Raw genomic sequence first — 57023 nt, forward strand, 5'->3', positions numbered from 1 at the left:
CAAATTACGAAACGAGGTCAAAACTACGAAACGAGCGCGCTACAGACGTGTCACAGGTCATAAAAAGGCGCGCCCCTTGCGTGTCACCGTGACGCAGCATCCCGGCCGTGTCACATAGCTACAACCCCTGCAGCGTGCCCTCAATGAGGACGGTCTATGTCGTAGACATGTGCCCGTAATGTGTGTCTGTGTCTCTCCCTTAAAAGGTTTGGGTCGAAATGCCGCAAAATTACGAAACATCCCCGAAATGTGACGTGTCTGTGCAGGTCACAGCGTTATCGCGTGTTTCGTAATTTGGTTTTCCGATTTTCGTAGTTCTACGAAACCGCAGGTAGAGCGTTTCGTAATTTTTTCGTATTTTGATCGGCAAATTACGAAACGAGGTCAAAACTACGAAACGAGCACACTATAGACGTGTCACAGGTCACAAAAAGGCGCGCCCCTTGCGTGTCACCATGCCGCCACACAACAGCTGCCCCACCACAACACCCCAGCCGTGCCACGTGGCGTGTAGAAACGTGCTCGGTTCGATTCGTAAAGATTAGGTCGCAGGCTATTGTGCGCGACGCATAAGTTCCGTACGATGGCCCCCAGACCGTATGTGGCGTTTTAATTCGTTTTTGGTTTAGCCAGCCGCATACGGGGGATAACCCCGAGGATAATTCATAAAGAGACAGCCTCTCGACCGTGATAGGCGCGGTTCCTCCGACGAGATAGACCGGTCGGCAACGGCATTGCCAACCACAAAAGCGGTCAGGTAGGGAGTAAGCGCTCCCGTAAAGCGATGGGACGGCAGACCACCGTTCTAGCGAGTTGAGCACGGCACTCCAAGCCGCCTGAATAGCAAGCCGGTAAAGCACCCCGCTCCGGGACAGATCAATCTGCCCAGGAGCGTTTTTCTATGTCCGAAAAGGACACGACTACCGCCGTCGCGCCACGCTTTTACACGCTGCAGGAACTCGCCGATCTCGGCGTCGGCTCCGAGTCCACGTTGCGAAAAGCTATTAAAGAGGGCCGTCTTTCATTCCACCGTTTCGGCACCGCCTATCGGATTCGCCAAGACGATCTCGACGCCTACCTCGCGGCCGCACGCCGCCCTGCCCCGCAGCTATTCGACGGCTTCGTCGATGCCGTCGTGAATGCAGCGCCCCAACTGACAGATGAGCAGCGCCAGCAGCTCGTCACGGTGCTGGGTGGTGCGAAGCACTAATGCGGACAAACCCGCCTACGACGAGATCCCGCCGCTTAGCTCAGCTAGCCAGGCTGGGTCTTGAGCTGAGTGCGAGGGCTGATGGGTGATGGCCGTGCTACTACACACGCGCGCTCCACCGTCGTGCCCCGAGTCCAAATAAACAGTTCATTCAACCAAGGAGAACAAACCATGTCTTTCAGAGACGATTACGCAGCAGCGCTGCGCGATGAGCAGCAAGCAAAAGATACCGTGAACGAGGCGCGCCGTGCACACAAAGCGACAAAGGAGCGCCTTGCGCAGTTGCGCAAGTATGCCGAAGAGTTCGAGGTGAATCTCGACGGTGACAAGTCCGCCAGCACCGAAGGGGACGGTGACAAGTCCGCCAGCACCGAAGGGGACAGCGATACACCTGAGAACGGTGACGGCGACACGCCTGAGAGCACCGAGGGCAGTAAGCCGAAGCGGCATCTAGAAGTTGTACCCGACTAACCCTTTAGCCGTACACGCAATCACCTCATGTGTGTACGGCCACGCGGCGTGACGACGTACAGCCGTCACGTTTGATGTCGCCACACACCCCGCTCGCAAGGGCGGGGTTTTCGCGTGTGTGCGGGTGGCTGCGGCACCGCTACACGTGACACTGTCACGATGCTTGCGCCGGTATCGGCGACGGGGCATATACACGTCTGCCCCGTCGCCTGGATCATCCGCCACATGGCTGGCGGTATGTCGCGCTGCTGTTATGCGCGGTTCTGGCCGGCATAGTCTTGTGTGGACTTGAAATATGCCGAAGACGGGGCCGTGGGTGCAGCAAAGACAGCAGCGTGGACAGAGCAGATTTCAGCAGCTGTGCTGCTGAAGATGCAACCGCGACGGCAGATGGTATGCGGCGCATGCCGCATAATGCCGCGTCGTGAGATACGCCAATATCCATCTCGGCAGGCTTGCCGTGATGGAGCGTTTCGTGATGACCCAAACACGACACATCGATGCTGGCATATCCGAATGTATATCAACGGGATATATCGGATTGCCGGCAGTGTCGTGATGCAGAGCATGGGTCATCACACAAGGTGCAGCGCCAGCTGCACTATTGGGCATCTTGACCGGAGCGCAAGCGGAGGGCAAGACAGCACCAGCCAGACCGAGCGAGCGAGGTCTGAGACTGGGGCTGTAGGGGGCGGCGCGCCAGCGCCGGGCAGCGGGTTATGCGAGCGCCAGCGAGCAGTAATACCCGGTGCAGTGCCTCGGCTATGCCGAGCGCCGGAGCGCAGCGGAGGCGTCGCACCCCCTTATGCCCTTTTCCCCCTTCTACCCCTATAACGACAAACATATAGGGGTTTTGACACAGAAGGGGGCTGCGACCTGCGTGTTTCGGGTTATAAAGCGGTCTTCGACCCTTACCCGAAACGGCCCGTTGATGCGCGAAGCGCACATGGTGCCTACGCAAAACCTGCAGGTCGCCACGCTGTGCGCACCACATGCGGCGTCAGCCGTTGTATGTCGGTCTTAAAGTAAGGGCCGATGACGGGTGGAAACGCCGCTTGCGGCGTCTTCCCGCGTCATCGAGACACCTGCAGCGAGCCTGCGAGCGCAAGGTGTCTAACCGCACGGCAAGACCGACATCGCCTACGTGGTGCGCACAGCCACACCCTGCACTCTGGCACCGCCGTCAGGCGGTCATTGCAGGGTGTTCCAAATCCCGCAGCGAGCCATCCGCCGCAAGGCGGTGTTGATGCTGCTGCGGGGGTCAACGACACGTGTCCGAGTAACACGCTCCATATCGGCCCGTGCCATAAGCACAGTATCGGTGCAGACGTATCACGTTCGCGGCGGTCATATGCGCGACAGCGCATGTGATGAGCACCGCCAGCGACGTGTGTTTCGCGAGCGCCCGCTCGCAGCAGATCCAGCGGCAGCTGTTGATGCAAATGTGTAGCGCCGCGACTCGATTGGTTCATCTTTGTGGCAGCGGCTGTACGGCCCTGTGGCGGCCGTAGACGCCTCGGATGGACGGAGTGCGCGTGCAGAAGAACAGTTTCGAGACGTCGCTGTTCGTCGTGTATCTGCCGAAGTCGATGTGCAAGGAGATCCCCGACTACTACACCAGTGAGGTGGACGGGCGCGAAGTGAAACGTCCGCGCTATGCAGCCCGCGACTACGAAGAAGCAATGATGTACCCCGAAGAGTCAATGCGTTGGCTCGCCGAGAACTTCATTCCCGGCGGTATCGACGCAGTCGCTGGCGGTGATATGAACTTCGACGAATCAACGCCACACATCCAGTTCCAGGCGGATACGTTCTCACCGAAGCCCGAAGATCCCGACAAGCTCCGTTGCCGCCCCGGCATCGCGTACAACACTGACACCTCAGTGCGGTACACATCCGGCCCGAAGAAGGGCAAGCAGATCTCGGGTAACCAGAAGTTCATCGACGCGCAACGGGGCCTGCGCGAACACATGCACTCGCTGGGCTATCCGGTGGAACTGGAAGTCTCCGAGCGGCATGACGAGTCGTTGAACCTCGGACGCTACGCAGAACAACAAGACCGGGAGCGCGACCTCGCCAAGCGCGAGGATGATGTGGAAGTCAAGAAGCGATCCGTGCAGCGCGATATGGACGCAATTGATCGTGACCGCGAGCAAACAGCAAAAGAACTTGAACAGGCAAAAGCTGCCAACGAAAAAGCGCAAGGTGTGTTGCAGCACGCCGAAGAACAGGCTCGCGCTGTTGCCGAGCGTGTGCTCAACGAGGCACGTGAGAAGGCAGAGCAAGAAGCCGAGCAGATCCGCAGTGACGCGCGCGAGAAGGCCAAGCAAGAAGCCGAGCAGACCATGGGCCTTGCCGAAGCGCAAGCAGACGAGCTGCTCGAACGAGCCGAAGAGACTGCACAGGCCAAGGCGGGCGAGATTACAGCCGCAGCCCGCAGCGAAGCGGAGTCGATCACACGCCAAGCCGACGAGGCCCGTAAGCAGGCTGAGCGCGACGCTGAGACGATCCGCAGCGAAGCACGAGATGAGGCCACAAGCATCCGCGACGAGGCCACGCGCGACGCTGCAGTAACGCGCACGGATGCCCGCGATGAGGCTGATCAGATCCGCCGCAACGCGCACACGGACGCCGAAGATGAAGCAGCCATCATCATCGAAGAAGCGGTGAAGTCAGGACAGCAGTTGGAGCATCTGGACAAGAAGTTCCTGGTGCAAGAACTGCATCGCAGCCCGGAGCTGCTTGAGCGCTACACGCTGTTCAAGCAGTCGCAGACCTCAGGCAAGAAGGGCGGGGCGCAGCAACGTGCGCGCGAGCGTATCGAGAAGCGCCGCCAGCAGCAACAGCAGCGTGATCGTGACGGCGGTATGGAGCTTTAGCAGCTCACCATGCGCTCTGCACGCCCGTCTGCGGGCCGTACAGGGCGCCGTCGGCGTCGTCGGTCATCTGCGGTATGAAACCGCTGAGATTCGGCGAAAATCGAAGAAATCTCGGCTAAGCGGGGCCAAGTGTCACTACGTTGCGCAGCGAATTGGCCGGTTAAGTGGCGGAGATATTGCGCAGCGCGTCGGTGTGTACGACGGCGCATGTGCTGCACAGCAAACATGCCAGCACACAGACCTGCAGAATGTCGTTGTCATCCTGTTGCGCAGTAAAGGTGTCAATAGGATGACAAACCACTTCACTGCCCAATTCACATGTCATTAAAGTGACAGGGCATTTGATTGCGCAGTAAACGTGTCGATGAAATGGGTGCCCAATACACAGTGCAACCTACGTGTTAATGAAATGTCACAGACACTACATAGTGCAGTGAGTTGCGCAGCAGAAACGCCAGTAAAAGCACCGCACCACTGCACCGTAAAACTGCACAAGTGATTCGCAGCAAATTGGCGTGTGAAATGGTTGAAAAAATAACCCCGCAGGTTTCCCTGCGGGGTTTCGTAGTTAGAACGGTACTTCTTCGCCCTCAGCGCCAGCCAGGGCGGCGGTCGCCGCCTCGCCTCCGCGACGGGCAGCGCGAGCAGCGGACTCCTTCTTGGAATCGATCAGCTGCACCGTGTCGATGCGCGCCACCAGCGGGTACTGCTTCACACCGTCCTTGTCGGTGTAGACGTCGGTCTTGAGCGAGTAGCTCACCGCAACGCGATCGCCGGAGCCGATGCAGCCGAACACACCGGGGTTCGCGGCGTCCTGGACGTAGCCGGTCAGCTCCACGATCTCGCTTTCCACCTTGCCGGTGGACTTGTTCTTGAAGGTGTTGCGCGCATAGACGCTGAGCTTCACCGTCGCGCCGCCGTTTGCGTGCTCGAACAGCTTGGGTGCGCGAGCTGCGTTGCCGACGATGGTGCCGTTGTTGAAGGGGTTGGACATGTTGGTTCTCCTTACGTGAGTGGGTGTGATTTGCCGTGCAATTTGGGTACTTAAGCAGCTGCTTTGCTGCTGCGGGGCGGTTGCGCTGTCGTTACAACACTGCCCAGGGCAGCGGTGTGCCTGCCGCCTCTAGGTCGCGCAGTTCTTGTGCTGCGCCCGGATCGGCGTCCTCGCCGTCGATGCCGTCGGCGAGCTGGTAGAGCAGTTCCAGGTCGGTGTGGGTGATGTCGCGCATCACGTGCCTCCTTGTTCGGATTGATGGTCAATCCGTCTGTTGGAGACAGCTCTGCTGTCTAAAGGTCACTCCCCTGCCTCGTTGCGGTGTCTGTCGTCGCAAGCCAAGGCCCCGCGAGAAAAAGAAACCCCGTTGCATTGCTACAACGGGGTGTGTGGTGCTACTCGGCAAACAAGATCGTGCGGGTCTTCTCAGCGCCCTCGCGGACAAGCTCGACCATCCGCTCGCCCTGGCCGATATCGGTCAGCTTCGCCACCAGCGACGGGAAGTTCTCGTCTGGCCCGATCTCGGTGGCTCGCTGCGCAGCCACGCCAGCTAGCCCCGGCTGGCCTGTGGCGTGAGCGAGCACGGCAACAGTGGCGGTGAGCTGCGAGCGCATGCCTGGCCAGCTGGTCGGGACAGCGCGCATAACCTTCTCTATGAACGCAAGGCCCGCCTGCGGGTCATCGAGCAGTGCGGCAAGCAGCGTGTCCCGCAAGCGCGGCGTGGTGAAGCATTTCAGCGCAGACCGAACAGCGCGAGCGCTCGGCTGGGTGATCCCTGCCGCCGCCTGCTCATACTCACGCTGCAGCACGTCTGCGAACATGGGCGGGATATACGCCAGCGCGTCTTCGATGATGTCGGCGTGCTCGGCAGCGTCGATGCCGTGGTCAGTGCTGTTCAACCGTGCCTCGATGTCGTCTTTGCTCGGCTCCGGCAGCTCGCCGGTGTGCTCTAGCATCTGCTGCAGCGCCGCTGATGCGGCGACCTCGCCGACAACACCGTGGCGCGGCTCGTCGATGAGCGGATGCTGGTACACAGACCACCAAGCAGCCCCAGTGACGATCTCGGGCACCTGCACCACCCCGAGCAGCGGCGGTAGCGGCGAGGCCCCGCTGGTGAGGTACGTGGCCGTCTCGTCGAAGACCGGCTGCGCAATGTCATCGCTGATCATGTACGCGATAACAGCGTCGAGTTCGAGGTGGTGGACCCACGCTGCGAACCGCTCGCGGCTCTCGGTGAGCTTCTCCACTGCTTCGTCCAGGTCGAACCGTGCGACCGGGCCGAGGCGGACGGTGTCGACGCCCTCGTCGTCGACGAAGAACGCGAGGATCAGCGAGTTGTTCGGGTAGAACCCGAGGATGCCGGGGAGGTTCGCGAGGATCTCGCCGTGGGATGCAAGCGTGTGAGAATGGGTGGACATGGCAGTGCTCCTTTGCACGAATACGGGGTGTATGTGGTCAATCCCGTATTCGGCCCGGCTCTGCCGGTCGCAGGCGTATCCCAGCAGTGCAGCACTCATGTGTGCCGAGCGTCGCTAGCGCAGCCTGATGCCTTCTCGCCGGGTGCGAGCGCTAGCGACGCAGCCTGTGCTTAAGCGTCGGCTTCGATGCGCTTGAGAGCGCGATAGATCGTCGGCCGCGAGACGTTAAAGGTGCGCGCTACAGCGCTGACGGACTTGCCGCCGTCGATAAGCTCCTTGGCCATCTGCGCCTGCTCAGCGCTGAGCTTCGGCTTGGGGCCGGCGACCCTGCCCTGTGCGCGGGCGTGCGCCACGCCCTCACGGGTGCGCTGGACAAGCAGGTCACGCTCCCACTCGGCAAGACTTGCCATGACGTTGATAACCACCTTGTCGGTGGGCTTCGACGTGTCCAGCGCTGGCTCCAACACCTTGACGTTGATGTCACGCTCGGCGAGGTCAGCGATGGTGTTCACGGTGTCCGCGAGGCTGCGGCCGAGCCTGTCCAAGCGCGTGACAACGAGCGTGTCGTCGGGGCGCATGTACGCCAGCGCGTCATCAAGACCAGGCCGTTGCCAGTTGGTGCCGGAGATGGTGTCTGAGTAGATGTGGTCCGGGTCGCAGCCAGAGCCTGAACGCTCAGATGACTTCGAGCCTGACTTCTAGCCTGGAACCGCTGGTAGAAGTAGCTGTATCTGAGGCAATGTCGAAAGAGCCTAAGAGCCTGCACGAGGCAGCAGAAGCCTCTAAGAAGGCTCGCAGCGCTCTGCTCCAGGAGAAGGAGTCCAACGAAAAGCTGCTGGAGGAGATACGCGCAGAACGCAAGCAGTATAACGACGATATGGAAAAGTCGAACACGAACTTTATTAAGGCCTGCATGTCTGCCTCGTGGATTGCAGCCAGTGTTCTCTTCGTTGCTATCGCACTCGTTGCTGTCGGAGCCTTGGGGAACGGGCTGCTAAGTATGCTCGGCATACCCGACGGCGTGTCTGCCTTGTGGGGTCACGTCCAGGAGGCCAACGGCATCGGCCCAACACTGGGCTGGTTGGCGTTAACACTTATCGTCATAGGGGTTCTTATAGCGCTTATGACCTGGATGTTGTCCCAGGCTGCGCCGGGTATTGCTCACTTAGTCGAGGAATACCGTCGCAATCACCCGAGGAAAGAAACGAACCACTAACTAGAACACGTGCACCGTAAAAAGTAAAAATCCCCACAACACAGCGTAGCGGTTAACCGCTACGCTTCTTTTATGCTCTTCCTATGCCCCAACTTTGCAACAGCACCAATAAACTGGCGCCCCGGTTATAAGTTGGGGCGCCAAGTCGATGTGCTCGAGTCGGGGGATGTTAGTGGCCGGTGCCAAGCCGGCCAGACAGGCGGTTCAGCCGGTCCTGACTGGGACCGTCGAGCCCGATAATGGACACGGTTTTGCCTCTGTCCTGGAACTTCTGCGTAATCGCGTCAAAGGTCGCGACCGTGGAGGCATCCCAGATCTCCGCCTCAGTGAGATCAATAGTGATATGACGGGCAGAATCGGTGTAATCAAAGCGATAAACCAGGTCATTGCTTGATGCCCAAAACAACTGGCCATGCACCCGGTAGGTACGAGTATCAATCTCTCCATCGCCGTCGCCGTCGATCTCGGAGACCTTTTCAATGGAAGCGATATGTGCCATCCGACGGGCGAACATGATCATCGCGGTGACCACACCCAACACCACACCAATGGCCAGGTTGCTGGTGGCTAGGGTGGCAATAATCGTCACGGCCATAACAATGGTCTCAGAGACCGGCATGAGTTTAAGGGTGCGTGGATGCACCGAGTGCCAGTCGATGGTGCCGACCGAGACCATGATCATGATTGCCACCAGGGCAGCCATCGGGATCATGCCAACGATGTCGCCCAGTGCCAGGACCAGGACCAGCAGGAACACACCGGCTAACAGGGTGGATAGGCGGGTACGTGCCCCGGATTCGCGGACGTTGATCATGGTTTGACCGATCATCGCGCAGCCACCCATGCCGCCGAAGAAACCGGAGGCAATATTAGCCACCCCCTGTCCCCAGGATTCACGAGTTTTATCGGAATGAGTGTCGGTGATGTCATCGACGAGCTTGGCGGTCATCAACGATTCCATGAGACCGACCACGGCCATGGCCAGGGCATAAGGCGCGATGATCTGCAGGGTCTCCAACGTCCACGGCACGTTCGGAATAAACAGGGACGGTAAGGTCTCCGGCATCTTGCCCATGTCCGAGACCGTCGGGACAGTCAAACCGGCGGCAATGACCAAACCGGTGAGCACGATAATCGTGACCAGCGGGGCGGGGATCACACTGGTGAGCTTGGGGAAGAAAATCATGATCACCACACCCAAGCCGACGAGTGGGTAGACTATCCAAGGCACATCAATGAGGTGTTCGAGTTGGGCGGTGAAAATCATAATGCCCAGTGCATTGACGAAACCCAGCATCACCGATCGGGGGATAAAACGCTGAAGTTTCGCCACACCGAGGGCGCCGAGCACGATTTGTAGGACACCGCCCAACAGGACGGTGGCGATGAAATAATCCATCCCGTAACCACGCGCCACAGGAGCAATGACTAGGGCAATAGCCCCGGTGGCGCCGGTGATCATTGCCGGGCGGCCACCGGTAAAGGCGATCGCAATGGCCATGACTACCGAGGAAAACAGACCCATGGCTGGGTCAACACCGGCAAGGATGGAAAAGGCAATGGCCTCAGGGATCAGCGCCAGGGATACCGCCAGTCCGGCCAGAATCTCTATACGGATACGGGCGGGGGAAGAAAATGCGTAACGGAAGGATGCGATGATCCCGGTAGGGGCATCAGCGCCGTCTGGACTCAGGAGGGGGCGGGGGGCCGCCGTGCTAGTTTCAGTCATAGATGTCCAATCTTTGAGGGGATAGGTAACTGGGCGAACGCCCGAAAGGAATCCAACCCTCTAGTAACTTTAGGTTTGGTGATGGTGGTCATGGTAGCGGGAGTTTTACTCAACCGCCAACCCAGGCACAGGAACCCGTGGGCAACATCACCGTGAAGGAGAACAGGCAATGCAAAACAGTAATTTCAAGATCGGCGAGGTCGTTGACCAGACGGGGTTGTCGATTCCCACCTTGCGTTATTATGACAACGTCGGCCTGATTACCCCATCGGGGCGTAGCCCTGGTGGGTTCAGGCTTTATAGTGAGGCTGATGTACGTCGTGTTTTGCTGGTGCGACGGATGAAACCGCTGGGGTTTACTCTGGATCAGATGCGGGAATTCCTGGAAGCTGCGGAGATTCTTCATAGTTCAGATGGCGGGCAGGACAGTGATACCGCACAGCAGGCACGGAGTAATGCCAAGGCCACCCTTGCCGACATTCGTGAGGAGACGCGCACCCGCTACGAAAAGCTACGCAAGCAAATTGCCTACGCTGAGGAATTCCTCGATCTGGTCAACACCCTGGTACCCTAAACTGCCCCCATCCTTCGCAGGGAGAAAAAGACCATCGTATTGAATGCGCTCTGTCGAATCGCGTTCCAGATGAAGTGGACGAACGCCCGCGGCCTCTCCGGAGTGGATGGCGATAGTACAGAGGACTTCTGAAATCCGTGCAGACGACTCCTCAAAACGACACAGTCATCCAAGGTCACAAAATCGAAAATTGTCACTTAACCCCATCACTTCCAAACCGGCTTAAGTGACAAAATGCCATCGCTAAAGTCCCGATTTGAGTCCCAGGACGTGCGCCTTAAGAGAAATAACTAAAGCCCCTACCAGTGTTTCTCCTGGTAGGGGCTTGGAAGTTGGTAGCGGGGGCAGGATTCGAACCTACGACCTCTGGGGTAACAAGAGCCGTGTCATACTTCCTGCGAACGCCACGGTTGAGCAGTGTCGCCCCCGATACACGAAGGCAGATCTCCCCCGAACTGCCGGCTCCCGTGGCGTTCCTTCGTAAGAGCTTTGCGCGCCGCAGCGCATGCGCGCGATTGTTGACGTGTCACACACTGCAACCTAGTTCCACACGATCTGCACCGATTCAGGGTTAAAGGTCTTGGTGCCGCGCACGCCACGGCGCAGGCGCACCTGGCACAGGGTATTGATGACTCGGCGCTGCACGGCAAGCTCTGCGTTGTCGAAGGCATCCACGGGCGAGGCGTAGCCGGTTGTGTCGAGCAGCGCCGATGCGCCAGCAAGACGGGCACGGCGCGTTTCGAGTTTCTCGATCTGCGGCTCATAACGGTTTCGCGCGCGCTTGAGGTCACGGGCCTCGATAAGCTCCTCATCGTAGTCAGCCTGGACGCGGGCGAGCTTTGCGCGAAGCTCAGCGAGTTCGTCGTCGATGGCGTTGACCTCGTCGTCGTCCACAGTCGGCAGCAGGTCCGCCAGGTCGTCACGGCCAAGGCGGGCGCGGATCACGGCGAGCACAAAATCATCGACGCTATGTGTGCGCACTAATCCACAGGCGGCGCAGCGGTAGCGGTCGGCATGTGTGCGCACGGGGTTGCCACACTCGTCGCAGACATACAGACCCGAGCCGAGATGGCGGCGAGTGTTCCGGCGCTCCTTGTTGGTCAGCCGGTCGGGATCGTCGAGCACGTTCTGCACGCGCCACCACAGATCTGGTGTGACGATCGGCTCCCACTGCCCTTTCACCGGCTCGCCGGTATCGGGGTCGCGGACGATATGCGTGACACGGCGGTATTTGTTCTTCACGCCTTTGCGCTTGGCCTTCTTATAAGTGGAGTAACCCACATACACGGGGTTGCGCAGGATCGAGTGCAACGACGTGTAGGCCCACGGCTGCGCGTCGGGAACCGGCTTTTCTTCCTGGCCTTCAGCGCGGCGTCGAGCGTTGCGCTCTGTGACCACGGTGTACATATGGCGCGGCGTGGTCGGGATATCCGGCAAGCCCGGTTGATCGACCCCAGTTAAGGCGCGCGCAATGTCGCGCATGGAGTTGCCCCTCTCGACAGCGCGGAACATACCGAGCACGGCGGCGGCTTCGGATGGAATGATCTCGCCGGTGGAGGTGTAGCCGATAGGGCGCACACCGCCGGAGTACCAGCGGCCCTGCTCGGCGCGTTGCTGTTGCGCACGAGACTGGCGCATGCTCTTTCGCTCGATCTCGCCGCGTGCCACGGCTGCTTTGATGCGCGCGTACATTCTGCCGCCGTCGGTGGCAAGGTCAGCATCACCGTTCGCAGTGACGAGTTTCAGCCCCTGCTCCTCTGCCCTGTCGATCCACTCTTCGAGCTGCCAGGGCTGCCGTGTGAGGCGGTCGAGGTCCCAGCAAATGATCGCGTCGATCTCGCCGCGCTCAAAGGACGCCACCATCGCGTCGTAGTCGGGGCGGTCCACGTCCTTCTTCGACGCGGAGATCGACTGATCGACGTAGGTATGCACGACGTCCCAGCCGCGTTGCTCGGCAAGGGCTTCGCAGTCCTGGCGCTGCCGGTCGATGGCGAGGCCGTCCATGGCAGCATCGAGCGAGATACGGAGGTAAATAGCAGCACGTGTTGTCATGCCGCTAACACTAGCGCGCCTCAGGTTACATTGAAACGAAACTCCACCACGTCACCGTCGTGCATGATGTAGTCCTTGCCCTCCTGGCGGACCTTGCCCTTGGCCTTCGCCTCGGCAATCGAACCGGCCTCAACCAAGTCATTGAAGGACACAATTTCAGCCTTAATGAAGCCGCGTTCAAAGTCAGTGTGGATCACACCGGCAGCCTCAGGAGCAGTCGCGCCCTTGCGAATAGTCCACGCACGAGCTTCCTGCTCACCAGCAGTCAGGTAGGTCTGCAGACCCAGAGTGCGGAAACCAGCGCGAGCAAGCGAATGCAGACCCGGCTCGGTCTGGCCAATTTCAGCCAGGAGCTCATTGCGGGATTCCTCATCCAGCTCCAGCAGGTCGGATTCGGCCTTGGCATCGAGAAAAACGCAGTCCGCCGGTTCCACAGCGGCAGCCAGATCCGCGCGGCGGTCCTCGTCGGCAAGCACTTCCTCGTCAGCATTGAAGACATAGAGGAACGGCTTTGCGGTGAGCAAGTGCAGCTCGCGCAGAGCAGAGAGCTTCACATCATCGGAAGCAGCGAAGAGAGTGCGCCCTTCTTCCAGCACGGCAAGAGCCTGCTTGGCAGCCTCAACCTCGCCGACCTTGTCCTTGTCCTTTTTGGCTTCCTTTTCCAGCCGCGGCAGCGCCTTTTCAATGGTCTGGATATCTGCCAGGATGAGCTCGGTTTCAATCACACCGATGTCAGAGGCCGGGTCAACCTTGCCGTCGACATGCACGACATCATCATCGTTGAAGACGCGAACGACCTGACAAATCGCGTCAGCCTCGCGGATGTTAGCGAGGAACTTATTACCCAGACCTTCGCCCTCGGACGCGCCCTTGACGATGCCGGCGATATCCACAAACGACACCGTGGCCGGAACGATACGCTTCGATTTGTAAATTTCCGCGAGCTTATTCAAGCGTGGATCGGGAAGCTCCACAACGCCGACGTTCGGCTCGATGGTGGCGAACGGATAATTCGCAGCCAGCACATCGTTGCGTGTCAAGGCGTTAAACAGGGTTGACTTTCCGACATTGGGCAGACCGACGATTCCAAGTGTAAGACTCACATTGCCCATCTTACGGGCTTGGGGAGACAGATTTGAACTCGCCCTAACTTCGTGAAGTTGCCCCCTATCCCCTGCGAACCCCCATAATGAATATGTGAGCAATAAACCCAATGAAGGCGAAGAGCGGACTGCGCAGTCCGAAAAAGACGCTATCGATCACGTAATGGGATCGGAGCCTCTGCGTATAGAACAGTCTCTGTCTATACCCTCCGACGCCCATAAGTCAGCGGCAACGCAACCGGATTTGCCGGAAGATGCTGAAAACCTCGATGAGCTTATGAGCGAAAACGACTCCGAGTCCATCGACCGCGCCGACGTCATCGGCGAGGGCGCCCGGTGGTTCGCAGGTTGGTGTCTGCGCTTCCTCATCACAGCAGCGGCGCTGTACGTCAGCGCTATGATTCTGGGAAAGATTTGGGCTGGCGTTCTGCCGATTTTGTTGGCCCTGATTGTCTCCACGGTGCTGGCCCCGCCCGCCGTGTTCCTGATGAAACACCGCTGGCCCCGCGCACTCGCCGCACTGACGGTCATCCTAGGCGCGGTGGCGGTGCTTGGCGGCGTTGTCGCGTTCCTCGCCCCGACTGTGCAGTCGCAGTTCCCAGAATTGCGTCGCCAGTTCACCGACGGCATTCAGGAAGTCCAGAACATCATTCAGGCCCCGCCATTTAACGTCAAGGATGAGCAGATTCTCGATGCTCTGGACCAGGGGTCCACATGGCTTCAGGAGCGCTCCGGCGATATCGCCAACACAGTCTTCCAAGGCATCTCGGTGGTCTCCTCGGCCGCCGTAACCTTGATGGCAATGTTGGTTCTGACGTTCTTCTTCATCAAGGACGGCCAGGACTTCCTGCCATGGCTCCGCCGCCTGACCGGACGTCGTCTCGGCTGGCACCTCACGGAGGTGCTCACCCGCTCCTGGAACACGCTGTCGGGCTACATCCGCACGCAGGCTATCGTTTCGCTTATCGACGCGGTCTTCATCGGTGCCGGTCTTGCAATTTTGAATGTGCCGCTGGCAATGGTTCTGGCCGTGGTGACTTTCTTCGCTGGCTTCATTCCTATTGTCGGTGCGTTCACCGCCGGCTTCATTGCAGTGGTAGTCGCACTCGTCGCCAACGGCCTGACTACAGCAATCCTCGTATTGCTCATCATCATTGCTGTCCAGCAAATCGAGGGCAACATCCTCTCCCCAATCCTGCAGGCCAAGGCTATGGACTTGCACGCCGCAATCGTCCTGCTGGTCGTTCTGCTCGGTGGCGGTATCTTCGGCATCATCGGCGCCTTCCTGGCGGTGCCAGTCACCGCAGTCGTCGCGGTCTGGTTCCGCTACCTCGGCGACCTCACAGATTTGCGTACGGGCGACAAGACCGCAAAGGACATCGAGTTCGCCACGGACGCCGGATCGATTTCGGGTATTCAAATTGAAGCTGCCGGCCGTGCGATGCGCGACCGACTGGCTTCGTTCCGCCTGGGCGGTGATGACTCCGACAGCTCTGCAGAGAGCGCTGTGAAGGCAGATGCTCGCACCGCCGGTCAGGTTTCCTCCGATGCTGGCCCGACCAAGCAGGAAGAGGGAACGATGACCAAGGCCTTCCACAAGATCAGTGAAGTAGTCTCCGGGTCTTTCTCTAAGAAAAACAAGTAAGGCCAGATTCCAAGACACGGGCGAGCCTATATACAGGGCTTGCCCGTTTTTATCACTAATAACCGGTAGGATACGCATTCGTGTCGAACAGATCAGCAATAACCCGTAAAGGCAGTGGGAACAAACCCCTGCTTCCACGCGTGCCAATGTTTGTGCCGCCGTTGCTGATGCTTCTGGCCGGAGTTTTTGGTTTGCTCTTTTCTGTTCCCAACGGTTCGCTTGGCAAGCCCTACTTCATTGCTTTTGCCGTGGCTGCTGTCGCCGGAACACTGTTGGTGGTTCCTCGCGGCCTGGTAGTTACCGTCGCTCAAATCCCCATTTTGTTCGCGCTTGTCACGTTTTTCACAGCGTGGTTTACCGGTTCTCTCGCCGATCCCGAAAATGGTGGCGCGACCGCGACGACCTCTAAACGCGCTCGCCTGGTGACCTCGGCATATCCCATCATCCAGCAGTTCCCGTGGCTGCTGATCTTGATGATCATCTGTGTCATCATCGCAGTATGGCGTTACCTCGAAATCACCCGCACCCAGGAGAAATCCCTCAACACCCAGCGCAAGGCCGCTAAACAGCGCCAGCATCGTGACGAAGCCGCTGTCGAATCCAGCTCTCAGGTGCGCCGTCGTCTCGCCGAATCTGATCGCCGCGTAGCTTCTCGCTCTCAGGAACGCCCTGCTTCACGACGTCCCGCTGCGGACATTATCCGAGATGCCGAAGCTCGCCGCCAGGCGCGCCAGCAGGCTGCACGCTCTCGGCAGGAGACTTCTCGTTCTGGTGCCCGACCGGCAGCGAGCGCCAGCTCGGCATCGCGCAACGCCGAGCAACTGCGTGAGCGACCAGTTGACCGCTCTGGGGAGCGCGCCCAGCAGCGCTCGAGTTTCGCCCAGCGGGCCCAGCAGCCAACATCCCGTTGGCAGTCTCGCCCGCATCCGGGCCAGGCGCAGTTCACTCAGGATTCCACTTCGCCAAACTCGACCAGACAGCAGCCTCGTCGTCCGATTGAACGGCCAAACGCACCGCAGCGGCCAACGCAGGAGTTTCCCCGTCGTCAAGCGGCAGGAACGGCACGGATGTGGGGAGAACGGTCTTCGCCGGAGTCTCGGTCCGAAAAGCCTCAACAGAGCCCCGCACGCCCGGGGAGCAACCACCGTCGCACCGAGGAGTGGCCACCGCGACAGCAGCGCCCTCGCCAGGAGCGCATAACCGGGCGCGATACCAGGTCTCGTTACCGCAAGTAGCTCGGACTTGCACCTTACCGTCACAGTTGCCCACAGGCAGATTTAGCCTGTGGGCAACGTGCGTTTATTAGCAGGGCAATCCGCGCCATCGTGTAAGTGTTGATGTATGTCGAAATTGGAAACGTCGGCCGAGAAACCGGTTCAGGTTCGACGCCTGAACCAGTTAGTCAAGGACTACATTGAGCGCCTTGGACAGATTTGGGTCGAGGGGGAAATCGCCCAGGTCAACTCCAAGCCGAGCTGGAAGCTCTCCTACATCACTCTGCGTGACACCTCCGCGGAGTTTTCGGTGTCGGTGACTTGTTCTACGGCGACTCTGCGCAATAATCCGTTGCGCAACGGCGACCGCGTAGTGGTTTTGGGCAAGCCTGCGTTTTATGCCGGGCGGGGGCAGTTTTCCCTGTGGGCTACGGAGTGGAGACCCGTGGGGTTGGGGCAACTATTGGCGCGGTTGGAACAGCTGCGCCAGGCGCTAGCGGCGGAAGGACTTTTTGATCCACGGCTGAAACGCCCTCTGCCCTATCTCCCCAACAAGATCGGGTTGATTACTGGTCGCGGTTCAGCGGCTGAACGCGATGTGCTTTCGGTCGCGGGCGCCCGCTGGCCCGAGGTGAGTTTCCGGGTAATCAACACGATTGTGCAGGGTGCCAAGGCTGTTCCGGAGATTATTGAGGCGCTTGCACAGCTCGACGCCGACCCGGAGGTTGATGTCATCATCGTCGCCCGTGGCGGTGGCAGTGTCGAAGATTTGCTGCCTTTTTCAGATGAGGCTCTGATTCGTGCGGTGAGTAAGGCGACAACACCGGTGGTTTCTGCAATCGGGCACGAGCCGGATACTCCGCTGTTGGATTACGTCGCTGATTTACGTGCTGCCACACCGACGGATGCGGCAAAGAAAACAGTGCCCGATGCTGCTGAGGAACGACGCCTCATTGCACAGCTGCGTGAGCGCTCCTCGGCATCTCTACGGCGATGGGTTGACCGTGAAGTAGCGACTCTGCGGGATTTGACGTCGCGGCCGGTACTGCGCGATCCGCTCACTCCCATCCGCGTGCGTGAAGAGTTTGTCACGGCGCAGGTTGATCGGCTGCGTTTTCTCATCCACCGCAGTCTGGAACGTGAGGAAGCCGTGGTATCGGGATTGCGCGGCAAGGTTTCAGCACTTGGCCCCTCTGCCACACTCGCTCGCGGCTATGCCATCGTGCAGGCACAATCGGCTACTCAGCCGGAACCACAGATTGTGACCTCTATTGCAGATGCTCCGATGGGTTCCCAACTGCGAATTCGCGTCAGTGACGGCTCCATCTCTGCAGCGACGCTAGCTACGAAGCCGGCGAATTAGTAAGCAATGACTTTTCCAACCTTGAAGCTTTAACTACTAAATGTGAAGGACGTATTCGCTAATGAATGACAATGTTTTCGGCGCGGGTCAGGCTCCCTCTTCGGAGGAACAGGTACCGGTGGAGAACCTGAGCTACGAGCAGGCTCGAGATGCGCTGGTCGAGACCGTCAAGCTCCTAGAACTCGGACAGATGAGCCTGGATGAATCCCTGGCGCTGTGGGAGCGAGGCGAGGCGCTGGCCCGCCGCTGCGAGGAGCATTTGGCTGGCGCACGGGCAAAGGTTGAAGCCGCCTTGGCCAGCAAGAATCAGGATGCCGCGGCTTCTGCCGAGAATGTGGGCGATGAGGACTAAAAAGAGACGAGAAACGATCGTCAGTTCATATCGTTTCTCGTCTCTTCGCTGATAGCTGAGTTCAGCTATTTTATGGCCCTAGTTGGGATTACCCATCCAGGTGAGTGCTCGACTCGGCCTACTTTGCTGGTGCCGACGGCGTCTCGGACGCAGTCTGCTGCGGCTGTGACGAATCCGGCATTGTCGTGTCCGGATCAATTGGCTCGGCCTTCTGCAATGCCGCCGCCAACTGTGTGAACTCCTCGTCGTTGGCAGTGCCCTCGATAATTGCGCGGGAGTCACCGAGGTCCCCAACCCATACGCGACGCACGTTGTCCTCAGCCGGCTCATACTTAGTCCAGGTTGTACCTTCCACGTCAGTAGTACCGTCCCGGAGACGGTTCTTACCATCATCCGGCAGCTGACCTGCTTCCGCATCTGTTTGCGTGACCTGAATGAATGCTCCGCTAGCGGTGACATAGCCAATAATGGTTGTCTGCTTCCCCGCCGCCATACCCGCGCGGGTCGAGTTTGAAGTCCAGCCCTCAGGCACCTTCGGCAGGCGAACTGGATAGTCCACGCGCCGAGCCTCCACGTTCACGAATGGGGCGGCATCGACCTCGCGCACCGGACCGTTTTCCGGCTTCCCGGGGTTAAAACTGCACAGGCCGGTAAAGCCAATGGTGACAGCCACCGCAAGAAACATCACCACGAGGGTGAGAATCATGTCTCGACTGTCCTGCAAAATCCTAGGTTTCTCATTCGCCACGCGCTCAAGTATGCCAAAGGCCCCGCAACGAACCTAGTCATCAGTCGCACCCGCACAGCTGCAGCTAGCAATACTTGATGACGGACGCTGTCGACGTCGTCAAGCGAACTGACGCCGGAACAAACTTTTGATAACCGCGTGATGTGGGGGTTTAGCCCTGAAACTCCCCCCACTTTGGCGCTGCGTCCACCCCCGAACACCAAAAAGGTGGAACACTAGTAACAGATGCAAAGGCGCTAAAACTGATGCGCCAAACATCAATCAATAGAAATTGTTGCAACGCTAAACCCCAGTTTCCTGGCGTGGCGTCTCCCAGCACATTCTCAAACCTCAAAAGAGTTCTAAAAAACCACGGAAGGGCCAGAAGTCAATGAACGCCTCGAATCCTGAAGCACCAGATCGCAACCTTGCGATGGAGCTCGTCCGAGTTACTGAGTCCGCTGCACTGGCAGCTGGTCAGTGGGTCGGTCGTGGTCAGAAGGAAAAGGGCGACGGCGCTGCCGTCGATGCCATGCGTCAGCTCATCAACACCGTGGCTATGAACGGTGTCGTTGTTATTGGCGAGGGCGAAAAGGACGAAGCCCCGATGCTGTTCAACGGCGAAAAGGTCGGCAACGGCCAAGGTCCGGCCGTTGACATCGCGGTTGACCCGATTGACGGCACGACTCTGATGGCAGAGGGCCGCCCGAACTCTATCGCTGTTCTTGCTGCTGCAGACCGCGGCTCCATGTACGACCCGTCGGCTGTGTTCTACATGGATAAGATTGCTGTTGGCCCGGAGGCTGCCGGCAAGATTGACATCGAGGCTCCAGTTGAGCACAACATCAAGGTCGTTGCTAAGGCCAAGGGGCTGCGTCCGGAAGATGTCACTGTTGTCGTGCTGGATCGCCCGCGCCACGCTGACATGATTCGTGACATCCGCGAGGCTGGCGCCAAGGTTCGCCTCATCGGCGACGGTGACGTTGCCGGCGCTGTTGCCGCAGCTCAGAACACGAACTCCGTCGATATCATGATGGGCGTCGGCGGCACTCCGGAAGGTGTCATTACCGCTTGCGCCATGAAGTGTATGGGCGGCGAGATTCAGGGCAAGCTGCACCCGCGCGATGAGGCTGAAATTAAAAAGGCGCTTGACGCGGGACACGATTTGTCTCGTGTTCTGACCACCGATGACCTGGTTGCATCCGACAACTGCTACTTCGTTGCCACCGGTGTCACCAACGGTGACATGCTGCGCGGCGTCGCTTACCGCGGTAACGGTGCGTGGACCCGCTCGCTGGTCATGCGCTCCAAGTCCGGCACCATTCGCCGCATCGAGGCTTTCCACTCCCTGGAGAAGCTGCGCAAGTACGCCACCATCGACTACGGCTCCGGTGAGATGCCGGACATCGATCTGTAAGTAACTACCCCTTTAGTGGTGCCCTCAGGGCACCACTTTTTTATCAAACTGATTCATACTTGAAGGCGAATGCGCTAGCGGCTCTGCATCGCATGAAAATGACATGCGGAATCGGCCGTTGTGCACGCACTCAAGTTCCCCTAACTGAAAGAGGCAACGAATGACAGAGCAGCAGTTCCGCATCGAGCACGACACCATGGGCGAGGTCAAGGTTCCGGTTGACGCCCTGTGGCGCGCACAGACTCAGCGTGCAGTTGAGAACTTTCCGATTTCCGGCCGTCCGCTGGAGTCTGCACAGATTCGCGCTATGGGTCTGCTGAAGGCAGCTTGCGCCATCGTTAACAAGGATCGCGGCTTGCTGTCTGCCGAGCAGGCGGATGCCATCGTCGCCGCTGCCAAGGAAATTGCCGAAGGCAAGCACGATGACCAGTTCCCGATTGATGTCTTCCAGACCGGTTCGGGTACTTCCTCGAACATGAACACCAACGAAGTCATTGCTTCCATTGCAAAGGCCAACGGCGTTGAGGTTCACCCGAATGACCACGTCAACATGGGGCAGTCCTCCAATGACACCTTCCCGACTGCAACTCACGTCGCGGCAACCGAGGCAGCTATCAAGGACCTCATCCCGGGCCTGAAGGTTCTGCAGGAGTCCCTGGCTAAGAAGGCCAAGGAGTGGGAGACCGTTGTTAAGTCCGGCCGTACCCACCTGATGGACGCTGTCCCGGTGACCCTGGGTCAGGAGTTCTCCGGTTACGCTCGCCAGATTGAGGCTGGCATTGAGCGCATCGAGGCCACCCTGCCGCGCCTGGGCGAGCTGCCGATTGGTGGTACTGCTGTCGGCACCGGCCTGAACACCCCGGCGGACTTCGGCGCCAAGGTCACCGCTGAGCTCGTCGAGCTGACCGGCATCAAGGAGCTGCGCGAGGCTCAGAACCACTTCGAGGCTCAGGCTAACCGCGACGGCCTGGTTGAGTTCTCCGGCGCTATGCGCACCGTTGCAGTCTCCCTGAACAAGATCGCAAACGACATCCGCTGGATGGGCTCCGGCCCGCTGACCGGTCTTGCTGAGATTCACCTGCCGGACCTGCAGCCGGGTTCCTCCATCATGCCGGGCAAGGTCAACCCGGTTCTGTGTGAGACCGCTACCCAGGTCGCAGCGCAGGTTCTGGGCAACGACACCGCTGTTGAGTTCGCGGGCGCTAACGGCGCATTCGAGCTGAACGTCTTCATCCCGGTCATGGCACGTAACGTGCTGGAGTCCGCTAAGCTGCTGGCGAACACCGCACGCGTCTTCGCCGAGAAGCTGGTTGACGGCATCGAGCCGAACGTTGAGCGTATGAAGACTTTGGCTGAGTCCTCCCCGTCGATTGTGACCCCGCTGAACTCCGCCATCGGCTACGAGAACGCAGCTAAGGTCGCTAAGACCGCTCTGAAGGAAGGTAAGACCATCCGTCAGGCTGTTATTGACATGGGCTTCGTCGACGGCGAGAAGCTGACCGAGGAAGAGCTGGACAAGCGCCTCGACGTGCTGGCAATGGCCAACACTGATCGTGACTAGTTCTTTTCTGAGCTCAAAGGTGTGAGAGCACCTTCCGTATAAGACCCCGGAGTCTCACTTCGTTGAGAGACTCCGGGGTCCTTTGTTTTGGTACTCCCCAATTCGCAATGATCGGAGAGTGACTTCGTGTCCCTCATTCGACCCCTGCCATACTGCCGGAGATGCGCCCTGCGGCAAACTTTATGTTGATTAGTCAACTTGCCACCACATTGCACTCGGTGTAACTTTGCACCTTGTGCAAATTGATGAAAAAGCTTCTCCCAGATTGGACCCGGGCGAACGTCCCGAGTGCAGTCTCCGGGAGCTCAAAAGGTTTCAAACACACTGCGCTTTGGCCGATGCCGCAACCACTCTTGTGTTGGATCGCGGATACGACCACGTCAACATCGAAGACATCTGCCAGCGGGTCAATATCAGTCGACGCACATTCTTCAATTACTTCGACTCCAAGGATCAATCCATCTTCGGCAACGGCATCATGTCATTCGATGCTGACGATGAAGAGACATTTCTCGCCCAAACCCATCAAGACCCCATCGCGGACATGCTCGATTTCATTGAGCAAAAGCAGCGATCCCAGCTACTCCGATATAAAGAGCTGGGGGCAACCGAGGAATTTCACCGCATGCTCAAGGAGCGTATCCGCGAGATTTTGCGCAATGAGCCAAAGCTCTCGACGGTTGTCATTTCCAATTTTGGCAGCTCAATGCGCCGCGTCCGGTCCGCATTTGAGCGCTATTTCGAGATGAATCCACAGTCGCGCACGCACCCCGAGCTGCCCGTCGAGCACGAGGTAGCCCTGTCAGTCGGTTTCGTCCGCGAATGCGTGCTCTACTCATCGGCTCATCGGGACGAATTCACAACAGACACACCGCTTCACGACGCCGCCGACGTCGTTAAAAATTTTTGGAGGAGGAATAGTGACAGCTAGCAACACCACTGCTCAAGGCCAAACCGACACCACGGTTTCTGGCAACAAGTCCCACTTGGGAATCATCTTCTTCGCGCTCATTCTCACTATGCTGATGAGCTCGCTGGGGCAGATGATTTTCGCCACCGCCCTGCCGACCATCGTCGGCGAGCTCGGCGGAGTTGACCACATGTCGTGGGTTATTTCTGCATTCCTGTTGGCACAGACTGTGGCAATGCCGATTGTCGGCAAGCTCGGTGACATGATTGGGCGCAAGGGCCTGTTCATGATGGGCATCGCTCTGTTCATAATCGGTTCCGTCATGGGTGCAGTCACCAGCTCCATGAGCCTGCTCATCGCCGCCCGCGCTTTTCAGGGATTTGCTGGCGGTACATTGATGGTTTCCTCACAGGCCATCCTGGCCGAGGTTATTCCCGCACGCCAGCGCGGTAAGTACATGGGCATCATGGGTGCTGTGTTCGGCCTGAGTTCCGTGCTGGGACCAGTACTGGGAGGCTGGTTCACCGACGGCCCAGGCTGGCGCTGGGGTCTGTGGATCAACGTCCCGATGGGCGTGGTTGCACTATCGGCAGCTGCGGCCTTCCTGAAGCTGCCCCGACGCCAGCGCGAAGGAAACTTCGACTACATCGGTACGACGTTCTTGACCACTGCTGCCTCGACGCTAATTCTCACCACCACGTGGGGCGGTACACAGTACGACTGGAACTCTGGGGTCATCATCTCGCTTATCGTTGCCTCTGTCGTTTCCTGGGTGCTGTTCTTCCTCACTGAGACTCGCGTTTCCAACCCACTGATTCCGACGCACTTGTTTAATAACCGAAACTTCGTGCTCACGACTGTGTCGGGCCTCATTCTGGGTATCGCGATGTTCGGCACTATGGCTTATATTCCGACCTACCTGCAGATGGTGCACTCAATGTCACCGACCGCTGCAGGTTTGATGATGACGCCGATGATGGTCGGCATGCTGCTCACCTCAATTGGCGTTGGCCAGATTATTTCGCGGACTGGTAAGTATCGCTTCTACCCCTTCGTCGGCCTGATGATTATGGCTGTCTCCCTCTACTTGCTGTCCACGCTGGAGACCACCACCCCACTGTGGCAGGTTGGTGTTTACCTGTTCATCATGGGCTTCGGCCTGGGAACCGGCATGCAGGTTCTGGTTCTCATCGTTCAGAACTCCTTCCCGGTCGCCATGGTCGGTACCGCTACCGCTGCGAATAACTTCTTCCGCCAGATTGGCGGTGCGGTCGGTTCCTCCATTGTGGGTTCGATTTTCATCTACCGGATGAAGGACCTGGCAGGCGAACGCGTTCCGGCGGCTGTCGAACAAATCAAGGCCGCATCACCGGAAGCTGCAGCGGAGTTCGCAAAGCAGATGGGCCCGGAGGGCTTTTCCTCTAAGTCGATTGGTTCACTGACGCCGCATGTACTGGATAGCATGCCGGCGCCAATCCATGAAGCGCTGATCTCCAGCTACAACGATGGTTTGACGCCGATTTTCTTGGTACTAACGCCAGTGATTATTCTGGCGGCAATCATTGTGTTCTTCGTTCGCGAGGATCCTTTGAAGGAAACCGTCGAGTAATTAATTCGCGGGAGCCACAGCTCCCGGCAGCTATGCCCCCACCTGGCCGTCGGCGCGATCGAGCTTGTCCAGAATCGGACGGTTCGGCTCACCGGCGGCTTCTGCTTCTTCCTGGACGCGCTTCAGCGCACGCTCCTCTGGCTTTTCCAGGAGCTTTTCCAAAATAATGACATCGCGCCACTGCCCCGCCATTGGGCCGTAGGTCATCTTTGCCATGTGGTGGTAAATCCCCACTTCTCGGAAGCCAAGCTTTCGATGCAGCTTTAGCGATCCCACATTCTCCGGAAAGACCCACGAGTGAATCGACCAGCAGCCGCGCTCCGTGGCATCGTCGATAAGCTTCTGCAGCAGCGTCGCCGCCAGCCCCATGCCCTGCCCGTCAGGGTGGACGTAGATGGAGTCTTCAATGACGCCATTGAAAATCGGGCGCTTGGACACTGGCGCGGCTGATGCCCATGCCAAAATCTTGTCTGGATTCTCCGCATCGACTGCGACATAACACAGGTCAACGCGCTTTAGAGCGATAAATTCGTCCCATTCGGGTGCCGAATGTTCCCACGATGCATGTCCTGTATCAAGGCCAATCTCATAGATTTCTTGGATCTGTGGATAGTCCTCTTCACGCATCATTCGGATCGTGAAATCGCGCTTCTTTTCAGCCATAACTACAAGTGTGGCTAATTTTTTCGCGCACGTCGAACGAAACGCCAAAAATATTGTAAAAAGATTACTTTCTCCTGCGTGGTCGCCCGCTTCCGCCACCGCTTCGACATCCGCCACGGCCACTGCGCGCATGCTTTACGACGGCCCCAGCGCGCTGCCGACGGGCTTGCTTAGCAAGCGTCTTTTCTCGGGCCGACAACTTCTTTGGAGCTTCGTCAGCCTTCCTGCGCCCCAGCTGCGTGCGTGTCGATCCCTCCCGACGCCCCTGGACAATGCCGACGAACTCCTGCCGGAGCTCGTCGTCCTCTGCTTTCGGCCACACCAACCAAATAGCTGTTCGGGACAGCGGATCTGTGGCACCTTCCTCAGCCACCAAGTTCGATGAGGCCACCGCCTTCTTCGATAGCGCCTTCAAAATCGTGCGAGGCCCCACTACGACACCTGCACCAGTGGCTGCGACAGGCAGCATCTGTCGCAGCTCGTCCGCATCCACGGAGGTCAGCAGCACAGTTTCGTCCGCCAACAGCTCCTCCGGCACGGACTCTGTGAGGGAGAATACGTGTTCTTTTTCGTAGGCCACGCCCCAGGCTTCGTCGTAAAGCCGGATGCGATGGAGCGACTCGGGCAGCGAGCCTTCGGACTCTAACCGAACCAGCGCCATGTCAGCGGCACCGCCGACCAGGTCGGACATCGGATCGTCGGCGGCGTGGGTGTGCAGTGTTGCCGGAATCCGATCTCTAAAGCGCCGAAACCACTTCTCGGGACTGGTGCCGGTGGCGAACACGATGCGCAGGACGGCGGGTTCAGGAGTCGACATACTCCGCAAGGTTACTCGAATGGGTGCTAGCGTTGAACCCATGAAACCCCTAACCGCAGCCAAGAAACTTGGCATTTTCCTCCCGGCCACACCCGAGGAATTTCGCACTGGTGAGATTTCGCACGCGCAGTTTGCGGAACTGCAGTCCAATCCGCCGGAGTGGCTCGCTGAGCTACGCCGCAACGGACCGCACCCGCGCCCGGAAGTTGCCCGCAAGCTGGGCATTACTATCACGGCGTTGAAGAAGAATGACATGGACAAGCCGCTGACAACGGCGGAGATTAAGGATTTGCTCGAGCAGATGCCGGAGTGGCTGGAGGCCGCTCGTGCGTCTCTGGCGAAGCAGCGCGTGGAAGCCGCTGAGGCAGAGTCCAAGAAGGACGACGGCCCTGGTCGGGCTGCCGCTGAAGCTGCTCGCAACGCCGAGAAATAGCAGACACAGCAGACACAGCCGACGTCTTCAAGGAGGATCCTCGTGGCCATCGACTACACCGCACATGCAATCAACCACAAGGGCAACGGTACGGTTGTCCTGATTGGCTCGCTGGGCACCACACAGGAGATGTGGGAGCCACAGGTAGCCACTTTGAGTGAAAAGTACCAGGTCATCACGCCAGATGTCCGTGGCCATGGCGAATCCCCTATCCCCGAGGGTGAGTGGGACATGAGCCACTTGGCCGCCGACATCATCGAGGTCCTCGACGAGGAGGATGTTGACCGCGCACATTTTGTGGGACTATCCCTCGGCGGCGCTATCGCCCAGACCATCGCACTAGAACATGCCGATCGCGTGGTCAGCCTGACGCTGTCGTCGACGGCGCCGAAATTCGGCACACCCGAGGCCTGGCAGGAAAAGGCCGAGCTCGTGCGCGACAAGGGCACGGTCGAGCTCGCAGACGCTGTCGTCCGCAACTGGTTTACCGACGAGTGCTTCGACACCACCCCTGAGCTCCCCGCCCGCTTCCGCGACATGATCGCAGATTGCCCCGATGACGGCTACATCGGCGCCTGCGGAGTACTGTCCCGCTTCGACACCCGCGAGCGCCTCGCCGAGATCACCGCTCCGACGCTGGTCATCGCCGGCAAGCAGGACACCTCGACGTCTCTCGACGTCGTCACTTCGCTTCACGACGGCATCGCGGGCTCGACCATGGTCGTCATTTCGCCGGCCAAGCACCTGCTTAACCAGGAGACCCCGGAGTACTACAACTCTGCCCTGCTGGCGCACATTGATGGGATTGCCGACTAGCGCCTAATCGCAGCAATAAAAAATAAAAAATGACGCGACCTGCTCGCTGCCCATTCCACAGGGACGGCGCACGGGTCGCGTCATTTTTTCGAGTGCAATTGGAGGTTGCTATGACTGCAGTGGAAGAAGCTCGGATAATCAAGGGAACCGGTCTCCACCTGATGCTCATACTAACGACCACCAGCACTAATGGGAATAAGAAAACGAGAATGTTTCGTTAATCACCCCCATGATGACTACCTCACACACATAACCCCCGCACCCCAAAGTCCCAGCGGCCCGACTAGCAGACATGACAAAAATAGCCATCCACCTGGCTTTGTAGGTTAGCATTACCTAACATTGCCGACCGTCGGCGATAGCCCGAATTCAATAGCAACCCCCAACCGCAACGGGGGTAGTTTTCCGGGAAGGCTGGGCGCAATATCCGTCGTCAAGCGATTCCACATCACCAATCGGGAAAAACTTTTAAAAAAACAAGTGTCTCTCATCACACTCATGCATAATGGGGTACAACAGTCATAGTCACTATGACGATGAACCGAGGCCATCGCGTTTATCTGCAGCGTTTATCTGCGACGTACGAAAAGGCCTTAAGACAAAAATTCCACGACAATATTTCTAGGAGCATGTCATGAAGGACTTTCTACCCCGTACTCACTTCGAAGAAGAGCACAACATGTTCCGCGACATGGTTCGCGGCTTCGTCGAGAAGGAAATCACCCCGAACGTAGAGCGCTGGCACAAGGAAGGTCAGCCGGACCGCGAGGTCTTCAAGAAGGCCGGCGAGCTCGGTCTGATTGGTATGTCCACTCCGGAGGCATACGGCGGCGGCGGAGAGATGGACTTCCGCTACAACCAGGTCCTGAACGAGGAGCTTTCCAACGCTGACTGTGGCTCCATCGTCGTTTCCTTCGGCGTTCTCAACGACCTGGTCGCTCCGTACCTGGCTAAGTTCGGCAACGAAGAGCAGAAGCAGAAGTACCTGGCTTCCATGAACGCCGGCGACACCATCGGCTGCCTCGCCATGACCGAGCCGGGCGCAGGTTCCGACCTGGCGGGCATGCGCACCTTCGCCAAGAAGGACGGCGACCACTACGTCCTCAACGGCACCAAGATCTTCATCTCCAACGGCATGATGGCCGACTTCGCTCTCGTCGCAGCTATCACCGACCCATCCAAGGGCCGCGCTGGTGTCTCCATGTTCATCGTCGACGCCGACCTCGAGGGCTTCACCAAGGCTGGCCCGCTACAGAAGGTCGGCCTGAAGGCTCAGGACACCGCTGAGCTCAACTTCGACAACGTCCGCGTTCCGGCTGAGAACCTGCTCGGCGAAGAGGGCGCTGCCTTCGGCTACCTCCGCACCAACCTCGCTCACGAGCGCCTGACCCTGGCTTGCGGCTCTGTCGCAACTTCCCGCCGCGCCTGGACCCTGGCTTACAAGTACGCTCAGGAGCGCGAGGCATTCGGTCGCCCGATCATCCAGCACCAGGTTCACGGCCACTACCTGGCTGATATCGCTACCCGCGTCACCGCCCTGCAGGCTTTCGTTGACCAGGCCGTTATGGCTCACAACGCAGGCCAGCTGGACGAGACCGGCGCTTCCATGGCCAAGTACTGGACCACCGAGGAGCAGCAGGACATCGTTACCCGCTGCCTGCAGATGTTCGGTGGCTACGGCTTCATGCTCGAGTACCCGATCTCCACTCACTACCTCGACTCCAAGGTCCAGACCATTTACGGTGGCACCAACGAGATCATGAAGGAAATCATCTTCCGTCGCATCGCCAAGGGCGGCGCAGAGTAAAGCAGAGCGCGTCGGCTTAACTGATTCGACCAAACCCCCGTCAGGTTTTCCTGGCGGGGGTTTTGCATGCTTGTGGCTTGCGTGCTTGTGACTGAGGCAGCTCATAGGGTCGGTGACTATTTTTCGACGTTTGATTGGAGCTCCCCTCCCCTGCGCCCCTGTGCTCCAGCCCTAACCAAAACCATTACCCCCTGCAAAACCGAAACTATACAATGGGATACCCATCTCATATACTAAGATTTTGTTAGGTAATGGTGATGCACTTCACCAATTTCGCCCGAGGCCACGCTGATGCGTGACCGGAGATGAAGGATCGGAGTTCCAGAGGCAATGAGCACAACCAACTCGACCGCTACCCCTCAGCGAAGGGAGGTGTTTTCCACCCGAGCAGCCTTCATTTTCGCCGCCATCGGCTCGGCAGTCGGGCTCGGAAACATCTGGCGTTTCCCCTATGTCGCATACGACTCCGGTGGCGGCGCTTTCCTTATCCCGTACCTGGTCGCACTTCTGACCGCAGGTATTCCACTGCTATTCCTCGACTTCGCCATCGGCCACCGCTTCCGCGGTTCCGCACCGAAGTCGATGCGCCGCATTAAGTCCTGGGCAGAGCCAATTGGCTGGATTCAGGTCGGTATCGCCTTCTTCATTACCGTCTACTACGCCGTTATTATCGCGTGGTCCTTCATCTACGCCTGGAAGTCCATCAAAAGGAGCTGGGGCGCGGATGCCGAGGCCCACTTCATGAACGACTTCCTCCAAGCCGACACCGAAAGTGTCTTCTCGCTGGACTTCGTCCCATCAATCTCCATCGTCCTGCTGATTGTCTGGGTTCTCGTCATCGGCATTCTGGCCGCTGGCGTGGACAAGGGCATCGGTAAGGTCTCCGTCATCTTCATCCCGCTGCTAACCGTTCTCTTCGTCGCAGTGGTCATCTACTCCCTGACCCTGGATGGCGCTGCAAAGGGTCTGGACGCATTCTTCACCCCGGACTGGTCTGCACTCTCTGACTCCAGCGTGTGGATCGCCGCCTACGGCCAAATTTTCTTCTCCTTGTCGGTGGCCTTCGGCATTATGCTGACTTACGCGTCCTACCTGAAGCCACGCACTAACCTCACCGGCTCCGGTCTGGTTACCGCGTTCGCGAACTCCTCCTTCGAGGTTCTCGCCGGTATCGGTGTCTTCGCCACCCTGGGCTTCATGGCAACGCAGTCGGGCCAGGCTGTCGACGAGGTCGCAACCTCCGGTATCGGCCTTGCCTTTATCGCCTTCCCGACGGTCATTTCCGAGATGCCCTTCGGCATCGGTTCCGTCTTCGGCCTGCTGTTCTTCCTCTCCCTGGCTATCGCCGGTGTGACCTCCCTGATGTCGCTGCTGGAGGTCGTCGTCTCCGCGGTCAAGGACAAGCTGAACCTCGGCCGCGTACAAGCCACCCTCACGGTCGGTGGCTCCATGGCCGTCATCTCGCTGCTCGCTTTCCCGACCACTTCGGGTCTGGCAACCCTTGACATCGTCGATAAGTTCACCAACAACGTCGGTATCGTCCTGGTTGCGCTGCTGACCATCATCGCGACCGACTGGATCCTGCGCCGCACCAACGAGTTCGCCATGCACCTCAATGCCGTGTCCTCGTTCAAGGTCGGCACCATGTGGCAAATCTTCGTCGGCAACATCACTCCGGTCATTCTCGCCGTCATCCTGTTCCAGGAGCTCATCGGCCTGTTCCAGGAAAACTACGGTGGCTACTCCGATGCGCAGATCGATGTCTTCGGTTGGGGTGTCATCGGCGTGATTCTCATCGGCGCCCTGATTATGGCCATCCTGCCTTGGCGCGGTCAGCACCGCCTCGATGGCCCTCCGGGCTCAGACTTCGGTGTGACTCCGGACTTCAAGCGGACCTCACACCTGCCACGCAAGCACACTCCGGAAAATCAGGAGGTTTAAGCCACAATGTCCGGTATCGCAATTGTCATGATGGCACTGTTCGTCATCGTCATCTGGGGCGGACTGGCGGTCGCGCTGATCAGCCTGTCCAAGCACCCAGATGAGGTTTCCGGTGAGCTGGGCGATCACCCAGAACTCACCAGTGAAGTACTAGGAGCACAGGAAGAGCAGTAGTTATTCACTACTGCCCTTTCCTCTCGCTGCTCCAGGTATGTGACTTATTCACCTACAAAACGCGGTGGTCGCTTCTCCAAGAAAGCGGCCACCGCTTCCTTATGGTCGGCCGAGACCGCCAGGCGCGCCTGCGCATCCGCCTCCGCCGCCGCAGCGGCCAGAGTGTCCCGGCGCAGCAGAGTCTTGATCTCCTTCAGCGCGGCCGTCGGGCCCGCGGCAAACTGGGCTGCCAGCTCACGTGCCCGAGCCGCTGGATCGTCTACCACTTCAGTAACCAGGCCGAGGCTCAGGGCCTCGTCGGCAAGCACCTTTTTATCGAAGAACAACAGCTCACGCGCCTTCGCGTCGCTAACCATGCGCGGCAGCAGCGCCGACATGCCACAGTCCGTGGCCAGCCCAATCGACGGGAACGCCGCCTTGAACGATGCCTTCGGGCCAGCGATGCGGAAGTCGCAGTGCAGCGCCAGCGACCAACCGGCACCCGCGGCAGCCCCCTCGATAGCGGCAATCACCGGCACGTTGATCGCGGTCAGCTCCGCGACCATCGGGTTGTACTCATCGACAACCTTGCCCATGCCAGCGCCCGACTGCAGGTCAGAGATGTGCTCCTTCAAATCCTGGCCCGTGCAAAACGCCTTCGGCCCGCCGAGCAGGATAACAGCGCGCACGTCCGGCTCTTGCGCACGCTCAAAAGCGGCTTTCAGCTCCAACCGGAGATTCTTATCCAGGGAATTGTATGCATCCGGGCGGTCGATGGTGATGGCTAGAATGCCGTCGGAAAATTCTTGAGTAACGTTGCTCATAACCCCGCAGACTATCGCAATCTCCCCCAACTCGGACGCACTTTTGCCCCAAATCACCCGCCACAAGTAACAAGGAACAGATGACACTTCCACGCCCCGCCACGCCTGACGACGTCCACGAGATCGTCGACCTCATCAAAGACCTGGCGGCCTACGAAAAAGAACCCGACGCCGTCCGCCTGACCCCGGAGCGCCTCCGCGAACAACTCTTCGGGGACAACCCCGCGATTTTCTGCCACGTCGTCGACTCCACATCCGGAAATTTGGACGATTGCGACGATAACGGCACCGCTGTTAGTAGTGGCGGTGTTGGTGGCGGTGGCGCTGGCCCGCGCCTCGACGGCATTGCACTGTGGTTCCTGAACTACTCCACCTGGGAAGGCACCCACGGCATCTACCTCGAAGACCTTTACGTCCGTCCCGAGGCACGCGGCACCGGCAAGGGCAAAGCACTGCTGCAGAACCTCGCGCGAATTGCCGTGGAGCGAGGCTACTCACGTGTCGAGTGGTGCGTCCTAAAGTGGAATCAACCCTCCATCGACTTCTACCGCTCCCTCGGCGCCTTCCCCATGGACGAATGGGACACCTTCCGCCTCACCGGACAGCCGCTCGCTGACTTCGGGGCGTAGAAGGCGGAGATGCTGCTGTGCGGCGGTGTGAAGGTTCAGCTGCGCTGCGTTTGCAGGGTAATGCGGCAACAGAAAAGTCCGGATGTGGATAACTGCTAAACCGGGTGACTTATCCACAGCCTGCCCTCATGGGCGTTGTCCCCCTACATCCGGACTTTTACCTTCGAAGGCATGACAGTTCTTGGGACGCTCGCCGCACTGGCCTCGCGCGGAATGGACACGCTGGCGGAACTCCACGCCGCCCGTCCCGACGGCCACGACGCCACCTCCCACCTGGCGGCAACCCTCGGCCTTGACCCGGCGCGCCTTCGGCTGTTGCTACGCGTCGCCGCCCACTATCTCCAACCCGCTGACACCGAGGAAAACACCAAAGCCCGCGAAGACGCCACAGCTCTGGCCCGCCGACTCGGGCTCAGCCTGGACACCTGCGTGCTTATCGACAAGCGCAGCCGCCAAGCCAACAACGCAGAACTCCACGACAACCTGCGGCTCACATTCGTCGCGGCCGCCGAGCGTCTCGGCTTCGAAGAACTCGATCTCTACATGCGGGAAACTCTCACCGAGCTCAACACCGAAGACGAACCACCCCAGCACCTGCGCGCCCGGTTTTCCCGGAAGGTAGACATCCGGGGAATGAAGCACTTCCACATCTCCGGCCCCTCGGATATGCTCGACAATCTCCTGTCGCCGCTTACCATCCGCGCCGCAGAAATCCGGAAGTCCCATCCGGAGTTTTCCCACGACCGCTGCGTCGGTCAGGCGCTTGCCGAGCGCCTCGAGCATGCCGATGCCGCAATGCCCGTCGACAAGCTCGATGAAATGCGCTACCAACCCGCCATCATCATCACCGCACAAGACATCATCGACTACAGCCCGCGCTTCGCCGCCACCACCAACGGCTCCGCGCTCGCGCCCGACGTCTTCCTCAACGCCCTACTCGCCGACACCGGGTGGGCCGTGCTTTACGACGAACACAGCGCCATTACGGACTTATTTCCCATCGGCAACCCACGTCTGGCGACTGAAGAGCAGCGCATCGCGATGCTCATCGACAACCCCATCTGCGCCTGGCCCGGCTGTGAACGCCCCGCCTATAGCGGACAAGCGCACCACCTAGTCGCCCACAAAAACGGCGGCACAACCACACTGGACAACCTCACCATGGTCTGCCGAGAACACAACGGGCTTAACGACGACGACCGGCAAGGACGCAACGGCTACCTCGAACGCATCCCCACGTCCGGACATATTCGATGGCGCCCGCCGGACAAAACTCGACCGCCCCTGTTTAGTAACTCGTTTGTGACGTCAATGTCCGGGAGGTCGTACGCGGGGTATCGAGCGGGTACGACGAAACAGCTTGGGCCGGAGCCACCACCTCCGGACTAAAACCCGGATGTATGGGAAAACCCGTCCTAGCGCACTGCTAGAACGGGTACTTGCGCTGCAAAAACGCAGAATTAGATGAGGTTCCAGTCCTCGATGCCGTCGTAAAGCGGGAATTCCTGAGCGATCTTCGAAACACGAGCACGCAGGGAGTCAACATCCGCATTCTTGCCGGCGGCGAGAGCAGTACCGATGACATCGGCGACCTCGGTGAAGGCCTTCTCGTCGAGACCGCGGGTGGCCAGCGCCGGAGTACCGATACGAAGTCCGGATGTAACCATCGGAGGACGCGGGTCAAACGGAACAGCATTCCGGTTGACGGTGATACCAACAGCGTGGAGTAGATCCTCGGCCTCCTGGCCGTTCATCTCCGAATTGCGCAAATCCGCCAGAACCAGGTGGACATCGGTGCCGCCAGTGAGAACATCGACGCCAGCCTCGGCGCAGTCGGCAGCGGTGAGACGCTCAGCCAGGATGCGGGCACCGGCGAGAGTGCGCTGCTGGCGCTCCTTGAACTCCTCGGTACCAGCAATCTTCAGCGCCACGGCCTTGCCGGCGATAGCGTGCATCAGCGGACCACCCTGCTGCCCCGGGAAAACAGCGGAGTTCAGCTTCTTGGCGTACTCCTGCTTGGCCAAAATCATGCCCGAACGAGGGCCACCGAGAGTCTTGTGAACGGTGGTCGACACAACGTCAGAATGCGGAACCGGCGACGGGTGCAGACCGGCGGCAACCAAACCTGCGAAGTGCGCCATGTCCGTCCACAGCTTCGCGCCGACCTCATCGGCGATGGAGCGGAAAGCTTCGAAGTCGAGGTGGCGCGGGTACGCCGACCAACCTGCGATGAGGACATCCGGCTTTTCTGCGAGCGCCTGCTCACGCACCTTGTCCATATCGATCCGCATGGTGTCCTTGTCCACACCGTATGCGGCGACGTGGTAGAGCTTGCCGGAGAAGTTAAGCTTCATGCCGTGGGTCAGGTGACCGCCGTGTGCCAGGTCGAGGCCCATAATCTTGTCACCGGCGTTGATCAGCGCATGCAGAACGGCAGCGTTTGCCTGCGCACCTGCGTGTGGCTGAACGTTGGCGAACTCAGCGCCGAAGAGCTCCTTGGCGCGGTTGCGTGCCATGTCCTCGACGACGTCGACGTATTCGCAGCCGCCGTAGTAACGACGGCCCGGGTAGCCTTCGGCGTACTTGTTGGTCAGAACCGAGCCCTGAGCTTGCAGCACTGCACGTGGAACAAAGTTCTCACTAGCAATCATTTCGAGCATGTCACGCTGACGAGAGAGCTCCCCTGCCATTGCCTCTGCGAGGTCGGGATCGAGTTCACGCAGCGATTGGTAGCGGACATCGTTATTGTTAGACCCGGTCATGAGTAGGTTTTCGACCTTTCAATGAAACTTCAATGCCACAGGCCATGCTAGCCCTTTATGGGGCAAACCACGAAAGCAGCACCATTCAGGTATGCCCCCTTTATTGACTCGTTTTCCGGTTTTCGGCACCCCCTTGGCACAATTGGAAGTATGACGCGCGCAACATCCCCCAGCCCGTACGTCGAGTTCAAACGCGAGCAGTGGCGCGAAATGCGCAAGAATATGCCTCTGGTGCTGACGGAAGAGGAAGCTGAACGACTTTCCGGTATCGGTGAAAACATCGACCTGGACGAAGTCGCCGAGGTCTATCTTCCGCTTTCTCGTCTGATTCACATGCGTGTGGCGGCGCATCGGGAGCTGAACGCCGTAACGTCGAACTTTCTTGGGGAAAATCCTTCGAAGGGGGCGTCGGTGCCGTTTATTATCGGCGTCGCGGGTTCGGTGGCGGTCGGCAAGTCAACGACGGCGCGTTTGCTGCAGGTCCTGCTCGAGCGCTGGGAGACTAATCCGCGGGTGGACTTGGTTACTACTGATGGCTTCCTCTATCCTTCTGAGGAATTGAATCGCCGTGGGATTATGCAGCGCAAGGGGTATCCGGAGTCGTATGATCAGCGTGCGTTGATGCGGTTTGTCACGGCGGTGAAGTCGGGGGCGCGGCATGTGAAGGCGCCGGTGTATTCGCACACGCTCTATGACCGGGTGCCGGATGAGTTCGTCGATGTCGATCGTCCGGACATTCTCATTCTCGAGGGGCTCAACGTTTTGCAGACGGGCCCGACGCTGATGATTTCCGATCTTTTCGATTTCAGTGTCTACGTCGATGCCCCGCGCGCGGACATCGAGCGTTGGTACATTAATCGTTTCCTCAGTCTCCGCCAGACGGCGTTTCGCGCTCCGGGCGCGCACTTCGCGGATTACGCCACGCTTGACGACGAAGCTGCGGCCGAGGTGGCCCGACGCATTTGGCAGCAGGTGAACTTGCCGAACCTGACGGAAAATATTTTGCCCACTCGAGTGCGGGCGTCATTAGTTCTTACGAAGTCTCGGGACCACAAGGTTTCGAGGGTCCGGATGCGCAAACTCTAACATCCGGAAAATTTTTCCGGATGTGGGGAATCATTTGCCGAAGCGGCGTGAGCGCTGCGAAAAGTCTCGAAGTGCGCGGAGGAAGTCGATGCGGCGGAATTCGGGCCAGTAGGTATCGGTGAACCAAATCTCGGAGTAGGCGGTTTGCCAGAGAAGGAAGCCGCTGAGCCGCTGTTCTCCGGAAGTGCGGATGACTAGATCGGGGTCCGGTTGTCCGGATGTATAGAGGCGGCGAGAAATGGCGTCGGTGGTGATGCTCTCCTCGAGCTCGGCAGCATCAATTCCTTCGGCGACTGATTCCCGGATGATTCTGCGTACTGCGTCGACGATTTCCTGCCGGCCGCCGTAGCCAACGGCGATGTTGACCTGGATGCCGGTGTTGTTCGCGGTGACTTCTTCGTCGTGGCGTAGCCGGGCGGTCATTCTTTCCGGAAGGAGCTCGAGGTGGCCGACCATGCGCAGGCGCACGTCGTTAGGCGATTGCGCCAATTCGTCGACGACGTCGGCGATGATGTCGAACAGTAACTCCAGCTCTTCGGGGTCGCGCCCGAGGTTTTCGGTGGAGAGCAGATAGATAGTGACCAGCTCGATTTCCTGCTCGGCGCACCAGCCGACGAATTCTGCGATTTTGCGGGAGCCGACGCGGTGGCCGTGGCTTACGTCGGTGAAGCCAGCCTCCCTCGCCCAGCGGCGGTTGCCATCGGCCATGATGGCAACGTGCTTGGGGCGAGGTTTTCCTTCTAGCTCTTGGGCTAATTTGCGCTCGTAGAGCGGATAGGCGATCCGCCGGAGTGAGGACGGCTGGTTTTCTTTCACATATGTAACCCTACCCAATGGGCACGGCCACTTTGTGCTTAGTCGCGTGCCTGCCGACGCTTCCGAACTTCTGCCGCAAGCGTACGCAGCAGCCGGTCGGTGGTTTCCCAATCCATGCACGCATCGGTGACGGACTTGCCGTATACGAGGCCCTTACGACCATCGGTAATTTTTTGCGCGCCGGCTTCGAGGAAGGACTCCATCATGATGCCGGTGATGCGCTCGTCGCCGCCCCCGATGAGCTTGCCGAGCTCCTCAACGACCTCGGCCTGGCGCACCTCGGATTTTCCGGAATTGGCGTGGGAGGCATCCACCATGATGCTGACGGTTTGCTCGGCCTTGTTCAGGCGCGCTTCGGCGTCGTTAAGCGATTCTTCGTCCCAGTTCGGGCCGGAGGTGCCACCGCGGAGGATGATGTGGCAGTTGTGGTTGCCGGCGGTTTCGACAACGGCGGCGCGGCCTTGGTCGTTCATGCCGAAGAAGAAGTGCGGGTTTGCTGCGGAGACCAGCGAGTCCACGGCGACCTGGACGTTGCCGTCGGTGCCGTTCTTGAAGCCGATGGGCATGGAAAGTCCGGAAGCGAGCTGGCGGTGGACCTGCGACTCCGTGGTGCGCGCACCAATCGCACCCCAGGAGACGGCGTCGGCGATGTACTGCGGGCTGTTGGGCTCGAGGAATTCAGCACCGGCGGGCAGGCCGGTGCGCAGGACCTCGATGAGCACCTCGCGGGCCATGTGCAGGCCCTTGTTGATTTTGAAGGAGCTATCCAGGTCGGGGTCGTTGATGAGTCCCTTCCAGCCGACGGTGGTGCGCGGCTTTTCGAAGTAGACGCGCATGACGACCAGCAGGTCCTCGTCGAGCTCATCGGCGGTGGCCTTCAGGCGGCGGGCGTAGTCGATGGCGGCCTCGGGGTCGTGAATGGAGCACGGGCCGACAACGACCAGCAGGCGGTCGTCCTCGCGGGCGATGACGCGGGCGATGTCGAGTCGCGACTGCTCCACTTCGTTAACTAGGTTCGGGGTCAGTGGCTGTTTGGCCATGACCTCTTCTGGGGAGGGCAGGTCGTGGAAGGCTACGACACGGCGGTTCGCGGTAGAGGCGGGGGCTTCGAGGGAAGTTGGAGGGGTCATCTGAGGTCTCTTTTCTCTGGGGCGTTACGCATGTATTTGGCTGTAGATACGACAAAAGGCAGCGCCCCTATTGGTGGGGCTGCTGCCTTTGGCTCCGGTTGGTGGCGACGTGACGAATAGCCGCCGGCTGTGACTATGTCGTCACTGCCTCCGGAGCCTTCGAAAAATAAAATCGCCACATACGCATGCGCTTGACTGTAGCGCACTGCCTAGAATCCCGCAATTCGAACTCCAAATCCCGCCACACGGGAAACAATCAGGGGTGCGCGCAACTACCCGTCGTCAAGCGACGCGCACACACCTTGACGCTGACTACTCCGCTTCACGACGCTGCTCTGCTGCAGCCATCGCCTTATCCACAGCCTCGGAATCGAAGGGATCCATGTCGTGCGCCTCGGCGAACTTCCGGCGAGCGGCCATGCGCTTCGCGCGCCGCGAGAGATCCCAGCCGAGAGCCAGGATGACGATGAGCAAAACGACAATGATGAGCAGGCCAACAGGAGAGGCCTTTCCGAAGTCAGCACCCCGCGGACCAGTGGGGTTCTGCGCCAGGAAAATTGTCGTGCGAGCCGCCAAGGCATCGAAGCTTTCAATCATGAGTTCCAGCTTAGCGTTAATTCCGGACTATTCCGCGTCGGGGTCGATACCGGCGAAGAGGTCGGTCTCTGGCAGCTCGGTCTGCACTCGAGTGCGGGCAAGCTCAAACTCTTCGGTCGGCCAAACGCGCTGCTGAATGTCTACCGGCACGGCGAAGAATGGCCCGTTCGGATCGATCTGCGTAGCGTGCGCCAGCAGCGCCTGATCCCGCTGCTGGAAGTAATCGCCGCACTCAACCTGCGTGGTCACGCGGGTCATGATGTCGCCGGGAGTCTTAGTCCAACGGCGGAAGGACTCGGCCAGCGGGCTTTCCAAACCGTTGTCGCGGTAGTAGTTGTCCAGCGCGATGAGACGCGCCTTGATGAAACCGTGGGTGTAGTAGAGCTTGGAAATTTCCCATGGTTCACCGAGCTCGGGGTACTTATCCGTTCCAGACTCCAGCCAAGCGCGCATGGACACGATATGGGTCATGATGTGGTCCGGGTGCGGGTAGCCACCGTTTTCGTCGTAAGTAATGACGACGTGCGGACGAAACTCGCGGATTGCCCGAATGAGAGGCTTGGTCGCATCCTCGACCGATTGGCGAGCAAACACTCCGTGCGACAGCACCGGCACCGGGTTGCCCGCAGGCAGACCGGAGTCGGTAAAGCCGAGCCACTCATGTTCAACGCCGAGAGTCTCAGCGGCTGCAGCCATTTCGTGAACGCGCACTGCGGCGATATTCTCCCGCACCTCCGGCCGATCCATCGCAGGGTTGAGAATGCTACCGGCCTCACCGCCGGTGCAGGTCACCACTTTGACGCGATGCCCTTCCGCCGCATATCGGGCCATCGTTGCGGCGCCCTTGCTCGATTCGTCATCAGGATGAGCGTGAATTGCCATCAGACGAAGTGTCAATTGAAGTCACTCCCGCTACTATCTCAGTCCATGTTTTCTGGCCAAGGCCGGAGCCCTTCGACCGCAACGATGCTACTCCAGCACCGTTTCAATACCGCCCCACTATAGCGCTGCACCATCATATGACCACGCAGCATCGCTACTCGGCGGAACGACATAGCAGCAGGACACCGCGCCACACCAGAAAGATTGTTTAACTGTCAACATTTTACCACGTCGACCGAGAACTCCGATAGGCTAAAAAGCATGGCTGAAAGTTCGGAGCGAAACACCCGAAATACCGCAGCGCCGAAGCGAGAGCGCGAGCGCTATGGGGACAATAATCGCACTCTCCCTGCGAAATTGGTTGTCATCGCTATTGTTGGCATGCTCGTCATCGCCGGCGCATACATCTTCGTTCAGATGAACCGCGTCTCCGCCCCGGATGTCTCTGCAACGCAAGCGGGCTGGAGCCGAACTCCAGGTAAGGAAGATGAGCAGTTCATCTTCACGCTGGACGTCACCCGCGAAAAGCCGGAGCTGGATAGCTACTGCATCATCTACGCGCTGAACTATGACGTGGCAGAGGTCGGCCGTCGCGACGTATTCATCCCGGGCGGCGGCCCCGCTACCGTGCGGATGGACGTCCCCATTGCCACCCGCGAGCTGGCCGTCGCAGGCGATGTCTATGGCTGCTCCACCGACATTCCGGAGTTCCTCGCACCTGCGAAGTAATCTCCCTTCGCGACTGAGGATCATGCGCTGCGGGGGGCACGTCGTAAAGCGTGCGCGACAACACTCCGACGCGCCTGTTATTGCCATGTGGTGTGACAGTGCTATCCTGTGACGCAGCCGACGGCCCCACGCGGGGCCGCTTTTGTATTAAATAGCCAAAAACACAGGAGGAACCATGACTGAGGCAAAGAACAATAGCCCATGGCTCACCCAGGAGTCCTACGACAAGCTCAAGGCCGAGCTTGAGGCGCTATATGAAAACCGCCCGGTCATCGCCGCCGAGATTAACGAGCGCCGCGAAGAGGGCGACTTGAAGGAAAACGCAGGCTACGATGCCGCCCGCGAGCAGCAGGGACAGGAAGAGGCACGCATCCGCTACCTCGAAGACCTACTCCAGCGCGCCACTGTCGGCGAGATTCCGCAGGAGTCCGGTGTGGCTCTGGTTGGCACCGTGGTCCACGTCTACTACGACGGCGACGAGGACGACACCGAGACCTTCCTCATCGGTACCCGTGGCGCTGACTCCTCCAACCCGAACCTGGAGACCTACTCCACCGATTCCCCGCTGGGTAAGGCTCTGGTCGGCGCTAAGGAGGGCGAGACCCGCACTTACGCTTCCCCGAGCGGCGACGAAGTGTCTGTCACCGTAGTTAAGGCTGAGCCGTACAACCCGGAGATGGATGCCTAAGCGCTGAGGTTACTTACCCCCGGCGCTAGACCGCCTCAACCCAGGCGGCGATCTCGGGCCACAGCGCCCGATTCTTGGACCGATAGAAGCCCATATGGCCTATCGGTCCATTTTTTGTACCCTCTCCCGCTTCAATATCGCGCTTTACGACGTCACACTGCACAGCCCGATTGGTCAAAATGTTGACTGCCGGTCGATTGGCCCACCGCGCGTCCGTGTTTAATGCGAATCGAGAAAGCAGCTCATCAGATAAGAGCAAAGCGCCGGCCAACCCGTAAAACGGGCTAACCGGCGCTTGTGCGTTAGTTAGTTTTTCTAGCATTTAGTCCCTGAAGTAGGACAGCAGACGCAGAATCTCGGTGTAGAGCCAGACCAAGGTCACAGCCAGGCCGAGGGCGACACCCCAGGCGTACTGAGCCGGAGCACCTGCGCGGACCAGTCGGTCAGCCTGATCAAAGTCAATCAGGAAGCTAAAGGCTGCCAGGCCGATGCAGACCAGCGAGAAGATGATCGACAGCATGCCACCGTCACGCAGCGGGAAGCCCAGACCGAACAGGGAGAGCACCAGGTTGCCCAGCATGAGGACCAGGACACCAATCAGAGCCGCACTCATGAATCGGGTGAACTTCGGGGTCACACGGATAGCGCCCGACTTGTAGACGAAGAGCATACCGATGAAGACACCCAGGGTGGCCAGCACGGCCTGCATAATCAGCGCACCAGCAGCAACGCCCTGAATCGGGGCGGTGAACATGAAGCTGATGCCGCCGACAAAGAGCCCCTCGAAGGCCGCGTAGGTGAGGGTAACCGGCGCGGAGCCGTACTTCTTGCCGAAGGTGGAAACCAAAACAGTAATCAGACCACCGATGGCGCCGACGATGGTCAGAATCATGGCCAGGCTGGTGGAGACGCTAACGGCAATGAAGAAGTTGACTGCAGCCAAAACGATGATGGTTGCCAGCGTGATGCCGGTCTTGGAAACGACATCGTCGACCGTCATCGGACGGTAGTCGGCGGCAACCTGCGACTGGTACGGGTTATCCCCGTAGTCAGCGCCCATCTGACCTTGGCCGTAGTGTTGTGCGCCCGCCTGTCCGCGGGCGACGGTCTTAGTAAGTGAACTGAATGCAGGATTGCTGCTTTCGCGCACGTCGTCCTTCTTTCTTTTTCTCAGTTTTTCTTACAAGTTTTGAACTTAGGCACACGCGCATACATCTGCCTACACTGTCTACAACGGGCGACGTAAAGGTATTGTTCCCAACCCTGAAAAACAGTTAGTATCAAGGTAATTCCTCGCCTGCTGGCGGTGATTTTGTAATCGCGGAAACACTCACAGTCGCCAGGCGTGGGCACCACTTGAGTGATTACGAAACAGGAGGTTGGTCAAGATGTCTGATGGCCTTGACTACGATCCGGATACCACTGGTGATTTCGACGAGACCACGCTCGATGGCTCAGAGGGGCTCGATGGCGACTTCCTCACCGGTGACGGCGAGAATTATGTAATGGATCCTCCAGACCGCTGGCGGGGCGCTTCTCCGCATGACACTCTCGGCAAGCGGTTGGCAGAGGAAAAGCCGGACATCGACGTCGACGACGATCTGGATGATGACCCGGAGATGCGCTACGGCGATGTCGACGGTCACGAACCGTTCGAGTTCGGCAACGATGGCCCGCGCGACCCGGACCGCAACCGTCGGATGGGCTGGACTACTTACTAGAGTTTTCTAAATTTTAGTAGTTTTGCCAAATTTACTATCTCGGAACGTCGCGCAACAGTAGTATCTGTGCCATGACAGCATCTACTGCCACGACAAACCGAACTACCATCCGCAATCCGCTTAACGACGAGCTCGTTGCCCGCCTTCTTCAGCGCGTCACGGTAGCTGATAAGTCGAAGACCGCCACTATCTCGGCGCCATTTACCGGCCAGGAGCTGGCGCAGATTCCTGTCGGTACCCAGGCCGATGTCGACGAGGCCTTCAAGCGTGCCCGTGCGGCGCAGAAGAAGTGGGCCCGCATGGCACCGGAAAAGCGCGGCGAAGTGCTGCACCACTTCCACGACCTGCTGTTTACCCACTGCGACCAGGTGCTGGACCTGCTGCAGGCCGAGACCGGCAAGAACCGCGCCAGTGCCCACGAGGAGCTCGTACACACCGCTATCACCGCCCGCTACTACGGCAATCAGGGCCCGAAACTGCTTGAGCCGAAGCGAGCACACGGTGCTGTCCCAGTACTTTCCAAGACCACCGTCTACCACCACCCAAAGGGCGTCGTCGGTGTTATTGCTCCGTGGAATTACCCACTGACTCTCGCGGTTTCCGACGCGCTGGCTGCACTGATGGCTGGTAACGCCATCGTGCTCAAGCCGGACAGCACCACTCCGTTTACCGCTCTCTTCGCTGTCGATTTGCTCTACCGCGCTGGTCTTCCGGAGGATCTCTTCCAGGTCATTCCAGGCCCAGGTCGTGTTGTCGGCCAGGGCATTGTCGGCCAGTGCGACTTCCTGATGTTCACCGGCTCCTCCGAGACCGGCCGCTCACTGGCACAGCAGTGCGGCGAGCGCCTGATTAGTTTCTCCGCGGAGCTCGGCGGCAAGAATCCGCTGATTGTCGCTGAGGATGCCAATATCAACCGCGCGGTCGAGGGCGCGCGCATCGGCTGCTTCACCAACTCCGGTCACCTGTGCGTGTCCATTGAGCGAATCTATGTCGTGGACTCCGTCTGGGACGAATTCGTCCCGGCATTCACCGACCGCGTGAAGGCAATGTCCATCGGCGCTGGCTACGAGTGGGAAACCGAGATGGGCTGCCTGCAGTCGCAGGGGCAGTTCGACATCGTCAAGTCCATGGTCGACGAGGCCATCGAGGCCGGCGCCACCGTGCTGGCCGGTGGTCGTCCTCGCCCGGATCTAGGACCGCTGTTCTACGAGCCGACCGTGCTTACCGACGTCCCGGAGGGCGTCGCGCTGCTGACCGAAGAGGTATTCGGCCCGGTGGTAGTCCTCCAGCGTGTCTCGGATGTCCATGAGGCTATCGCCAAGTCCAACGATTCCCGTTATGGCCTCAACGCTTCGCTGTGGACCTCCCCGCGTCGTGCAAAGGAGCTGGCTCCACAGCTTGAGGCCGGCACCGTCAATGTCAACGATGGTTTTGCTGCGGCCTTCGCGTCTGTCGATGCCCCGATGGGTGGTTTCAAGGATTCGGGTGTGGGCCGTCGTCAAGCAGCGGGCGGCTTGCTGAAGTACACCGATGCGCAGACGGTGACCGTGCAGCGTCTTTCCCCGGTGTCGATGCCACAGATGCCGCGTGAGCTGTACTCGAAGGTGTTCAACACGGCACTTGTTCTCGGCAAGAAGTTCAACGTCCTGCCGTAATACGTGTGGAGCGCACACAAATAGCAAAAGGCCAGGCAGAAAAACGCTTCTACCTGGCTTTTTGGTGCCCCCAGTGGGACTCGAACCCACACTGAAAGGATTTTAAGTCCTCTGCCTCTGCCAATTGGGCTATAGGGGCCCCTAAGAAAGATTAATGGGCGATATGGGTGTCTACCAAACTCGCCACAATTCCGTCGAGGATATCCTTCTCGCTGATGTAGAAAAAGCGCTGCTCTTCCTTGGCTGCCTCGGAAAGTGGCAGTGCCTCAAACATGTCCATCAGACCGTCAACAATGATGGAACCACCGGCGAAGACATCCGCGCGTTTCGGGTGCATGACCGGATTCGCAGCAAGGGATTCCGCATCGGTCTCGACGACGGATGCTGTCAACGCACGCAACGCCGCAAAGCGCAGCTGCGACAGGTGGATTGCCTCCGGGTCGTAGGTTTCTAGGCCCTGTGCCAGCGCCGACAGGGTGGTGAAGGTCCCGGCGCAGCCGACGATGGTGCGAGCCTTGTCGACAGGCACCTTCGCAATAATCTCGTCGGCCAGTTCCGCAACATACGAACGCGCCTCCTGGACCTGCTCCGCCGTCGGCGGCGAGGCCTGCAGGAACCGTTCGGTCAAGCGCACACTGCCCATAGCCACGGAATCAGAGCCGGCTACCGTACCATCGTGGTCACCGACAATAACCTCGGTGGAGCCGCCGCCGACGTCGATGACGCAATACGGACCCAGCTCGGGTTCCAAGTCATCGACTGCCCCGCGGAAGGACAGCGCGGCTTCCTCGTCGCCGGAAATAACCTCGGCCTCTGCACCCCACGGAGCGAGAATCTCGCGGGTCATGGCGAAGAAATCGTCGCGGTTGCTTGCGTCGCGCGTCGCCGATGTCGCCACCATTCGGACTGCTTGCACTTTTTCGACTTGCATAAGCTCTGCATACTTCGTCAGAGCCTCCCGCACGCGCTCCAGTGCCTCCGGGGCCAGCATGCCAGTGGCATCCACGCCCTGGCCAAGGCGGACGATTTCCATCAGTCGGTGCAGTTCTGTGATTTCGAGAACTCCATCGACGACCTCGACCCGGCTGATAAGCAGGCGAAGCGAGTTAGTGCCGCAGTCGACGGCAGCGAGGGTCGTCATTTATCCCTCCACCCCCGGATACGCAATACCGAGCTCGGCAATCGTGGGCCAGTCCGCGGGAATCGCAGTGCCGCGCAGCTTCTCGTTCTCCGCCGCCAGCGCCACCGACTCAGTACCCAGTCGGAAGTGATCCGGCCCCTTGGCCAGCGCGTAGGCAATAAGAACGTGTAGGCACTTCACGCGCGTCGGCATGCCGCCACCGGAGAAGTCCGTGCCCAGGTCTTCCATCTCATTGCGCTCCGCCAGAAACGCCTCGTGTGCACGCTGGTAATCAGCGGCAAGCTCTTCGTCACTTTCCAGACGCGCGGTCATTTCCTTCATCACGCCGGTCGTCTCCAACCGGGAGGCCTCCGCGGTGAGTCGCGAATCAGTCAGGTAAAAGAGCGTGGGAAACGGAGTGCCATCGTCCAAACGAGGCTTCGTCTTGACCACACCAGGAGTGCCGTCGGGGCTGCGGTAAGAGATGTCCACTACACCCCGTGGTTCACGTCCGAGCTGCTCCGCTATCACTTCCAAATCTGCGGTATCCACAGACATCGGTCACACTCCTTTTGCTTCCGTTTTACTGACACATAATCTCACAGTCGCCTTACAAGCGCGTTGTTTCGCTTTACGACGGCACACTCCGCCACGCATGCAACCTCACCGAGAGCCCTACGGAGATTTAGGACTCCGGTACCGTCGGCAAGCTCTCGGGCTTCGTTGCCTGATCGCGCCCCGGATTAGGGCGAGTCTCTTCAGGTTCGGGCGGGATGGAAATGGAATCCCACAGAGTCTCGTACCACTTCTTGGCCTGGTGCTGCGGAATTTCCTCGGGCTGCGTCACAGGCTGTTCGCCCACTGCCGGATCGAGGATACGGAATGGGGTCTCCCCCGGCTCTACCAGCCCCAGGCGCAGGCGTGCCTGCTCCCTGATATAGGCAGGGTTGGAGTAAAGCTCCTTTTCATCCTCTAGCTGCTCAATTCGCTGTTCCATGCGCGCAATATTGTCCTGCGTTGCGGCTACATCCGCCTGCTGTTGTGCAAAAGTCCGCAGCGGGATTGCGAGAACAGAAACTAAGAAAAGCACCAGCAGACCAATACCGATCTTCTGTGCCGTGCTCAGCGAGCGCATTCCCGATGCGATTGCCGCTGCCGAACGCTGCCCCGCCCCTGCAGGGCGCGACTGTGTTCCGCGACGAAATCGGTCCGATGCACTCATGCCCCACACTCTACCCGACCGCCAGCCGATGAAATAACAAAAACCCGCCCACAACCACGTGTGTGGTGCGGGCGGGCAGTGCTAGACGCAGCTTTCGCAGCGCCTCAGCTCTTTACTTGAAACGCGGGAAAGCGCTGCGGCCAGCGTAGACTGCGGCATCGCCGAGGTACTCTTCGATGCGTAGCAGCTGGTTGTACTTAGCAACGCGCTCGGAGCGAGCCGGAGCACCGGTCTTGATCTGGCCACAGTTGAGACCGACGGCCAGGTCAGCGATGGTGGTGTCCTCAGTCTCACCGGAGCGGTGCGACATCATGGTCTTGTAACCGGCGTTGTGGGCCATTGCGACGGCCTCGAAGGTCTCAGACAGGGAACCGATCTGGTTGACCTTGACCAGCAGAGCGTTAGCGGCCTTCTTCTCAATGCCCTCAGCCAGACGCTTCGGGTTGGTAACGAAGAAGTCATCGCCGACAATCTGGACCTTGTCACCCAGCTGAGCGGTCAGCTTGGTGTAGCCCTCCCAGTCGTCCTCCTGCAGCGGATCCTCGATGGAGACGATGGCGTAGTTCTCAACGAGGTCGGCGTAGACAGCTGCCATCTCCTCAGAGGTGCGCTCGCCACCTTCGAAGTGGTACTTTCCGTCCTTGTAGAACTCGGAAGAAGCGACGTCCAGAGCCAGAGCGACGTCGTCGCCCAGCTTGTAGCCAGCGGCCTCAATTGCTTCAACAATCAGGTCCAGTGCAGCCTTGGTGGATTCGACCGACGGAGCGAAGCCACCCTCGTCGCCGAGACCAGTGGACAGTCCCTTGTCCTTAATGACCTTCTTCAGCGCGTGGTAGACCTCAGCGCCGACGCGCAGTGCTTCCTTGAAGGTCGGAGCACCAATCGGAGCAATCATGAACTCCTGGACATCAACACCGGAGTCAGCGTGCTCGCCACCGTTGAGAATGTTCATCATCGGAACCGGAAGAATGTGGCCGTTCGGGCCGCCGACGTAGCGGAACAGGTCGAGGCCAGCGGACTCAGCAGCGGCCTTGGCAACGGCCATGGACACACCGAGAATGGCGTTGGCACCCAGACGGGACTTGTTTTCAGTGCCGTCCAGCTCAATCATGGTCTTGTCAACGAGACGCTGATCCTCAGCTTCGAGGCCGATAATTGCGTCCTCAATCTCCTCGAGCACCGCGCGGACAGCCTTCTGGACACCCTTGCCCAGGTAACGATCCTCACCATCGCGGAGCTCGTGAGCCTCGTGTACACCGGTAGAGGCACCGGACGGAACCGCAGCGCGGCCCACAGCGCCGTCTTCCAACAGCACCTCAACCTCAACGGTCGGGTTACCACGGGAGTCCAGAATTTCGCGTGCGTTCAACTCGATGATTGCAGCCATAGGTCACCTTTCCGCCGGAACCGTTCCGGCACATGACTCCAATTGTGGCACGGTTTGCCAACCTTCGCCTTAAATCCTTTTCACCCTATGCGGGCTGATTCAGCGCATAGTTCGCCGCAGCGTCCCGGACATCGCGAAGATACTGCTCAGATTGGTTATATGAGCGAATTGCAGATGCCCACCCTTCCGGGGTGGCGAGGTCGCGTTCCCCACTGCAGAGCATCCGTGCGGTTGTCGCAGTCGCGTCGTCGATGTTGTTGGGGTCGGCGACACCATCACCCGAAGCATCCATCGCAAAGCGATGCCATGTCTCGGGAATAAACTGCATCGGCCCCACAGCGCGGTCATACTCTGTGTCACCGTCGAGTTCGCCATTGTCAGTATCGAGAACCTCGGCGAAGCCATTCGTGCCGTCCAGCGGCGGGCCGATAATCGTCGGACGCACTACCCCATCGGCACCGATATGCGCCGGCTTGAGCCAATTGCCCGAGTACGTGCCATGATTAGTCTCCACCTTGCCCAGTCCTGCAAGCGTGTTCCACTCCAGGTGGCAGTTCGGGAACTGTTCGGCCGCAATCACATATGCGTTGCCGTAGGCGCGGAGGGCGTCCTCAGAAATCCCCGTCTTCGGGGAAATCTGCTGCGCCCACTGTCGGAGCTGTTCAGAGGTGCGCCCGGGCGCGTTGACATCAATCATCGGCGGTGGCTCAGCCGCGGCAGGCGGCACATTGTCCGGAATCGGCTTCTTGGTCAACGACGGGATAACGGGTCCAGTGAACATCGCCAACGCCCCAACCGTGCCAATGATAATCAGCACCGCCAGGGAGGTTAGACCGAGGCAGCCACAGCCTCGCGAGGACTTCTTTTTCCCCCTACTGCGGCCACGCGACTTCGCCCCGCGGGGTGCGGGGTGCGCGTATTCATCAAAGGGAGAATTAGAAGGCATGGGGAATTACTCTACGGGGTGAACCGTAAAAATCACTCAAACCCGAGGACAGAAATCACTTTTGTTGGAAACTAGCTGTCGCTTTCCGACGGGCCGAGGTCCTCAGCCCCTTCGTTATCTTCGCTGCCCGCTGCCCACTGCTCAGCACTACCGGCCTGCTGATTCTCCATCTGGGCCAGCTCAGCCAGGAATGCGCGTGAAGCCTGTCGGGTCCGCTCTTCAGCACCGGACTCAGTCTCCAGTCCCGGGGTCGGGACCAGAATCTCCACTGGAATGTCGGCATCGGACAGTCCCAGCGCACGTGCGCGGCGGATGGCTTCCTCAGCCAAAGTCAGAGCTGGCAACTGCGTAGCCGGGTTCGAGCGCGGACGTCCGCGGCCGTAAGTCCACAGTCGCTCCTGCTCTTCCTCCGAGACCATTTCTCCCTCGGCCACAGTGCCGTCGAAGAGGTACGGCTGACGAGCTCGCATCTTCAAAATAAAGTCGGTCGCCACGTCGTCGAAGTCGAAGTCCTCAGCGATTTCAGCGTGGAAGAGGACTTGCAGCAGCAGATCTGACAGCTCGCTACGAATGTCACCGCCTTCGTTGACTGCATCGACAAACTCGTAGGTCTCTTCAATGAGATACGGCAGCAGGCTCTTGTGCGTCTGGCGAGCTTCCCACTGCCCCGTGCGCCGTGCGGCCGCCATGATGTCCACCGCCTCGACGACGTGGGGCAGACGAGCTGCGGCAAGCTGTTCCTGCGGAGTCAGCGGTTCTGCCACTGGTTCCGGTTCTTGTTCCGGCGCCGACTCCTGCACTGGAGCCGCTGCAACCGGAGGGGCCGGGTCCGCTGGAGCTGCTGGGTCCGGCGCATCATCCAGCTCGACCGAGTAGACTTTCTCGCCCGCATCGAGGCGATCGAGTACCTCGTCATTTTCCATATCGGTGGTGACCAGAATCTCCGCCTGGGACACCGAGTGCCCACCGGCGTCGGCGATTGCCCAGCGCACACGGATCGGGACTTCTTCGGTGTAGCTGACTTCACCGGTCAGCAGGCTAGCGGCTTCCAGCGGAATTGCAGTTGGAAAGCGGCTATCGAGCTTGATGATAGTCATACGGTTTCTAGTCCTTTCCCATGTGCGAGATATCCATACGTGGAATTCCCGCCATCGATGTCAAGAAGTCTGCTACCCACTGCACCAATGCAATATCGCGGACAGGTTTTGCCCGCAACCCTCGCCCTTCCTTCGGCATTCCGACGGAAACCGTGCGCGTTGCCGCACGATAGGTCGCCTGTGGATACAGGCGCTTGAGACGCACCTGCTTGGAGTCAGCAAGCTCCATAGGGGTTATTCTAATGTGCGCCCCCATGGCTTGAACTTCATGCACGCCGAATTCCCGGCAAATAATTCGAAGTCGTGAAATAACCGCTAGTCTCTCCACCTCAATGGGTGGGGTTCCGTATCGGTCGACGAGCTCTTCGAGCACTACGTCGATATCGTCCAGCGCACTGGCGGCAGCAAATTTGCGGTACGCCTCTAGACGTAGGCGTTCCGACGACACATATTCGGCCGGAATATTCGCATCCACCGGCAAATCAATCCGAACTTCCTTCGGTTCGTTATCGGAAGCATCCGGAGTTTCACCATCGGCCACTGCCTTCAGTGCAGCCACGGCCTCGCCAACCAGTCGGACGTACATGTCGAAGCCGACGCCGGCAATGTGACCGGACTGCTCCGCACCGAGGATATTTCCGGCTCCACGCATTTCCAAGTCCTTCATGGCCACGGCCATACCGGCACCCAAGTCATTGTTCTGCGCGATCGTGGACAGACGGTCGTAGGAAGTCTCCGTCAGCGTCTGATTCTCCGGGTAGAGGAAGTAGGCATAGGCGCGCTCACGGGAACGGCCCACGCGACCACGCAGCTGGTGCAGCTGGGAAAGACCCATATGGTGGGCGTTTTCCACAATCAACGTATTGGCGTTGGCAATATCCAGGCCGGTCTCCACGATGGTGGTACACACCAGAACGTCGTACTCGCGCTGCCAGAAGCCATCGACCGTGCGCTCCAGCTGCTCCTCCCCCATCTGACCGTGGGCCACCACCACACGGGCCTCGGGCACCAAATTGCGGATATTCTGGGCGACCTTGTCAATGGTTTCCACCTTATTGTGCAGGTAGAACACCTGGCCGTCGCGAAGCAGCTCGCGCCTGATAGCAGCGGCGACCTGCTTGTCAGACTGCGCGCCGACGTATGTCAGCACCGGGTGGCGGTCCTGCGGCGGGGTGAGAATCTGGCTCATCTCGCGGATGCCGGCAATCGACATTTCGAGCGTGCGCGGAATTGGCGTTGCGGACATGGTGAGCACGTCGACGTGGTGACGCAGCGCCTTGATGTGCTCCTTGTGCTCGACGCCGAAACGCTGCTCCTCGTCAACGATGACCAGACCGAGTTCTTTCCACTGCACGCCGGTCTGCAAGAGACGATGCGTGCCGATAACAATATCGACCGTCCCATTCTTCAACCCTTCGAGAACCTCTTTGGAGTCCTTCGGCGAGGTGAAGCGGGACAGCCCGCGGATGGTGACTGGGAAGCCCTCCATACGCTGAGTGAAAGTAGTCAAATGCTGCTGTGCCAACAGCGTGGTCGGCACCAACACTGCTACCTGACGGCCATCTTGAACCGCTTTGAAAGCAGCACGCAGTGCCACCTCGGTCTTGCCGTAGCCGACATCGCCGATGAGCACGCGGTCCATCGGTACCGGCTTTTCCATGTCGGACTTGATTTCGTCGATGGCCTGCAGCTGGTCCTCAGTCTCGGTGAAGGGGAAGTTATCCTCCATCTCCTGCTGCCACGGCGTATCCGGCGCGAACGCGTGGCCCGGCGCGGCTTGACGCTCGGCGTAGAGCTTGACCAGCTCTTCCGCAATCTCGCGGACAGCACCACGGGCCTTGCGCTTGGTGGACTTCCAGTCCGAGCCGCCCATCTTCGACAGCGCGGGCTTTTCGCCGCCGACATAGCGCGACAGCAGATCCAGGCTCTCCATCGGCACGTAGAGCTGGTCCGAGGGGCCTCCGCGCTTGCTCGGTGCGTACTCGAGCACCACGTACTCGCGGCGAGCCTGATCCTCGCCCGTGCCGATGGTGCGCTCAGTGAGCTTCACAAATCGACCGATGCCATGAGTGTCGTGTACGACGTAGTCGCCGGCCTTCAGTGCCAGCGGATCCACGCGACCACGGCGCTTCGCCGGTTTACGGCGACCACCAAGGGCACCTTCCGCGATGCGGTTACCCGTGATGTCCTGCTCAGTAATCAGAGTCAGCGCGCCACCGGGAATACGCGGGAACACCAGGCCGCCGTGCAAAACACCCTGGTAGACGGTAATTCTTCCGGACTCGGGATACTCCGGGCCCGCCGCCATGCGCGTCGCAATTCCGGCTTCCCTAAACCTTTCCGCTTGCCGACGCGCTCCCGCGGGCGTCGCCGCCACGTACGCCACTCGTTCCCCCGCGACCGTGGCATCGCGCAGCTGCTTCATCAGGTGACCGATTTCCTTCAGGTCACCCCGCGGCGCGGGCCCAGGCTCAAAGGTCAGCGGCAGCACATCATCTTCGGTAACTCCCGTCTCCAACATGCCGGGCGGGGAAATATGCCACGAAGTAGGCATCGGGATAGAGGCCAAGCTGCGGTAGGCGCTGGGTTCCAATCCATCGGTGGCAATTGGCGCCGAGCCACCCATCGCGGCGGTTTCCCAGGCCGCGGCCATGAATTCCTCGCCTGCACTGATGAGGTCCTGCGCACGGGAGCGAATGCGCTCCGGCCCGCACATGAGCACATGCGTTTTCTCCGGCATGACCTCGGTGAGCATCTTCATCGGATGCTGACTAATCAGCGGGATCAGCGACTCCATGCCCTCGACCCACTGGCCATCTCCGATGCGGGTGAGCATTTCTTGGACCTGCCCAGAGCGCGTGGTGGCGAGTTTCTCGGCGGCGGCCTTCACGTCGTCGTCGATAAGCAGTGCGCGACACGGGAAGATATCCAGCTGGTCGACTTCAACTTCAGAAATCGTGCGCTGGTCAGCGACGGAAAAGGCGCGCAGGTCAGTGACTTCGTCGCCCCAGAGCTCGATACGCACCGGCAGCTCTTCGGTCGCCGGGAACACATCGACGATGCCGCCGCGCACGGCAAACTGGCCACGCCTGCCGACCATGTCCACATGCGAATAGCCGTGATGCACCAGCCGCTCAACCAGGTTCTCGCAGTCCTGGTCCAGCTGGATGTGGATGGGCGCGCTGGCTTCAGCCTCGAGGTCGTCCACAATCGGCTGCACCAACGAGCGCACCGCCGCAATCAGAACGTCGACTTTGCCTCGGCGAACGTCGTAAAGCGCTTTCCGACGCTGCGCCACAGTATCCACGGCCGGCGAAAGCTTCTCATGCGGGAGCGTCTCCCACGAGGGGAACATAGCTACACGGTCGCCGATCATCGACTTGACCTCGGCAGTCAGGTCCTCCGCCTCACGGCCAGTAGCCGTGACGACCAGCACCGGCACCTTCGTGGACATGGCGTAAATAAGGTGCGAACGCACCGCGTCCGCACCCGTGAGCGCCAGCTCGTCTTCGCCGATGCGCCCGAGCACGCCGACAAATTGAGGATCCGTGACAACGAGGCTTTCCAGCCCCGATAGCGGGTTCGGCAGAATGCTGGGTGTGGCTTTCGCCGAGGAAGACGCAGAAGTTGGCATAGCCCCAATATAACCATGCACCCCGGATTCACCCTGCGTGCTGGTTAGCCGTTCTCCGCCACCTGCATCGGGTCTGCTGCAGCACCTGCTCCGAACTTCGCGCCCTCAGCGGCCGCTGGCACATCAGCGGAGCCATGCAGAGTCGGGGCCCCCTCCATGCCGGCCAGCCCGTTCCAGCACAGGTTCACGATGTGCGCCGCCACCGTCTCCTTATCCGGACTGCGCTTCTCCATCCACCAGCGAGCGGTCTGCGAAACCATACCGACCATGCAGTTTCCGTAGAGCACCGACATGGCCGGGTCGAAGCCAGCGCGTTTGAAAGCCTCGGCGAGGATAGGCGTAACCGACTCAGTGGCATTATTCAGCAACGTCTCATAGCCACCCGCCACACCGGGGTCGCGAGAAATAATGGAGAATCCCTCCGGGTTTTCCTCGACATAAGTCAGCAGTGCCAACACCGCCTGCTCGATGCGGTAACGCGAGCGCCCCAGGGACAACGCTTCCCTAATCGTGGCCTCCAGGGTCTTCATCTCCTGGTCGACGACTGCCTGGTAGAGCCGCTCTTTGGTACCAAAATGTTCGTAGACAACCGGCTTTGACACCCCGGCTGCGGCAGCGATCTCCTCCATTGAGGCGGCATCAAGCCCCTTGGCGGCAAAGATTCCACGGCTGACTTCTGTCAGCTGAGCTTTGCGCTGTGGACCGGTCATACGTCGTCTCGGAGAATTAGAGGCCATGCTTTTAGATTAGTGGCTAAAGTCTTGCTATCGTATATCGCAGGCGCAAGCGAGCCGGCTGAGTCGACTCAGCCATGCAATTTTTTCGCGTTCGCCCCATTCTCCCATGGTGTAATGGCAACACTCCGGTTTTTGGTACCGGCATTCTAGGTTCGAGTCCTGGTGGGAGAGCAAGCGGGGGGCCGGCCCCTTAATTAAGAAGTGACTTTTCGCCCCGCCGTGACCGTGATGCACCCTGACCGAGGAGTAGCAAGTTTCATGTCAAACGGTTCGGCCACCGCTGTGGTCATTCTCGCCGCGGGTCAAGGCACCCGAATGAAATCCGATACGCCGAAAATGCTGCACGCTATCGGCGGTCGTACCATGTTGGAGCACGCGCTCTATGCCGCCAAGGGCATTAGTCCGGAAGAGATTGCTGTTGTCGTTGGCCACCAGCGCGAAAAGGTAATCGACGCCATCGGCACCTGGACAGAGAAGGCCGAGCACTCCAACGACGTCGTCATTGCCCCGCAGGAAGAACAAAACGGTACCGGCCACGCTGTTCAGTGCGCACTGGAACACCCTGAGCTGCAGAATTTCGATGGCACCATCTTGGTAACCACTTCCGATGTTCCGCTGCTGGATTCCGAAGCGCTCCAGGCGCTGCTCGAAGAACACAACCGCAAGCCACGCGCTGCCGTGACCGTGCTGACCTCCACTGCTGAAAACCCGCATGGTTACGGTCGCATCGTTCGTAACGCCGACGGCGAAGTTCTGCGCATCGTGGAGGAAAAGGACGCCTCCGACGAGGAACGTGAGATCACCGAGGTCAACTCCGGTGTCTACGCATTCGATGCCGAAACCCTGGCAAACGCCCTCAAACAGTTGGACACCAACAATGCCCAGGGCGAGCTCTACCTCACCGATGTCATTGGCATCGCCCGTGAGGCTGACCGCTCAGTGCGCGGCCACCGCCTCGCCGACGCCACCGTCGTCGCCGGTGTCAATGACCGCGTACAGCTGGCTACCCTTGGCCGCGAGCTCAACCGCCGCACCTGCGAGGAAGCTATGCGCGCGGGTGCCACTATCGTCGATCCGGACACCACGTGGATTGATGTTGAGGTGGAGATCGGACGCGATGTCACGATTCTGCCGGGCACCCAGCTGCACGGCAAGACTGTGATTGGCGACGGGGCCACCGTGGGACCGGACACGACACTGACCAACATGGTCGTCGGCAAGCGCGCCAGCGTCGTGCGTACGCACGGTTCCGATTCGGAGATCGGCGAGGATGCGACGGTCGGACCGTTCACCTACATTCGCCCGAACACCAAACTCGGTGACGGCGCGAAGCTCGGTGGCTTCGTAGAGGCGAAGAACGCGCAGATTGGAAACGGTTCGAAGGTTCCGCACCTGACCTACGTCGGCGATGCGGAGATTGGCGAGCACTCCAACATTGGTGCCTCCAGCGTGTTCGTGAACTACGACGGTGTCAACAAGCACCGCACCGTTATCGGCTCGCATGTTCGCACCGGCTCCGACACCATGTTCATCGCTCCGGTGACCGTGGGTGATGGTGCGTACTCAGGTGCAGGTACTGTTATTAAGGACGACGTTCCTCCGGGAGCATTGGCGGTCAGTGGTGGCCGTCAGCGCAACATCGAGGGATGGGTCGAGCGGAAGCGTCCAGGTACCGCTGCTGCTGAGGCAGCGCAGGCGGCGCAGGTAGCTGACAACGCTGACAACAACAAGGAAGACCAGGAAGGCTAGACGGCAGATGACCGGCCAGTGGATCGATAACCAAAAGAACCTCATGCTCTTCTCCGGAAGGGCACACCCGGAATTGGGCGAGGCAGTTGCCAAGGAGCTCGGCACAGAGCTGACCCCGATGACCGCTCGTGATTTTGCCAACGGCGAAATCTTCGTGCGCTACGAGGAATCCGTCCGCGGTTCCGATGCCTTCGTGCTACAGGCACACCCGGCACCGCTGAATAAGTGGCTCATCGAGCAGCTGATTATGATTGACGCGCTCAAGCGCGGTTCGGCCAAGCGCATCACCGCTATCCTGCCGTTCTTCCCATACGCCCGCCAGGACAAGAAGCACCGTGGCCGTGAGCCGATTTCCGCTCGCCTGGTCGCTGACCTGCTCAAGACCGCCGGCGCTGACCGCATCGTCTCCGTGGACCTCCACACCGACCAGATTCAGGGCTTCTTCGACGGCCCGGTCGATCACATGCACGCCATGCCGATTCTGTCGGAGTACATCAAGAAGAACTACTCCCTGGACAACCTCGTCGTGGTCTCCCCT

Annotated in this window: 52 protein-coding genes and 2 tRNA genes (1 of these 54 running past the window's edge); 28 read left to right on the forward strand and 26 right to left on the reverse strand. The window is 59.5% G+C overall.

All coding sequences use genetic code 11. The features are described from left to right. Window positions 1-901: 901 nt before the first annotated feature. From HMPREF2847_RS04270 to HMPREF2847_RS04280, 3 genes are all read left to right on the forward strand, one after another. The gene (locus HMPREF2847_RS04270; RefSeq protein ID WP_070851639.1) at window positions 902-1210 is read left to right on the forward strand and encodes a helix-turn-helix domain-containing protein; all 309 of its coding nucleotides are present in this window, start codon (window positions 902-904) and stop codon (window positions 1208-1210) included. Window positions 1211-1381: 171 nt separating this feature from the next. Next, the gene (locus HMPREF2847_RS04275) at window positions 1382-1681 is read left to right on the forward strand and encodes a hypothetical protein (RefSeq protein WP_024058949.1); all 300 of its coding nucleotides are present in this window, start codon (window positions 1382-1384) and stop codon (window positions 1679-1681) included. 1535 nt (window positions 1682-3216) lie between these two features. Beyond that, window positions 3217-4560, forward strand: a complete 1344-nt coding sequence (locus tag HMPREF2847_RS04280; RefSeq protein ID WP_231699088.1) for a coiled-coil domain-containing protein — start codon at window positions 3217-3219, stop codon at window positions 4558-4560. A 568-nt stretch (window positions 4561-5128) separates the two neighbouring features. On the opposite strand, the gene HMPREF2847_RS04285 is transcribed toward HMPREF2847_RS04280, so the two are convergent. From HMPREF2847_RS04285 to HMPREF2847_RS04295, 4 genes are all read right to left on the reverse strand, one after another. After that, window positions 5129-5554, reverse strand: a complete 426-nt coding sequence (locus tag HMPREF2847_RS04285; RefSeq protein WP_016456430.1) for a single-stranded DNA-binding protein — start codon at window positions 5552-5554, stop codon at window positions 5129-5131. A 91-nt stretch (window positions 5555-5645) separates the two neighbouring features. Continuing rightward, complete coding sequence (locus HMPREF2847_RS11555) at window positions 5646-5792, reverse strand: hypothetical protein (RefSeq protein WP_158293362.1); 147 nt, start codon at window positions 5790-5792, stop codon at window positions 5646-5648. 157 nt (window positions 5793-5949) lie between these two features. After that, window positions 5950-6972: a DUF4192 domain-containing protein gene (locus HMPREF2847_RS04290; RefSeq protein ID WP_049181628.1), complete on the reverse strand. Its 1023-nt coding sequence runs from the start codon at window positions 6970-6972 to the stop codon at window positions 5950-5952. Window positions 6973-7142: 170 nt separating this feature from the next. Further along, window positions 7143-7616 (reverse strand): recombinase family protein, encoded by a 474-nt coding sequence (locus tag HMPREF2847_RS04295; RefSeq protein ID WP_080972893.1) that lies wholly within the window; start codon window positions 7614-7616, stop codon window positions 7143-7145. Window positions 7617-7651: 35 nt separating this feature from the next. On the opposite strand from HMPREF2847_RS04295, the gene HMPREF2847_RS04300 reads away from it, so the two are divergent. Continuing rightward, on the forward strand, window positions 7652-8188 hold the full coding sequence (locus HMPREF2847_RS04300; RefSeq protein ID WP_218079069.1) for a hypothetical protein: 537 nt from the start codon (window positions 7652-7654) through the stop codon (window positions 8186-8188). Window positions 8189-8357: 169 nt separating this feature from the next. Here the strand turns inward: HMPREF2847_RS04300 and HMPREF2847_RS04305 are convergent, their stop codons facing one another. Next, window positions 8358-9917 (reverse strand): SulP family inorganic anion transporter, encoded by a 1560-nt coding sequence (locus tag HMPREF2847_RS04305; protein WP_034664651.1) that lies wholly within the window; start codon window positions 9915-9917, stop codon window positions 8358-8360. A 169-nt stretch (window positions 9918-10086) separates the two neighbouring features. Here HMPREF2847_RS04305 and HMPREF2847_RS04310 point away from each other — a divergent pair, with 169 nt between their 5' ends. After that, window positions 10087-10491 carry a MerR family transcriptional regulator gene (locus tag HMPREF2847_RS04310; RefSeq protein WP_048733850.1) on the forward strand — a complete coding sequence of 135 codons (405 nt, stop codon included), beginning with the start codon at window positions 10087-10089 and terminating at the stop codon, window positions 10489-10491. Between the two features lie 540 nt (window positions 10492-11031). On the opposite strand, the gene HMPREF2847_RS04315 is transcribed toward HMPREF2847_RS04310, so the two are convergent. After that, window positions 11032-12543, reverse strand: coding sequence for a recombinase family protein (locus HMPREF2847_RS04315; RefSeq protein ID WP_070851640.1), 1512 nt, complete (start codon window positions 12541-12543; stop codon window positions 11032-11034). Between the two features lie 20 nt (window positions 12544-12563). Beyond that, entirely contained in the window at window positions 12564-13646 is a 1083-nt protein-coding gene (gene ychF / locus HMPREF2847_RS04320; protein ID WP_048733875.1) for a redox-regulated ATPase YchF, read from the reverse strand. Window positions 13647-13740: 94 nt separating this feature from the next. Here ychF and HMPREF2847_RS04325 point away from each other — a divergent pair, with 94 nt between their 5' ends. The 4 genes from HMPREF2847_RS04325 (at window position 13741) to HMPREF2847_RS04340 (ending at window position 18220) form a co-directional block, all read left to right on the forward strand. Then, the gene (locus HMPREF2847_RS04325; protein WP_070851641.1) at window positions 13741-15291 is read left to right on the forward strand and encodes an AI-2E family transporter; all 1551 of its coding nucleotides are present in this window, start codon (window positions 13741-13743) and stop codon (window positions 15289-15291) included. 146 nt (window positions 15292-15437) lie between these two features. Then, window positions 15438-16526, forward strand: coding sequence for a DUF6542 domain-containing protein (locus HMPREF2847_RS04330; RefSeq protein WP_246821941.1), 1089 nt, complete (start codon window positions 15438-15440; stop codon window positions 16524-16526). 106 nt (window positions 16527-16632) lie between these two features. Further along, entirely contained in the window at window positions 16633-17868 is a 1236-nt protein-coding gene (gene xseA, locus HMPREF2847_RS04335) for an exodeoxyribonuclease VII large subunit (RefSeq protein ID WP_070851643.1), read from the forward strand. A gap of 61 nt (window positions 17869-17929) precedes the next feature. Continuing rightward, complete coding sequence (locus tag HMPREF2847_RS04340; RefSeq protein ID WP_070851644.1) at window positions 17930-18220, forward strand: exodeoxyribonuclease VII small subunit; 291 nt, start codon at window positions 17930-17932, stop codon at window positions 18218-18220. 118 nt (window positions 18221-18338) lie between these two features. Here HMPREF2847_RS04340 and HMPREF2847_RS04345 read toward each other — a convergent pair whose 3' ends face one another. After that, window positions 18339-18968 (reverse strand): DUF4245 domain-containing protein, encoded by a 630-nt coding sequence (locus HMPREF2847_RS04345; protein ID WP_080969536.1) that lies wholly within the window; start codon window positions 18966-18968, stop codon window positions 18339-18341. 370 nt (window positions 18969-19338) lie between these two features. Between HMPREF2847_RS04345 and glpX the strand changes: the two genes are divergently transcribed. The 4 genes from glpX to HMPREF2847_RS04365 all read left to right on the forward strand — a co-directional run bounded on the left by glpX (window position 19339) and on the right by HMPREF2847_RS04365 (window position 24444). After that, window positions 19339-20364, forward strand: a complete 1026-nt coding sequence (gene glpX, locus HMPREF2847_RS04350; RefSeq protein ID WP_070851645.1) for a class II fructose-bisphosphatase — start codon at window positions 19339-19341, stop codon at window positions 20362-20364. A 160-nt stretch (window positions 20365-20524) separates the two neighbouring features. Next, complete coding sequence (locus HMPREF2847_RS04355; RefSeq protein ID WP_070851646.1) at window positions 20525-21925, forward strand: class II fumarate hydratase; 1401 nt, start codon at window positions 20525-20527, stop codon at window positions 21923-21925. A gap of 235 nt (window positions 21926-22160) precedes the next feature. Next, on the forward strand, window positions 22161-22856 hold the full coding sequence (locus tag HMPREF2847_RS04360) for a TetR/AcrR family transcriptional regulator (protein ID WP_246821391.1): 696 nt from the start codon (window positions 22161-22163) through the stop codon (window positions 22854-22856). Beyond that, window positions 22846-24444, forward strand: coding sequence for an MDR family MFS transporter (locus HMPREF2847_RS04365; protein ID WP_070851647.1), 1599 nt, complete (start codon window positions 22846-22848; stop codon window positions 24442-24444). Before HMPREF2847_RS04360 ends, HMPREF2847_RS04365 begins: the two co-directional genes overlap by 11 nt. A 30-nt stretch (window positions 24445-24474) precedes the next feature. Here the strand turns inward: HMPREF2847_RS04365 and HMPREF2847_RS04370 are convergent, their stop codons facing one another. Continuing rightward, window positions 24475-25107 (reverse strand): GNAT family N-acetyltransferase, encoded by a 633-nt coding sequence (locus HMPREF2847_RS04370; RefSeq protein WP_038626150.1) that lies wholly within the window; start codon window positions 25105-25107, stop codon window positions 24475-24477. A gap of 64 nt (window positions 25108-25171) precedes the next feature. Next, complete coding sequence (locus HMPREF2847_RS04375) at window positions 25172-25924, reverse strand: type 2 periplasmic-binding domain-containing protein (RefSeq protein WP_070851648.1); 753 nt, start codon at window positions 25922-25924, stop codon at window positions 25172-25174. A 40-nt stretch (window positions 25925-25964) separates the two neighbouring features. On the opposite strand from HMPREF2847_RS04375, the gene HMPREF2847_RS04380 reads away from it, so the two are divergent. From HMPREF2847_RS04380 to metS, 5 genes are all read left to right on the forward strand, one after another. Then, entirely contained in the window at window positions 25965-26357 is a 393-nt protein-coding gene (locus tag HMPREF2847_RS04380; protein WP_070595549.1) for a DUF5997 family protein, read from the forward strand. A 42-nt stretch (window positions 26358-26399) separates the two neighbouring features. Beyond that, window positions 26400-27173 carry an alpha/beta fold hydrolase gene (locus HMPREF2847_RS04385; protein ID WP_070851649.1) on the forward strand — a complete coding sequence of 258 codons (774 nt, stop codon included), beginning with the start codon at window positions 26400-26402 and terminating at the stop codon, window positions 27171-27173. Between the two features lie 634 nt (window positions 27174-27807). Continuing rightward, on the forward strand, window positions 27808-28980 hold the full coding sequence (locus tag HMPREF2847_RS04390; RefSeq protein WP_048759734.1) for an acyl-CoA dehydrogenase family protein: 1173 nt from the start codon (window positions 27808-27810) through the stop codon (window positions 28978-28980). Between the two features lie 330 nt (window positions 28981-29310). Then, window positions 29311-30921 (forward strand): sodium-dependent transporter, encoded by a 1611-nt coding sequence (locus tag HMPREF2847_RS04395; RefSeq protein ID WP_048759740.1) that lies wholly within the window; start codon window positions 29311-29313, stop codon window positions 30919-30921. A gap of 6 nt (window positions 30922-30927) precedes the next feature. After that, window positions 30928-31095, forward strand: a complete 168-nt coding sequence (gene metS / locus HMPREF2847_RS04400; protein WP_070851650.1) for a methionine/alanine import NSS transporter subunit MetS — start codon at window positions 30928-30930, stop codon at window positions 31093-31095. Window positions 31096-31139: 44 nt separating this feature from the next. On the opposite strand, the gene HMPREF2847_RS04405 is transcribed toward metS, so the two are convergent. Then, window positions 31140-31898, reverse strand: coding sequence for an enoyl-CoA hydratase-related protein (locus HMPREF2847_RS04405; protein WP_070851651.1), 759 nt, complete (start codon window positions 31896-31898; stop codon window positions 31140-31142). Between the two features lie 80 nt (window positions 31899-31978). Between HMPREF2847_RS04405 and HMPREF2847_RS04410 the strand changes: the two genes are divergently transcribed. Together HMPREF2847_RS04410 and HMPREF2847_RS04415 are read left to right on the forward strand one after the other, a co-directional pair. Then, a complete protein-coding gene (locus HMPREF2847_RS04410; protein WP_070851652.1) occupies window positions 31979-32527 on the forward strand; it encodes a GNAT family N-acetyltransferase in 549 nt (182 codons plus the stop codon). A 171-nt stretch (window positions 32528-32698) separates the two neighbouring features. Continuing rightward, window positions 32699-33916, forward strand: coding sequence for an HNH endonuclease signature motif containing protein (locus tag HMPREF2847_RS04415; RefSeq protein WP_246821934.1), 1218 nt, complete (start codon window positions 32699-32701; stop codon window positions 33914-33916). Window positions 33917-33987: 71 nt separating this feature from the next. Here the strand turns inward: HMPREF2847_RS04415 and glyA are convergent, their stop codons facing one another. Beyond that, on the reverse strand, window positions 33988-35289 hold the full coding sequence (glyA, locus tag HMPREF2847_RS04420; RefSeq protein WP_070834082.1) for a serine hydroxymethyltransferase: 1302 nt from the start codon (window positions 35287-35289) through the stop codon (window positions 33988-33990). A gap of 150 nt (window positions 35290-35439) precedes the next feature. Here glyA and coaA point away from each other — a divergent pair, with 150 nt between their 5' ends. After that, window positions 35440-36375, forward strand: a complete 936-nt coding sequence (gene coaA, locus HMPREF2847_RS04425) for a type I pantothenate kinase (protein WP_038626177.1) — start codon at window positions 35440-35442, stop codon at window positions 36373-36375. A 30-nt stretch (window positions 36376-36405) separates the two neighbouring features. On the opposite strand, the gene HMPREF2847_RS04430 is transcribed toward coaA, so the two are convergent. From HMPREF2847_RS04430 to mca, 4 genes are all read right to left on the reverse strand, one after another. Beyond that, complete coding sequence (locus HMPREF2847_RS04430; protein ID WP_070560108.1) at window positions 36406-37191, reverse strand: isoprenyl transferase; 786 nt, start codon at window positions 37189-37191, stop codon at window positions 36406-36408. 38 nt (window positions 37192-37229) lie between these two features. Then, a complete protein-coding gene (locus tag HMPREF2847_RS04435; protein WP_070546067.1) occupies window positions 37230-38321 on the reverse strand; it encodes a 3-deoxy-7-phosphoheptulonate synthase in 1092 nt (363 codons plus the stop codon). 312 nt (window positions 38322-38633) lie between these two features. Continuing rightward, window positions 38634-38918 carry a hypothetical protein gene (locus HMPREF2847_RS04440; RefSeq protein ID WP_016423190.1) on the reverse strand — a complete coding sequence of 95 codons (285 nt, stop codon included), beginning with the start codon at window positions 38916-38918 and terminating at the stop codon, window positions 38634-38636. A 27-nt stretch (window positions 38919-38945) separates the two neighbouring features. Further along, window positions 38946-39800 carry a mycothiol conjugate amidase Mca gene (gene mca, locus HMPREF2847_RS04445; RefSeq protein ID WP_070546065.1) on the reverse strand — a complete coding sequence of 285 codons (855 nt, stop codon included), beginning with the start codon at window positions 39798-39800 and terminating at the stop codon, window positions 38946-38948. Between the two features lie 261 nt (window positions 39801-40061). On the opposite strand from mca, the gene HMPREF2847_RS04450 reads away from it, so the two are divergent. Together HMPREF2847_RS04450 and greA are read left to right on the forward strand one after the other, a co-directional pair. Next, a complete protein-coding gene (locus HMPREF2847_RS04450; RefSeq protein ID WP_070767188.1) occupies window positions 40062-40529 on the forward strand; it encodes a DUF4307 domain-containing protein in 468 nt (155 codons plus the stop codon). Window positions 40530-40704: 175 nt separating this feature from the next. Next, complete coding sequence (gene greA, locus HMPREF2847_RS04455) at window positions 40705-41217, forward strand: transcription elongation factor GreA (RefSeq protein WP_016423193.1); 513 nt, start codon at window positions 40705-40707, stop codon at window positions 41215-41217. 322 nt (window positions 41218-41539) lie between these two features. On the opposite strand, the gene HMPREF2847_RS04465 is transcribed toward greA, so the two are convergent. Then, complete coding sequence (locus HMPREF2847_RS04465) at window positions 41540-42367, reverse strand: Bax inhibitor-1/YccA family protein (RefSeq protein WP_016423194.1); 828 nt, start codon at window positions 42365-42367, stop codon at window positions 41540-41542. Window positions 42368-42605: 238 nt separating this feature from the next. Between HMPREF2847_RS04465 and HMPREF2847_RS04470 the strand changes: the two genes are divergently transcribed. Both HMPREF2847_RS04470 and HMPREF2847_RS04475 read left to right on the forward strand, forming a co-directional pair. After that, complete coding sequence (locus tag HMPREF2847_RS04470; protein ID WP_048733964.1) at window positions 42606-42938, forward strand: hypothetical protein; 333 nt, start codon at window positions 42606-42608, stop codon at window positions 42936-42938. A gap of 71 nt (window positions 42939-43009) precedes the next feature. Beyond that, a complete protein-coding gene (locus HMPREF2847_RS04475) occupies window positions 43010-44593 on the forward strand; it encodes a succinic semialdehyde dehydrogenase (RefSeq protein WP_038626196.1) in 1584 nt (527 codons plus the stop codon). Window positions 44594-44655: 62 nt separating this feature from the next. Here the strand turns inward: HMPREF2847_RS04475 and HMPREF2847_RS04480 are convergent. From HMPREF2847_RS04480 to HMPREF2847_RS04520, 9 genes are all read right to left on the reverse strand, one after another. Continuing rightward, window positions 44656-44732 (reverse strand) — tRNA-Leu (locus HMPREF2847_RS04480). 12 nt (window positions 44733-44744) lie between these two features. Continuing rightward, on the reverse strand, window positions 44745-45734 hold the full coding sequence (locus HMPREF2847_RS04485) for a Ppx/GppA phosphatase family protein (RefSeq protein WP_070851654.1): 990 nt from the start codon (window positions 45732-45734) through the stop codon (window positions 44745-44747). Further along, window positions 45735-46271: a DUF501 domain-containing protein gene (locus HMPREF2847_RS04490; RefSeq protein WP_070851655.1), complete on the reverse strand. Its 537-nt coding sequence runs from the start codon at window positions 46269-46271 to the stop codon at window positions 45735-45737. A 127-nt stretch (window positions 46272-46398) separates the two neighbouring features. Beyond that, a complete protein-coding gene (locus HMPREF2847_RS04495) occupies window positions 46399-46935 on the reverse strand; it encodes an FtsB family cell division protein (RefSeq protein WP_070851656.1) in 537 nt (178 codons plus the stop codon). A 112-nt stretch (window positions 46936-47047) separates the two neighbouring features. After that, window positions 47048-48322 carry a phosphopyruvate hydratase gene (gene eno / locus HMPREF2847_RS04500; RefSeq protein ID WP_070851657.1) on the reverse strand — a complete coding sequence of 425 codons (1275 nt, stop codon included), beginning with the start codon at window positions 48320-48322 and terminating at the stop codon, window positions 47048-47050. 85 nt (window positions 48323-48407) lie between these two features. After that, a complete protein-coding gene (locus HMPREF2847_RS04505) occupies window positions 48408-49268 on the reverse strand; it encodes a lytic transglycosylase domain-containing protein (RefSeq protein ID WP_038626204.1) in 861 nt (286 codons plus the stop codon). Window positions 49269-49339: 71 nt separating this feature from the next. Next, window positions 49340-50365, reverse strand: a complete 1026-nt coding sequence (locus HMPREF2847_RS04510) for a MazG nucleotide pyrophosphohydrolase domain-containing protein (protein WP_070851658.1) — start codon at window positions 50363-50365, stop codon at window positions 49340-49342. 7 nt (window positions 50366-50372) lie between these two features. Continuing rightward, entirely contained in the window at window positions 50373-53999 is a 3627-nt protein-coding gene (gene mfd, locus HMPREF2847_RS04515) for a transcription-repair coupling factor (RefSeq protein WP_070851659.1), read from the reverse strand. A gap of 44 nt (window positions 54000-54043) precedes the next feature. Next, complete coding sequence (locus HMPREF2847_RS04520; RefSeq protein WP_141750501.1) at window positions 54044-54736, reverse strand: TetR/AcrR family transcriptional regulator; 693 nt, start codon at window positions 54734-54736, stop codon at window positions 54044-54046. 100 nt (window positions 54737-54836) lie between these two features. Here HMPREF2847_RS04520 and HMPREF2847_RS04525 point away from each other — a divergent pair. The 3 genes from HMPREF2847_RS04525 to HMPREF2847_RS04535 all read left to right on the forward strand — a co-directional run. Beyond that, window positions 54837-54907: transfer RNA gene (locus HMPREF2847_RS04525), tRNA-Gln, on the forward strand. A gap of 87 nt (window positions 54908-54994) precedes the next feature. Further along, a complete protein-coding gene (gene glmU / locus HMPREF2847_RS04530) occupies window positions 54995-56485 on the forward strand; it encodes a bifunctional UDP-N-acetylglucosamine diphosphorylase/glucosamine-1-phosphate N-acetyltransferase GlmU (protein ID WP_070851660.1) in 1491 nt (496 codons plus the stop codon). 7 nt (window positions 56486-56492) lie between these two features. Beyond that, on the forward strand, window positions 56493-57023 hold the 5' portion of the coding sequence (locus HMPREF2847_RS04535; protein WP_016423206.1) for a ribose-phosphate diphosphokinase. It continues 447 nt past the right edge of the window; 531 of the gene's 978 nt are visible here — the first part of the coding sequence; it begins with the start codon at window positions 56493-56495; the stop codon falls past the right edge of the window.

Origin of the sequence: Corynebacterium sp. HMSC074C03 (assembly GCF_001838285.1) — a bacterium.
GTDB lineage: Bacteria > Actinomycetota > Actinomycetes > Mycobacteriales > Mycobacteriaceae > Corynebacterium > Corynebacterium amycolatum.

What these genes read in the sequence shown, in the direction of transcription:
- HMPREF2847_RS04270 (WP_070851639.1), top strand. Translation starts at nt 902, where the DNA reads ATGTCCGAAAAGGACACGACTACCGCCGTCGCGCCACGCTTTTACACG.
- HMPREF2847_RS04275 (WP_024058949.1), top strand. Translation starts at nt 1,382, where the DNA reads ATGTCTTTCAGAGACGATTACGCAGCAGCGCTGCGCGATGAGCAGCAA.
- HMPREF2847_RS04285 (WP_016456430.1), bottom strand. Translation starts at nt 5,554, where the DNA reads ATGTCCAACCCCTTCAACAACGGCACCATCGTCGGCAACGCAGCTCGC.
- HMPREF2847_RS04290 (WP_049181628.1), bottom strand. Translation starts at nt 6,972, where the DNA reads ATGTCCACCCATTCTCACACGCTTGCATCCCACGGCGAGATCCTCGCG.
- HMPREF2847_RS04300 (WP_218079069.1), top strand. Translation starts at nt 7,652, where the DNA reads ATGACTTCGAGCCTGACTTCTAGCCTGGAACCGCTGGTAGAAGTAGCT.
- HMPREF2847_RS04305 (WP_034664651.1), bottom strand. Translation starts at nt 9,917, where the DNA reads ATGACTGAAACTAGCACGGCGGCCCCCCGCCCCCTCCTGAGTCCAGAC.
- HMPREF2847_RS04310 (WP_048733850.1), top strand. Translation starts at nt 10,087, where the DNA reads ATGCAAAACAGTAATTTCAAGATCGGCGAGGTCGTTGACCAGACGGGG.
- HMPREF2847_RS04315 (WP_070851640.1), bottom strand. Translation starts at nt 12,543, where the DNA reads ATGACAACACGTGCTGCTATTTACCTCCGTATCTCGCTCGATGCTGCC.
- HMPREF2847_RS04330 (WP_246821941.1), top strand. Translation starts at nt 15,438, where the DNA reads ATGTTTGTGCCGCCGTTGCTGATGCTTCTGGCCGGAGTTTTTGGTTTG.
- xseA (WP_070851643.1), top strand. Translation starts at nt 16,633, where the DNA reads ATGTCGAAATTGGAAACGTCGGCCGAGAAACCGGTTCAGGTTCGACGC.
- HMPREF2847_RS04340 (WP_070851644.1), top strand. Translation starts at nt 17,930, where the DNA reads ATGAATGACAATGTTTTCGGCGCGGGTCAGGCTCCCTCTTCGGAGGAA.
- glpX (WP_070851645.1), top strand. Translation starts at nt 19,339, where the DNA reads ATGAACGCCTCGAATCCTGAAGCACCAGATCGCAACCTTGCGATGGAG.
- HMPREF2847_RS04355 (WP_070851646.1), top strand. Translation starts at nt 20,525, where the DNA reads ATGACAGAGCAGCAGTTCCGCATCGAGCACGACACCATGGGCGAGGTC.
- HMPREF2847_RS04370 (WP_038626150.1), bottom strand. Translation starts at nt 25,107, where the DNA reads ATGGCTGAAAAGAAGCGCGATTTCACGATCCGAATGATGCGTGAAGAG.
- HMPREF2847_RS04375 (WP_070851648.1), bottom strand. Translation starts at nt 25,924, where the DNA reads ATGTCGACTCCTGAACCCGCCGTCCTGCGCATCGTGTTCGCCACCGGC.
- HMPREF2847_RS04380 (WP_070595549.1), top strand. Translation starts at nt 25,965, where the DNA reads ATGAAACCCCTAACCGCAGCCAAGAAACTTGGCATTTTCCTCCCGGCC.
- HMPREF2847_RS04390 (WP_048759734.1), top strand. Translation starts at nt 27,808, where the DNA reads ATGAAGGACTTTCTACCCCGTACTCACTTCGAAGAAGAGCACAACATG.
- HMPREF2847_RS04395 (WP_048759740.1), top strand. Translation starts at nt 29,311, where the DNA reads ATGAGCACAACCAACTCGACCGCTACCCCTCAGCGAAGGGAGGTGTTT.
- metS (WP_070851650.1), top strand. Translation starts at nt 30,928, where the DNA reads ATGTCCGGTATCGCAATTGTCATGATGGCACTGTTCGTCATCGTCATC.
- HMPREF2847_RS04405 (WP_070851651.1), bottom strand. Translation starts at nt 31,898, where the DNA reads ATGAGCAACGTTACTCAAGAATTTTCCGACGGCATTCTAGCCATCACC.
- HMPREF2847_RS04410 (WP_070851652.1), top strand. Translation starts at nt 31,979, where the DNA reads ATGACACTTCCACGCCCCGCCACGCCTGACGACGTCCACGAGATCGTC.
- HMPREF2847_RS04415 (WP_246821934.1), top strand. Translation starts at nt 32,699, where the DNA reads ATGACAGTTCTTGGGACGCTCGCCGCACTGGCCTCGCGCGGAATGGAC.
- glyA (WP_070834082.1), bottom strand. Translation starts at nt 35,289, where the DNA reads ATGACCGGGTCTAACAATAACGATGTCCGCTACCAATCGCTGCGTGAA.
- coaA (WP_038626177.1), top strand. Translation starts at nt 35,440, where the DNA reads ATGACGCGCGCAACATCCCCCAGCCCGTACGTCGAGTTCAAACGCGAG.
- HMPREF2847_RS04435 (WP_070546067.1), bottom strand. Translation starts at nt 38,321, where the DNA reads ATGACCCCTCCAACTTCCCTCGAAGCCCCCGCCTCTACCGCGAACCGC.
- HMPREF2847_RS04440 (WP_016423190.1), bottom strand. Translation starts at nt 38,918, where the DNA reads ATGATTGAAAGCTTCGATGCCTTGGCGGCTCGCACGACAATTTTCCTG.
- mca (WP_070546065.1), bottom strand. Translation starts at nt 39,800, where the DNA reads ATGGCAATTCACGCTCATCCTGATGACGAATCGAGCAAGGGCGCCGCA.
- HMPREF2847_RS04450 (WP_070767188.1), top strand. Translation starts at nt 40,062, where the DNA reads ATGGCTGAAAGTTCGGAGCGAAACACCCGAAATACCGCAGCGCCGAAG.
- greA (WP_016423193.1), top strand. Translation starts at nt 40,705, where the DNA reads ATGACTGAGGCAAAGAACAATAGCCCATGGCTCACCCAGGAGTCCTAC.
- HMPREF2847_RS04470 (WP_048733964.1), top strand. Translation starts at nt 42,606, where the DNA reads ATGTCTGATGGCCTTGACTACGATCCGGATACCACTGGTGATTTCGAC.
- HMPREF2847_RS04475 (WP_038626196.1), top strand. Translation starts at nt 43,010, where the DNA reads ATGACAGCATCTACTGCCACGACAAACCGAACTACCATCCGCAATCCG.
- HMPREF2847_RS04485 (WP_070851654.1), bottom strand. Translation starts at nt 45,734, where the DNA reads ATGACGACCCTCGCTGCCGTCGACTGCGGCACTAACTCGCTTCGCCTG.
- HMPREF2847_RS04490 (WP_070851655.1), bottom strand. Translation starts at nt 46,271, where the DNA reads ATGTCTGTGGATACCGCAGATTTGGAAGTGATAGCGGAGCAGCTCGGA.
- HMPREF2847_RS04495 (WP_070851656.1), bottom strand. Translation starts at nt 46,935, where the DNA reads ATGAGTGCATCGGACCGATTTCGTCGCGGAACACAGTCGCGCCCTGCA.
- eno (WP_070851657.1), bottom strand. Translation starts at nt 48,322, where the DNA reads ATGGCTGCAATCATCGAGTTGAACGCACGCGAAATTCTGGACTCCCGT.
- HMPREF2847_RS04505 (WP_038626204.1), bottom strand. Translation starts at nt 49,268, where the DNA reads ATGCCTTCTAATTCTCCCTTTGATGAATACGCGCACCCCGCACCCCGC.
- HMPREF2847_RS04510 (WP_070851658.1), bottom strand. Translation starts at nt 50,365, where the DNA reads ATGACTATCATCAAGCTCGATAGCCGCTTTCCAACTGCAATTCCGCTG.
- mfd (WP_070851659.1), bottom strand. Translation starts at nt 53,999, where the DNA reads ATGCCAACTTCTGCGTCTTCCTCGGCGAAAGCCACACCCAGCATTCTG.
- HMPREF2847_RS04520 (WP_141750501.1), bottom strand. Translation starts at nt 54,736, where the DNA reads ATGGCCTCTAATTCTCCGAGACGACGTATGACCGGTCCACAGCGCAAA.
- glmU (WP_070851660.1), top strand. Translation starts at nt 54,995, where the DNA reads ATGTCAAACGGTTCGGCCACCGCTGTGGTCATTCTCGCCGCGGGTCAA.